We start from the raw sequence: 57,671 nt of genomic DNA on the forward strand, positions 1-57,671 counted from the left end.
TGTAAGAAGCGCCGTTAACATACCGGGTTGCTTTTACCAGCTCAAATAAACCATTTTGATACTCCACTGCGTAAGTACCGTCGGGCTTTTTCAGGTCGGCCGGGTTAATGGCCATCAGGTTGGTGTTCCAGTAAACCTGAACCGGGTTGCCAAGGTCGTTAACCAAATAAGCAAACAGCCCATAGTTTTTTTTGGTAAGCGCAGTTTTATAGGCATTGCCCGCGTCTGCAATAATACCTTTTACAAAAGCCTGGTCTTCCAGCAGGTTTTCAAAATCTTTTTCCTGGGTGGCTATATATTGTTCCAGGTTTCTTTTAACGCCGGCGGGCGAAGCATTGAAAGAAATATAATTGGTTAAAACAAACGATATGGTGTACAGCCATGCCGCGGCAATGAATAGATATCCATGCCTGAAAACCGCTGTCTTAAGTACACGAATCAATTTGCAGAGTTTGTTTTTTTAACCTGGTTCCAGATGGCATCCATTTCGGCAAGGGTCATATCATGCAGATTCTTTCCCTGCTGTTCAGCTATCTGCTCCATTTGGGTAAAACGGTCAATAAATTTTTTGTTGGTCCTTTCAAGAACGCCTTCGGCGTCCACACGCAAAAACCGTGCGTAGTTTACCAGGCTAAACAGCACATCGCCAAACTCCTCGTCTATCTTGTCCTGCTCATCCAGGGTTATCGCTTCTTTCAGTTCAGCCACTTCTTCTTCCACTTTTTTCCATACATCCTCTTTATTCTCCCACTCAAATCCTACCTGCTTAGCCTTCTCCTGTATACGGGCCGCTTTTACCATAGCGGGTAAAGATGTGGGCACACCGCTTAAAACAGATTTCTTCCCTTCCTGCTTCTTTATTTTTTCCCAGTTGCGTTTTACATCTTCCTCATCGTTTACCTGCACATCGCCATAAATATGCGGGTGGCGTTTAACCAGTTTTTCGCTTATGCCGTTAATTACTTCCTGCAAAGTAAACCGCTGCTGCTCGCTGCCAATTTTTGAATAAAACAAAACATGCAGCAGTATATCGCCAAGTTCTTCCTTAATGTTAGCCCAGTCTTCACCGGTAATAGCATCTGCCAGCTCGTAGGTTTCTTCAATGGTCATAGGGCGCAGGGTATGTATGGTTTGCTTCCTGTCCCAGGGGCATTTTTCCCGCAGGTCGTCCATAATCTCCACCAGCCTGTTAAATGAGTTTGCCGTATCCATACGCTTTATTTAAAATGCCAGCGCTTTGCCGCCGGTAAATTTTGATAAAAATACAGAACTCACTTAAAGGCCGCCTTTATATTGTAATGTAATTTTTACTCGCCAGCAATACAAATCATCTGTACAGCAGCAACAAGAAGAATTTGGATACCAGCGACAGATACAGTGTGGCATCGCCAGTTGCGTCGCAATCCTTTCATCGTTCGGTTCATTAGGCATCTTTTCAGACCCGGATAAGAAATATCGAACAAGGATCAAGGAATATTGAATGACTAACAAAGAGCCAACCTGCAAAGTGAATACCGAAGCAGTAACTCTAACATGCTGCCTCTACGAGGCTTTGGCTGTTCAATGTTCTTTTGTTCAACGTTTAATGTTAGCGGCTCTACCGCTATACGGACTTTGCGCTTTATCGCCTTAAAAAAATTTGACCCAATTACGTAATGAACAGACCGGCAACTTGTATCCGGTAACCGGCTTTCGGGTGAGGGATTGAAGCGGTTACCCCGGTGAGGCCATCGCAGCAGGGCCTTGTGCCGGAGTAATAGCGGAAAGCCCGACCCGAGGTACGAGGGGCACCCCCAAAAAATTACTACTGATAGCGGAGAAGTGTAATGGCTTTACCATTTTGCAGGAAATTTTTGCGGGGATAAACATTGTTATATTTCAAAATTAATCCCTTCTTTCAGCAACTGTTCGTACCGTTTTTTATTAAACTGGTACATTTTGCTGGGCCTGCCCTTGCCTTCTGACCGGGCCAGTTCATTCGTCTCGTCAAGAATGCCCAGCGCCAGCATTTTTTTAGAGAAATTGCGGCGGTCTATATCCCGGCCAAGCAATGCTATGTAAAGCTTTTCCAAATCGGCAAAAGGAAACTTTTTATCAAGCAACTCAAAACCAATGGGCTGGTAGCGCACTTTGGCTTTTACCCTTTCTACGGCTGTATCCAGTATAAGCTGGTGGTCAAAAGCAAGCTGCGGCAGTTGCTGTATATTAAACCACTGAGCGTTTTCAGCATCGGTGCTGGCCCTAAGCTGTTGAAATTGAGATGATTTTACCAAAGCAAGGTAGGCTACGGAAATAATGCGCTGGCGGGGGTCCCGGCCGGGTTTGCCAAAGGTGTAAAGCTGTTCCAGGTAATTAACGGTTATGCCTGTTTCTTCACCCAGTTCCCGCTGCACGGCTTCCTCCAACGATTCATGCTCAAGCACAAAACCGCCGGGTATGGCCCAGCTATTTTTAAAAGGCTCGTATTTGCGCTGTATTAACAGTACAGAAACGCCCTCGTTTTTAGAATATCCAAACACAATAGCGTCAACCGCAACTTTTATATCTGAAACCGGGGAGTGCATGGGGCAAATTAATGCATAACCGGGGCGCTTTATGATTTATTTAATATAACGGTTAATATTACAAGGGTATTTTAACATTGCGTGTTACACCTGTAAGGTAAATTTGCATCAGAATATAACACACAAAAAATAAATTACATTTTTCTCATAAGCAGTTAGTTTTGGTTGCGGCCCCTGTTTTTACAGGGGCTTACTTTTTGTACTAAAAAGCTGCATACCTGCACTCATCCACTTCGTTATTGGCTACAATGTTTGTTCCTTCCGGCGCTGTAAAACCTGGTTTAAAAATTATATCGCCCTGTGCCTGCATGGTAACCAAGTACCCGGTAGCGCTAACATTTGCATCGCAAACAGGGCCAGCCACATCCATATACGTTGTGCTGCTTAATACATAGGCAAAACTGCCAAGGCTGTAATAAAAGCCGTTGTTGTAGGTTACCGTGCACACCTGCTCGGCATTGGTACCGGGTGGCGGCAGCCCAACAGCATTCCAGGCTTTGCCCGTTTGTATGGCTTCATAGCTGCAGGTGCCGTATAATGCCACCGCAGCTTGTACCCAGGCGTTTCTTGCTTCTGCATAACCGGAAGTTTCTGTCAGGTAATTCTGAGAGGCATAGGCTATGGCTATGGCCTTGTCAAAGCCAATACCCGCCACCTCGTACCTAAAGCCTATATGCGCCCCGTCTACACCGTGAGATGTGGCATTGTTGGTATAGCCGTTTCCCCCGTTAGTTAAAAGATAAAACATGTAATTCTGTACGCCGCTGTTGCGGTGCACACCGCCGTGGTCATCATCCAGGTTGGTGGTGGGTTTCCAGCCGGTACCCTTATACCTGTCTGGCTGCTGTTCTATACGCCAGCCTGTATCCTGTGGATTGATAAGGCTTCTTACCGAGTTGCGGAAATAAAGCGGGCCGCCACTGTTTGAGCCTGCTGTAATTTCGTTACCTACCAGGTAATCGCAATCACCCCTTATATAACGTTCAACCGCTTCGCCAAAAATATCGCTGTAAGATTCATCCAGTGCGCCGGATTCTGCTTCATAGTCAAAATCAGCACGGTATTCTGTTACGCCATGCGTGTATTCATGACCGGTAATATCCGGAGGTATAAAACAATCAGTTACCTGGGCGCCTACGCCAAAGCCAAACTTTAGTTCATCGTTACCAAAAGCATCATAAGAGTAGCTGGCATTGGTACTGTAATAGCTGCCGTCCGGCCGCTGAAAGGTTACCGGAAAGTAAGCGTCTATATCTCCATTATCATTGTCGTGGCCATAAGACTGGCGGTTAAAACGTGCATAGTAGTAGTTGGCGCATTGCCGTAATGTCCAGCCTATTACGCCTGTGCCCCGGTTTTGCCAGGCCGGCCGGCCTGGCAGGGCAACATCCCAGTTATTCGTGTTGGGCGCAGTGGCGCCTGCGGTGCCCAGCGAATCCATTACAGTTATAACAGCCGGTGTGCAATTGTCAATGCTGCGGTAAGGGTAGGTTGGGTTGTCGCTGTTATAAACGGCGTACACCGTTTTCAATCCGTCCCAGGGAGATGTTACGGTTGAAAAGGCGCAGTTTAATTCTGCCATTGGCCCCGGTGCATATTCTTTAGCGTAATGCCCGCAGTTGTGTTGCAGGTTTTTTATTTTTTCAATATTGCCGTTGCGGGCATTAATAAAATACTGCAAAGCTTGTTGAGGCCGCACGGCATACACATACAACCTGTAACACAAAGCAAGGCTGCTGTCGCTGTTTTTGTAAAAACATAGTTCAGGGTTAGGGTAGTAAGATTTACCTTTTTGTTTTGCCTTTGCTTCTTTGGTTTCATCCTGCCAATAGTAAACACTGGCTTTGCTGTTTTGCAGGGCAATGGCAATTGCCTGTTGTGCTGCAACTGCGGGTGTGGTATCGGCTTCTGCCTCAAAGCTAAGAATGGTTCCATTGGCTGTTTCCGCTATATCGTTTGCGGCATGTATTAAAAAAGTGGCGCTTTCAACCGGTATATTTTTATAGTATTGTTTATACCGGTAATGCACACTGCCATCCGGACTTTTTTCCGTGCCCTGCAGCCTCATCTCATCCAGCGGCGAAAGTTGCAGGCTTTGCTTGTAACGGGTTACCATTTCCTGCGGCTTTATTTTCTTTTCCCGTTTAAATTGTATGGAACCACCGGCGGATACGGCCTGCACAACGGTAGTATCCAATACCAGTTTTTTCCTAAGCCGTTGCGCAGATAAGCTGCCTGCTGCCAGCAATAAAAAGCAGGTTATTAATAGTTGCTTCACAGCATAAAATTTTGTTGGTAAATAATTCATCAGGCCATGTACCCGGGCAAAGACAATTATGGGCCCGGCAGCAGGAACTACTATTGAGCGTCCCTTGCGTCGCACTCTTGTACTGCAACGCTTTACGCAGCAGCTAATACTGCATCCCTGGGTATTCCGTTGTCATGATAAATGAACAATTGGCTAATGCACCGCGTATTAAAAACCGTTGTTGATGGTATTTCCCAAAGCCCGTTGCAGCAGCCTTTTAATCTCAGTGTTCTCTTTTTGTAAAACGGCCAGTTTTTTTTCGGTGGCGATAAGGTATAAGGTAAGCTCTTCAATTTTGGCCATCATTTTGGTTTGCATCTCACTTACATCAACACCTTCTTTTTGCAGCAGGCCAGCTTCGGGTATGCCGGGTAAATGCTTATGCCGGTTAATGTAACGCTCAACTTCTGCAAGCGGCATTAGCGGGTAATCGTCTTCAAAAACATAATCGGCCCAACCGGTATTTACACGCAGTTCTTTTGCGCGGATGGTACCATTTACCGTAAGCTTATGGGTAGGGTTTGGTGTACCTATGCCAACGTTACCCCCGTCGTCGTTGATAATCACTGTGCTGTTTGCTTTGCCGCCGCGTATGTAAGTGTTTTCATCTGCGCCGTAATAAAAATGACTGTAATTGATGGAGCCTTTTATGTCCAGCTTACCACTGGGTTCGGTTGTATTAATGCCTACATTGCCGTTGGGTAACAGCGTTACCTGCGCCCACTGGGAATTGGTAAAAAAATGCAGTGGTACGGATTGGCCCCCTGTACCCAGGTAACAACCTTCGCTGTTGGGGCTTCTGCCGGCCCCACCCAAAAAGCTGTGCATGTTGTATTTGCCGTTGCCCACTGCCCAGCCCCTTTCTCCATTCGCAATGCTTATTTCCAGCCTTGCGTAGCCAGGCAGGTAATCTGTGCCAATGCCTACATTACCGCCCAGGGGGTTTAGCAGCAGGGGTATGGCTTCATCATCCACGCCATCTGCGTCAGCCCGGTTGTAGGCCTGCATTTTATTACCTGTAAGCAACATTTCGTTGTTAGATTCCAGCCGCCAGTCGGTTGCCACGTATCCGGTTGAAAAACCGCTGCCCCAATAGCGAAAATTGCCGTGATCGTCATAACCGGTATGTAAGCCGGCGCCTTTGGCAAACCAGGTGCCATCTATACGGCTGTTGCCCGCAATGTGCAGTTTAGCGAATGGTGTTAACGTTCCAATGCCTACATTACCGCCGTTGCTGTTGTAAATATTAGCGCCATCGGCTACCCACAGGCCGCTGCTGCCGCCGGATGGCTGCACCCATGCTGTACCATTGTAGTACCAGAAAGACCTGGTGGTAATATCGTACACCTGTAAGCCCGCCGCAGGCGATGCGATGGCCACACGTTGATCCGTTGTCATGCGGGGCATCAGCAGCCCCCGGGTGGTGCTGGTAATATCCAATTGGGCGCTTGGAGCCGGTGTGGTGGTACCTATGCCCATGCCCTGGGCGCAGAGGTATGTACAATGCAATAGAATTGCAGCGGCCGTAATGGCCGTACGAAAGCTGAATATCATTTTACCGATGTTTAAAGGAGTTTTTGAATATCCCGGAAGTATATGCCTGGTGCTGCAGCCTGGTGTTTAACCAAAGCTACAAGTGCCGGCATGCATTTGAAAGGGCAAATCGCTTAACTGCGTTTTAAATAGATGAATTGCAGGCAGGAAAAGAGTAGCCTGCTATAATTGTATGAAATAAGCTATTGAATTTTAGCGAAGTATTCCTGGTTTGATTAATTGCTGCAGAGTGGGTAAATGCGTAACCTATCTACCTTAACTTACCGATTAAATTTACTTTTTTACCTTCGCGGGCAATAAAAAAGCGATTAAGGCATTATTACTGCTGAAAATTTGCTATTTTTCAGACTCCCAAATAGAATTACATGCAGACAAGAAGACACCTGTTGGTTTTTGTATTGTGCATTGCTGCCTCTATTTCTGCCTCTGCCAGGTATAAATTTTTTACAGACGATAAGAAAAAGTTCGTTTCCCTGCTGCCTGATGCGGCGGCTTCTGAAAGGGCTAACCAGCTTGTAGATTCTTTGTATGTTCAACTGGGCCTGGATACCTCTGGCTTGTCAAGGGATGTATTCTTTTTTGCTTACAAAGGCTACCAATACCTGTTGAGCGAAAATAAACTGGCTAATCCCAACTATCTTACTATTTGCGACTACAGCCAAAGCAGCGCCCATAAAAGATTGTACGTGGTTGACCTGCTAGCTAAAAAGCTGATGTTTAATACTTATGTTTCTCATGGTAAAAAGTCAGGGGAAGAGTTTGCCACCAGCTTTAGCAATTCCACCAATTCTCATAAAAGTTCTTTAGGCTTTTTTGTAACCGGCGAAACTTACCGCGGACGTGCAGGTTTTAGCCTTAGGTTTGATGGTATGGAGCCAGGCATTAACGACCGCGTACGTGCCAGAGGCGTAGTGCTGCATGGCAGCCGTTATGTAAATGAAGAACGTATTGATGAAAAAGGATTTGTTGGCAGAAGCTTTGGCTGCCCGGCAGTGCCTATGGAATGCTATCGCGATATTATTGAAACAATTAAAGACGGAAGCTGCTTTTTTACCTATAACCCCGACATGCGCTACGGCATGGTTTCCAAAATAATGAATGCCAACTTTGAATGGCCTGCTTTTAAGCCGGTAATTGACCCAGTTGTTATTACCGCACCGGAAAACAACGAGCTAATGCCACCCGCGCTAATGGGTGTGAAAAGCACAGCTAATACCGGCAAAAAGTAGCCGCCTCCCCTTTTAATTCCCGTAAACCTTCCACAATTCATTTCGTGCAATTGTAAACATCTGTTATACCGGAGCAACTGCGGTTAAACGCCAACTGTTACACTACAGCCGGGACGATGCCCAAAGAACAGAACGATGAACGGATTGATTATTCATTATTCTTTCACTGAAAGACTAATGAATAACAAAATCATATTTGCAACAGGCGAAGCCATGAAAATATATAGCTGGTATCATGGTTGGCCGCAGTGGGAAAAATCAACAGGGCGGGAAGCTTGTTTAAAACGTGATAATGTATGCCAGTAACTGGCTGATGACCCCTACAAAAAAACCAACATAAATTTCTTTTGTTGAATGCTCACTAAGGGCCAGTCTTGCGGAACATATCAGACCGGCAAGAATGGTGGCTACACTAAGGTCTGTGCCGAGGTGTAAACCATAATGAAAGCAAACCAGTATCATAAAAACCCAGCCACCGGCGGCCCCCATGGCATGCATGCTGAGCTTTAGAAAATTATTGATGGTGAGGCCAAGAATGGTTGAAAAGAAAATACCAAGAAAAAAACTTTTGAGGGCTAAAGGTTGGTCTGTAAAATTTTTACTGAGGTACCACAGCCACCAGTAAAAAAACATGGTGGCCACATAAGGTACAATCCTGTCTTTTTGATTGCGCAGAAAAATGCCGCTGATAAATTTAAGGCGCCATAACAGGAACACGGTAAAGGCGGGAAAGAAGGCAGACGTCCAGAAAACGGTTACCATGCGCAGTTTCAGCATCCTCTCCTGTATGTTGAACTCGTAGGGAAACCGCATTGTCATCCATATAAAAATGAAGGTGGGTACAAAAAGCGGGTGCAGCAGGTAAGAAACAAGCTTTGCCGGTATTTTTACCAACGCGTTACTGCTGCCGGCTGTTAATTGTGTATCCATAAATAGTTTTCAAGAACCTTTTTATAACTCTTTGCGCAGCCTTGCCACGGGTATGTTTAACTGCTCCCTGTATTTGGCCACTGTGCGGCGTGCAATGTTGTAACCTTTTTCCTGCAGTAATTCAGTCAGGCGTTCGTCGCTAAGAGGTTTCAATTTGTCTTCACCTTCAATTAAATCGCTCAGTATCTTTTTTACTTCCCGGGTGCTTACTTCTTCGCCGCTTTCTGTACTCAGCGATTCGCTGAAGAAAAACTTAAGCCGGTAAGTGCCAAATTCCGTTTGCACAAACTTGCTGTTGGCAACGCGGCTTACCGTGGATATATCAAGGCCGGTTATTTCGGCAATGTCTTTTAAAATCATCGGGCGAAGGCTGGTTTCATCGCCGGTTAAGAAAAACTCACGCTGGTAGTTCATGATAGCGTCCATAGTGCTGAGCAATGTGTGCTGGCGCTGCTTTATCATGTCTATAAACCATTTGGCGGAATCAATTTTCTGTTTAATGAACAGTACTGCTTCTTTCTGCCGTTTGTCTTTTTTAGAGCCGCGGTCATAGTCCTTCAGCATATCGCGGTAACCTTCGCTGATGCGCAGGTCTGGTGCGTTGCGGGAGTTAAGGGTAAGCTCCAGCTTGCCATTGTTATTCAAAATAAAAAAGTCAGGAACTATGTAGCTTTCGGCCTTGTTTATTTCGCCCATGTTACCGCCTGGCTTGGGATTAAGGCGTATGATAGCAGTAATAACATCTTTCAGGTCGTCATCAGTAAGGTTAAGGCCGCGTTGTATTTTTTCGTAATGCTTTTTGGTAAACTCTTCAAAGTATTTTTCCAGCACCAGTATGGCCAGGGCAACATCCTTGCCTTCAACCACCTGCCGTTTAAGCTGCAGTAAAAGGCATTCCTGCAGGTCGCGGGCACAAATACCGGGCGGGTCAAACTGCTGTATTTGTTTTATGATGCTTTCAATTTCTTCATCGGCTGCCATTATATTCTGGCGAAAAGCAAGGTCGTCTGAAATGGATGAAATTTCCCTGCGCAGGTATCCGTCATCATCTATGCTGCCAACAATCTGTTCTGCTATCTTAAAACTCTTCTCGTCCAGGGAAAGCATGCCCAACTGGTTAAGCAGGTGTTCGTGAAAGCTGTCTTCAATCCTGAAGGGGATAGTTTTGTTATCATCCGCCTCCGGGTAATTATCGTCGCGTAATTTGTAATCTCCTACCTCATCATCGCTGTCAGACACATACTCGCTGATGTCGAGATTTCCGTAATCGTCTTCGCTGCCGTCTTTTTCGTATTCATCCTCTTCTTTGCTGGTAAATTCATCCTGCATCTCTTCCGAAAAACTGTCCTCGTGGTTCTCATCGCTCATTTCAAGCGCCGGGTTTTCTTCCAGCTCCTCTTTAATGCGTTCCTCAAGGTTAGCTGTAGGTATCTGCAACAGCTTCATTAACTGAATCTGCTGTGGTGATAGTTTCTGTAAAAGTTTCTGCTGTAAACTTTGACTTAATGACATTTTTAGGTTTCCAATTTTTTAAAATCCAGCCGGCCCGGTAGCAAAGGCTTACGCTTTCCTTTCTTAATTGTTGCGGCAAAAAAACTAATCAGCCTGTCAACATCGTAAATTTAAGGCACAAATATCGCTTTCATGTACAAAAGAATAACGATACTGGTTGTTAATTTAGTTTTTGTCGTTGTTGTAAAGGCATTCGACAAAACAGATACTACCCAGGCGCATCTACCTGTTATCCTGCGCCTTACTGACAGCGTTGCTTTAACCGGCGTAAAGCCATATACGCTGCCGCCCGGGCATTACACTAAAAATCTGCCATTTTTTTGCAGGAAAGAATTACAACTGCAAAAGGCTACCGGTAGGGCGATAAAGATAAGGCTAGGAGCATTAGAGTATGTAAATAAATTAGAGGGTAAACATTAAGGCTATTGCGCTTTGCCAGCGTGTTGCACCCGTGGGTGAGGGATTGAAGCGGCTACCCCGGTGAGGCCATTGTAGCAGGGCTTTTGTGCCGGAGTAATAGCGGAAAGCCCGACCCCTTTCGATAGCTTGGGGGCACCCCCTGCCTGTCATGGTTTAACATACTGCCAATGCCATGCGTACGAAACGGATTATTAATTGGTCAATCTACTTTTTGCGTGTACTCCCGCAAATATTCCCGAGGTGATTTGCGTAACACTTTTCTAAAAACCCTGTTGAACGTAACGGCATTGCTGAAGCCTGTATCGTAAGCTACCGAAGCTATGTTTTCAAAGTTACCATTCAGCATAATTTTGCAGGCCTCGCTTACCCGTATTTCGTTAAGGAAGGTAACATAGGTTTTACGTGTGTGCTTTTTAAAGTAGCGGCAAAAGGCATGTGGGGTAAGGTGCGCTATGGAGGCTATTTTTTTCAGGGAAATATTTTCGGTGTAGTGCTCCATGGTATATTGGTAAATATCGTTCATGCGCAGGCCTTCGGTATCGGTAATCTCTTTTTCGGTAGAGGCATTGGCCAGCGGCGCCAGCGCTTTAATGCCCGCAAAAAGTTGCATTAGCTCAATAAATGCCGCTACCCGCAGGCCATTTTTGCTGTCCCTTACTTTTAGCATGGCCTTGGCAACATCGTCGGCATATTCTTTGGGTATCTTGTAACCAGACGACATGGATAGCACAAACCGTTTAAGCGCCTTCATTTCAGGCAGTTCCAGTAACGGCATAAACCATCCATCCGGGTTAAAGAATACAGTAAGCGCTTCTACGGATTTTTTTCTGCGCTTGTCAAAATAAGATGGATCACTTTTTAGTATGTGGGATTGATTGGGCCCGAGAATGTAAATATCTCCCGTTTTAAATGGCTGCATATAATTACCTGCGATCAGCGTACCATCCCCTTTAATAATCCAGGTAATCTGTGCCTCGTTATGGCGGTGCAGGTGATTGTAAAAATGCGGCAGCTTTTCTTCCTGCACAACAATGGAATGCTCTTTGGCAACGGGAATAGTAAACTGAAGCACCTTCATATTAACTGATATTGCAGGTTTATTTTATTTTTCTTTTAAAGATAGCTAATATCGGTAAATAATTCAGCAAATGAGGTATTGCTTCTTTTAAGCAGGAAAAATACCTTTGAAAAAAAACTTTATGGGCCTACAATGGAAAGGAGTGTTTCCCGCTCTTACAACAAATCTTACCAAAACAGAACAACTGGATATAGAAGGGTTTAAAAACAATGTTACCGCGCAGGTAGAAGCTGGTGTGGACGGCATTGTACTGGGCGGCAGCCTTGGTGAAGCCAGCGTGCTTACACTGGAAGAAAAAGAAACACTTGTTAGAACGGCGGTTGAACTGGTTGATGGTAAAGTGCCCGTAATTATAAATATAGCTGAAAGCGCCACCAGTGAAGCCGTTAAACTGGCAAAACTGGCATTAGACTGGGGTGCAGAAGGATTAATGCTTTTACCCCCGATGCGCTACAAAGCGGATGACAGGGAAACGGTTCATTTTTTTAAAACCGTTGCCAATGCTACCAGCCTGCCTATAATGTTGTACAACAACCCGGTTGATTACAAGATAGAAATAACACTGGAGATGTTTGAGGAACTGGCTGAATGCAACAACATACAGGCCGTAAAAGAATCTACCAGGGACGTAACAAATGTTACCCGCATGATTAACCGTTTTGGCGACAGGTACAAAATTCTTTGCGGCGTAGATACCATTGCCGTTGAAGAGTTGTTACTAGGTGCAGACGGATGGGTAGCAGGCCTGGTTTGCGCCTTCCCCAAAGAAACGGTAGCCATATACCGGCTGGTAAAAGCTGGCCGTATCCAGGAAGCTGTTGCCATTTACCGTTGGTTTATGCCTTTGCTGGAGCTGGATATACATCCTAAGCTTGTTCAATACATTAAGCTGGCCGGTGCCCGTGCGGGTGTTGGTTCAGAATATGTAAGGGCGCCACGCTTAACCATTGCAGGCGCTGAAAGAGATCGTGTGCTGAAGATTATTGATACCGCCCTGGCCAACAGGCCGGAACTGCCGGACTACCTGTCAATTGAGCTGGATAAGCCAAAGAGCAAAGTTGCCGTACCTTCGTTTTAAAAGCTTACCAATGACAAACACAATTACAGCTCCGGAAATTTCTACAGATATCAAGACGGTAATGCAGCAATCTGCTAAAGCGTTTGATGAATACAAACGGTTACCTGGTTCTGCAAAGGCATCTTTTTTGGAAGAGATTGCCGCGCAGATAGAATTAAAACGTGAACAGCTTGTTGCCATAGCCAACCAGGAATCTAACCTGCCCCTGGCCAGGCTTAACGGAGAGCTTACGCGTACCACCAACCAGTTAAAGTTATTTGCAGAAGTTATAAGAGAAGGCAGTTGGGTTGAAGCAGCCATAGACGAAGCCGATGGTACAAGAACACCAGCCAGGCCGGATATACGTAAAATGCTGGTAGCGCTGGGCCCTGTTGTGGTATTTGGCGCAAGCAATTTTCCATTTGCGTTTTCCACCGCCGGTGGCGATACAGCCAGCGCCCTGGCCGCCGGTTGCAGCGTGGTTATTAAAGCACATCCTGCGCATGCGCAAACTTCGTTGCTGGTTTATGAGGCTATTCAAAAAGCCATTGCCGCAAGCGGTGTTCCCGAACATACGGTACAGCATGTGGAAGGAAAAAGCAACGAAACAGGCAAAGCATTGGTGCAACACCCTGCTACGGCCGGTGTTGGTTTTACTGGTTCTTTCGCGGGGGGCAAAGCATTGCAGGCTTATAGCAACGAAAGAGAAAAACCGGTACCGGTTTTTGCAGAAATGAGCAGCATTAACCCGGTAGTATTTTATCCCGCGGCTTTACAAAGCAATGCGGCCGCACTGGCCCAGCAATACGCGGGTTCCATCACTTTAGGCATGGGGCAGTTTTGTACCAACCCGGGCTTATTATTGGCTGTAAAAGGCCAGGCGCTGGATAACTTCTTGGCGTTGCTGTCAACGGAAATTAAAAAAGTAACGCCGCAAAAAATGCTGCACAGCGGCATTTGCCAGGCTTACAACAAAGGCTTGCACGAAATGCTGGAAGAAAAAGGCATAGATGTGTTGGCGCAAAGCGAACAAAAGCCTGAAGGATTGGAAGCCTACCCCACACTGGCCAAAGTAAGCGCTGCCACTTTTCTGGATATCCCGCATTTTAAGGAAGAGTTGTTTGGCCCTTTTTCGCTCGTTATTGAATGCAGCGATATGGATGAGCTGAAACAAGTACTCCTTTCCCTGCACGGGCAGTTAACTACTACAGCCATGGCAACGCAGGATGATTTGTCATCTTATGCAGATGTGCTTGAGTTGCAAAAAACTTTAGCCGGAAGGATTATCATCAACGCGGCGCCAACCGGTGTGGAAGTTTGCGCAGCCATGGTGCATGGCGGGCCATACCCGGCCACTACCGATGCCAGGTTTACTTCCGTTGGTACTTCCGCCATCAAACGCTGGGCTAGGCCCTTGTGCTTCCAGGGTTTTCCTGATGCATTGCTTCCACCCGAACTGCAGCAGGCCAATCCATTAGGTATCGTAAGAATTTTCAACAATAAATATGTTGCCCCTGCTAAATAACGGGCAACCATGTGTGTGTTTATTAAACATCACACGTTGTTAGTGCAGCATTTTTTTTATGGGCCCGGCAGGACGAACTTCTATGAGGCTTCGTTGCGTCGCACTCTTGTACGTTCAGAACATTACTCATCCTTTTCCCTTCTCCTTTAGGAGAAGGTACCCGAAGGGCGGATGAGGCTTATTCAGCAATTGCCTTAGTAGCCTGCCCTGAGCAAAACGAAGGGCCTGGTACTTTATTGAGCAGGCAGTGTAAACAGGTATTCATTTGCCTTATATCATGGTTCAGTTAATATCGTATGACAATAAATACCAGTGTATCATCTCTTAAGAATAAAGTAACAGGTATCGTTACCGGGGAGTTTAGCCCTCCTTCAGCAGGTAAGGGTTTGTTCTTTTGTGTAGATGCCCATACCTGTGGTAACCCTGTAAGATTAGTTGCCGCAGGCGGGCCTGAACTGCATGGCAGTAACATGAGCGAGAAGCGCCAGCATTTTTTAAAGGAGTACGACTGGATACGAAAGGGCCTTATGTTCGAGCCCCGGGGCCATGATATGATGAGTGGCAGCATACTGTATAAACCGCACAACGAAGCCAACGATGTGGCTGTACTTTTTATTGAAACCAGCGGCTGCCTGCCTATGTGCGGTCATGGTACTATCGGCACCATTACCATCGCTATAGAAGAAGGCCTGGTTGTGCCAAAAACACCGGGCATCGTCCGTATGGAGGCGCCCGCCGGTCTTGTAATGATTGAGTACAAACAGGAAGGTGATAAGGTTAAAAGTGTTAAGCTTACCAATGTGCCGGCTTACCTGGCCGCTGCAGAGTTAACTGTAGATTGCCCGGAGCTTGGCGAACTGGTGGTTGACGTTTCTTATGGTGGTAATTTTTATGCCATTGTTGATGTACAGAAAAATTTCAAAGGGCTGGAGCATTACTCAGCGGATAAACTAATTACCTGGGCAAGGGAAATGCGCAAACGCATCAACGAAAAGTACCAGTTTGTACACCCTGAAAACCCAACCATCAACGGCTGTTCACATATACTCTGGACAGGCGCTGTTCTTGACCCCGCATCCACTGCCCGGAATGCTGTGTTTTACGGTGACAAAGCTATAGACCGCAGCCCCTGCGGTACAGGTACCTCAGCACGTATGGCACAGTGGTATGCCAAGGGCAAATTGAAGAAGGGAGACGAGTTTATACACGAGAGTATTATAGGTTCAAAATTTATAGGGCGGATAGAAGAAGAAACAACGGTGGACGGAAAGCCATCCATAAGGCCAAGTGTTGAAGGATGGGCCAGGATTTATGGGTACAATACCATCTCCATTAATCCCGCTGATGACCCCTATGCGTATGGGTTCCAGGTGATATAGTGAGTGGTGAGTGGTGAGTGGTGAGTGGTGAGTGGTGAGTGGTGAGTGGTGAGTGGTGAGTAAAAATAACAGATAAAGTTAGCAGTAAAGCAGGAAGGGCAAACGCCGGTACCTGAAAATTGATTATTGAATGCTATATCTCATAGCTCGTAACTCAAAACTAACAGCTTAAACACCCCCATGTCAAATAACAGCAACACATTTAAACAATCACTCGGCCTGCTGGATGGCACTATGCTGGTGGCCGGCGCTATGATTGGTTCCGGAATTTTTATTGTAAGCGCCGATATTACACGTAACGTTGGCTCTGCCGGCTGGCTGCTGTTGATATGGGTATTAACAGGCGCTATAACGCTAACCGCGGCATTGAGTTATGGCGAACTAAGCGGCATGTACCCTAAGGCTGGCGGTCAATATGTTTATCTGCGGGAGGCTTACAACCCGCTTACAGGTTTTTTATATGGCTGGAGCTTTTTCTCCGTTATACAAACAGGTTCCATAGCTGCGGTGGGTGTAGCTTTTTCCAAGTTTGCGGCATACATTTTCCCCTCACTGAGCGAAACGAATATTCTTGCGGATGTTGGCTTTATTAAAATATCTGCTGCACAAATTGTGTCTATTGTAATGATAGTTGTGCTTACCTACATTAATACACTTGGTGTTAAGGAAGGCAAAATGATACAAACAACGTTTACCATTACCAAAATTGCAACGCTGGTTGGTTTGGTGGTGCTGGGCCTTTTGTTTGGCGCTGATAAAAATGTATGGCAGGCCAACTGGGCCAATGCTTTTTCCATGAAAAATTTGTCAGCGGGTGGTGGCGTAACCGGTTACATGGGCTTAGCGGCTATAGGCGCTATTGCCGGCAGCATGGTGGGCAGTTTATTTAGCAGCGATTCCTGGAACAACGTAACCTTTATTGCCGGCGAAATAAAAAACCCCAAACGCAATATTGGTTTAAGCCTGTTGCTGGGCACCCTGATTGTTACAATCATTTATGTAACCGTTAACCTGGTGTACATAGCCGTACTGCCGCTTAACGAGATAGCTTTTGCCGCCAACGACAGGGTAGCTGTAGCAGCAAGCCATAACATTTTTGGCAACAGCGGCACCTATGTAATAGCTGTTATGATTATGATATCCACCTTTGGCTGCAACAACGGGTTAATACTTGCCGGCGCAAGGGTTTATTACACCATGGCCAAGGATGGTTTATTCTTTAAGCAGGCTGGCGAGCTTAACAAAAACGCTGTTCCTGCAAAAGCCTTGTGGATGCAATGCCTGTGGGCATCAGTATTGTGCCTCAGCGGCCGTTATGGAGATCTGCTGGATTATGTAATATTCGTAGTGCTTATTTTTTACATACTTACCATCATCGGCATATTCAGGCTGCGCAAAACACAGCCTGCAATTGCAAGGCCATACAAAGCTTTCGGTTATCCTGTATTGCCGGCATTGTATGTGCTCCTGGCTTCCATTATATGCGTTGCATTGTTTGTGTATAAGCCTAAGTATACATGGCCGGGCCTGGGTATTGTATTGCTGGGCATACCACTATATTTTATGGCAAGAAAATCGGCTGATCCGGGGTTTAAAACTGATTTGGCTGATGTTGCTGATTAATGTTTTGTATATTTTTTTATGGACCCGGCATTTGTATTTCATGGTCCCGAAACTTCGGGATTGCGTCGCACAGCGTGTACGTCCGGATTAATATGGCAGCAATTGCGATTCGTAGAACATTGTTCCTTAGTACTGATGTTAAATCGCGGCGACGATAGAATAAACATCTGAAGGGTCTACACTTCATATAGCGGGATAAGCAAAACTGTTAAGAGCGCCGTAGGTGCGATATGTTTAATACCCGCTTAAATGCCGCCCAATGATGCAGGCGATGAAGTGATTGCGACGCAACAGGCGATGCTATAAAAATATGTCGTTGGTATCTATAACATAAACGGTAACGTACGGAATATCATTCATTAATTAAACATAGTGAAGGCATGAAAATTTTTTTTTGCAGTAGTGTGTTAATCGCGGCAATATGTTTACAGGCATCGGCGCAATCATATCTTCCTGAAAGGAATGACAGCCGCTTTAAGGTAAAACCTGTAGTACAGTTAAAAACGTATGGCTTTAGCCTGAAGGATGTAAAGCTGCTGCCCGGCAGCGCATTGCACCATGCTATGCAAAAAGATTCAGCCTACCTGGTTAGTCTTGATGTAAACAGGCTGCTGCACCGCTTTTACAGGAATGCAGGATTGCCCACCAAAGGAGATGTATATGGAGGCTGGGAGAGCGAGGGGCTTTCGGGCCACACGCTGGGGCATTACTTATCGGCCATTAGCATGATGTATGTGTCAACAGGTAATGTGGAATTTAAAGAACGGGTCAATTATATTGTTGAGGAGCTGGCCCGCTGCCAGGCTGCACGAAAAACAGGTTATGTAGGCGCCATACCCAACGAAGACAGTATTTTTTACAAAGTATCCATAGGGCAGATAAAAACAGGCGGCTTTGATTTGAATGGTGGCTGGAGCCCCTGGTACACCGTGCATAAAGTAATGGCCGGGTTGGTAGATGCTTACCTGTATTGTGGTAATACCAAAGCAATGGATGTGGTAACGGGCATGGCCGACTGGACCGGCGATGTTCTGAAGAACCTTAATGAAGAACAACTGCAAAAAATGCTGCGTTGCGAGTATGGCGGCATGAACGATGTGCTGGCCAGCATTTATTCTATAACAGGCAATAAAAAATACCTGGATTTATCCTATAAATTCTACGATGATTTTGTGATGAAACCCTTGTCGCAAAAGATTGACCCTATGCCAGGCAAACACAGCAATACCAATGTGCCCAAGGCCATCGGAAGCGCTTACCAGTACGATTTAACCGGCAGGGAAAGCGATAAAACAATCGCTACTTTTTTCTGGCAAACCATGGTGTACCACCACAGCTATGTAATTGGGGGCAACAGCAACTATGAATACTGTGGCGAAGCAGATAAGCTGAATGACAGGCTTAGCGACAATACCTGCGAGACTTGCAATACATATAACATGCTTAAGCTAACCCGTCACCTGTTTAGCTGGCAACCCACCAGCGAGTTGGGCGATTATTATGAACGTGCGTTATATAATCACATACTTGCATCGCAAAACCCTGAAGATGGCATGATGTGTTATTTTGTTCCGCTGCGCATGGGTACTAAAAAAGAGTTCAGCAAACCCTTTAATACTTTTACCTGTTGTGTGGGCAGCGGCATGGAAAACCACAGTAAATACAGCGAAGGCATTTATTACCAGGGTGCTGATGGCAGCTTGTATGTAAACCTGTTTGTCCCATCTCAGTTAAACTGGAAAGAAAATAATGTTGTTATTACACAGCAAACAGCTTTTCCGGAGGCGGATGACATCAATTTCACTGTTGAGGGTAAACCGGGCAGCTTTGTACTGCGTGTACGCAAGCCTTACTGGGCCAACAATACAGCGGTATTGGTAAATGGTAAACCGGTGAATGCAGAAACAGATGCTGATGGCTTTATTGTTATTAATCGTAAGTGGAAAAACAACGATAAGGTAAAACTTACCCTCGCTAAAACATTACATACCCAAAGCATGCCAGACAATGCAAACCGCATTGCGGTAATGTACGGCCCGCTGGTATTGGCTGGGGTACTTGGCGATACTATGCCTGACCCTGTGTTTGGTACACCTGTACTGTTAACTGATAACAAAAATGTAAGCGACTGGATTAAACCATCAGGAGATGCGCCGCTTAGCTTTGAAATGAAGAACGTGGGTAAACCTTACGATGTTAAGCTGGTACCCTTTTATAAAATGTACAACAAGTACTACAGTGTATATTGGGATTACTTTACTAATGCAGACTGGAGTGCAAGGCAGGCAGAATACGAAGCGGATAAAAAGCGGCAGAAAGAAATAGCTGAACGTACCATTGATGTATTCCGTATCGGCGAAATGCAGCCGGAGCGTGACCATAACCTAACCGCAAGCGAAAAAAGTTATGTCAGCGATGCCATTGGTGTTAACGGCAGGGAAGTGCGTGCCGGCGGTTTCTTTTCTTTTGAGATGAAAGTTGACCCATCTTTACAAAACAATTTGCTGCTAACCTATATAGGCGATGATAAAGACCGCAAATTTGATATTCTTGTTAACGGTGTAAAAATTGCCACCGAAGAATTAACCGGCGGCAAAACCGGTAAATTTTACGATAAAGAATACAGTATTCCCAAAGAGGTTATTGGCGATAAAACAGGTATTACAGTGCGTATAGAATCCAATTACCAAAAAACAGCGGGGCGTGTGTTTGGCGTTAGGGTAATAAGGTAACGGCCATGTCCCTTACCCACAATCGCCCACATTAAACATTGAACAAAAAACATTGAACAGTTAAAAATGAAAGTGAGTTTTATGTATAACCAGGCCGGGGCATCAGGTTCTTCAGCAGGGCGTGCCGTGGTTATTGGCGGCGGCATTATAGGTTTAAGTTCAGCTTATTACCTGCGGCAGAGCGGCTGGCAGGTTACCGTGTTAGACAAAAGTGATTTTAACGACAACTGTTCCTACGGTAATGCAGGCTATGTTTGTCCAAGCCACTTTATACCATTGGCCACACCGGGTATAGTAAAGCAGGGGTTAAAGTGGATGCTGAATTCAAAGAGCCCTTTTTACGTACAGCCAAGGCTTAACAAAGCGCTTATTGACTGGGGGCTTAAGTTTATGAAAAGCGCTACGCCGCAACATGTGCAGCAATCAGCAAAACCTTTAACGGATATAGCCCTGTTAAGCCAGCATGAATATGAACGGTGGGCAAAAGATTTCGATTTTTCTTATGAGCATAAAGGCCTGCTGGATATTTTTCAAACAGAACCAAACAGGGAACATGCTAAACATACTGTAGAAAAGGCGCATGAACTTGGCCTGGATGCGGAACTGCTCTCTTATGATGAAATGCAGGCACTGGAACCTCACACCAAAATAAATGGATTGGGCGCCATCTTTTTTAAATGTGATGCACACCTGTACCCCTATAAGCTGATGCATGGGCTGATGGATAAGCTAAAAGCTTCAGGCGTTCAGTTGCAGCCCAATGAAGAAGTGACCAGGTTTGAAAAAGCCAATGGTAAAGTAAACCGTGTCATCACAAAAAGCGGGGCTTACGATGCTGATCATGTAGTAATAGCCACAGGCTCCTGGAGCCGCGAAATTGCCGCCCTGGCCGATACAAAAATTCCTTTGATGCCGGGAAGGGGTTATTCGCTAACGCTGGAAAATTCGCCATACAAGCTTAATTATCCGGCTATATTGGTAGAGGGCCGCGCAGCCATTACGCCCATGGACGGCAACAAGATTCGTTTTGGGGGTACCATGGAAGTTACCAGCACCAATACCCCGCCACGTATGAACCGCATAGAAGGTTTGCTGAATGCGGTTAAAAGGTTTTTTCCCGAGTTTGACATACCTATGCCAACCGTGGATAAGATTTGGTACGGCTACAGGCCATGCTCCGCAGACGGTATCCCTTACATTGGAAAGATAAAAAAGTATAAGAATGTAGTGGTTGCTACGGGGCATTCCATGCTGGGTTTAAGCCTTGGGCCCGGCACCGGCAAGCTGGTAAGCGAAGCGGTAAACGGTCAACCGGCAAGCATTGACATGAAAGCATTTGAGGTGGAAAGGTTTGGATGAGCTATGCCGGTTTTTTCTTACCAGGTTTCTATACTGATTTTGTCAATCTCATTAAAATGCACATCTCTTGTTACAAGCGTAAGGCTGTGCTCGTAAGCTATTGCGGCAATCCATACATCATTCGTGGGTATGGGCTTGCCTTTTTTGTATAAACGTGCAATCATCTCACCATAAATATTGGCCGTTTGCCCATTTACGTTTAATACAGTGCCAAGCGCCAGAAAATTAGTGAGCATTTTTAAATGCTTGGTTTTATTAGTAACTCTATTAACGCCAATGTAGAGTTCCCCAAGAACAATTACGGGAATGTAAAAAGTTGGCAGTTTGTCCAGCCTGTCGGCAATTGCTTTATCCCCGTCAAATATTTCAATGATTATATTGCTGTCCAACAGGTAATTATTTCCAGTCATTTTCATTAATGGTTTCGCAGGTATCTTCAATCGCTTTTCGCATTTGGGCAGCTTCCTTTTTTGTAACTACACCTACAAAGTCGTATATGCCATTCTTTTTTCCCCTGGTTTTCTTTGCCTTCTTCAAAACGCTTTCCAGTGCGTTCAGGGTAGATTCATCCTCCACTTTTAGCACCTCCTCTATAAGGTGAATTTTTCTGGACTCTATGTACATGGGCAAATGTTTTTGTATTGCAATTTAACTTTTATAAAGCAGAGTTTACTTAAAGCATTTGGTGTTCTGTTCTTAAAAAGCAATGGAAATCCTTTCACAGCCAAAAAACACACGCTAAAAGATGTTAACTGCGCATTAATCTATACTAACAATTCACTAACAGCGGGCAGGGATAATATTGCCCGGCATTCATCTTTTCTTACATAATATTTTACATGACTAAACCGGTGCACACCGTTGTTTTTGCAATGCTGGTATTGTTTATTACCCTTACGGCATGTGAGAAAACAAACATTTCTTTTGGTGAACAGTTTATTGATAACGATTATACAAAAATTGTTAAGACAGATACATTTGCCGTAAATGTATCTACGGTTTATATAGATTCGTTTGCTACCAGCGCCAGCGGTACAGGATTGGCAGGTGTTTACAGGGATAATTTGTTCGGCCTGGTAAAAGCTTCCTCCTTCATGCTGCTCGCACCGCCGGCGGATGAAGACATTTACAGCAATACCATTTACGATTCAACCAGGCTGGTAATAAAGCTGAAACGTACCTGGTACGGCGATACGCTTAAGCCTGTTCACCTGGCTGTTTACCGCGTTACGGATGAAATAGCTTTTCCCTCCGGCGCCACCCAGTTTTACAATACCACTTCCTTTGCTACGGGTTCAACGCCTATTGGTGAAAAAGTACTTTACCTGCGCCCAACAGGTATAGATTCTACTATATCCATTAACATATCTGATGTGCTGGGGCAGGAGTGGTTAACCATGTTGCAAAACAGGAGCGATGATATACGGGTGGCAGAAAATTTCCAACGCTATTTCAAAGGTATTTCCATTGCAGCTACAGGCGATGACGGTGTTGTGTTCGGTTTTCAGGACAGCGCTCACATAGATCTTCATTACAGCAAAAAAGACCTGGTGAAGCAGGATAAAGTGGCCAGCTTCACACTCAGCAACAACAGCAAACAGTTCAACCACATCAGTGTTGACAGAACCGGTACAGTGTTACAGTCCATTGGTTCGTCCAATAAAGAAATAAGTTCATCCTTAACTGGCAATGCAGCCTATATGCAGTATATAACCGGTACCCGCATAAAATTTACCATACCCAATTTGCAGCAGTTGTTAAATGCACCCGGGTACGTAAAAATCTATGCGGCTTCGTTGCTTATTACGCCTGTAAGCGGCACGTTCAATAATGTTTACAGCCTGCCAGATACACTGCGCCTCACCCAAACCGACAGAACAAATGTGGCCGGCGCAGATTTAACATCCGCTGCAACAGCACAAACCCAAACAGGTAATTTGTATATAGACGACCTGTATGGAAAAGATACCCGCTACACGTACGATGTTACCAGCTATCTGCAGTCAAAAATAACCGCCAGCGATTACAGTTACATGAATTATGGCTTTTTTCTGCAGCCTTTTTCCGGTAAGGATTACACTACATTCAACAGGTTGGTGGTGGGCAGCCAGCAACAAAAAACAGACAGGGTTCAACTGGTTATCTATTACATATCTATTCAATAACAATCATGCATTTGTATAAAAATACCATAGCGCTGTTTGCTGTTTTTGTAACAGGTGCATCCTATGCGCAAAACAATGTGTCACCCTATTCCATAGCCGGTATTGGGGATATAGAATCCGGCTGGTTCGACCGCTCTGCCGGTATGGCCAATACCGGTGTTAGTCTTTCTTCCCCCAGGTATATATACCAGGCAAACCCTGCCTCTCTTTCAAAACTGGACGATTATTTTTTTTCGTTCGAGTTAAGCGGCAGGTACCAATACACCCGTTATACGGGTAAACCTGTAGGTACAGGTACATCCACTTACGCAGATGACATGCAGATTAAGCGGCTGGCGCTTGGGCTTAAAGTAAAAAAATGGTGGGGTATCGGCATCGGTCTAACGCCGTTCAGTACCAGCAATTATTCTTTTTACTCCAAAAAAGACATACAGGGCTCTGGCGATAAAGTAGATGCTTATTACGAAGGCAGCGGTGGCATTAACCAGGTGTATATCACGAACGCTTTCAGGCTAAACAAAAATTTTTCAGTGGGCGTTCAGTCAAGTGTATTGTTTGGCTCTTTGCAGCAAACAGAAACGCTGGATTATAACAGCAGTTCCGCCATTGCTTCAACAAGAGATATTTATGTTAGCAAAATGTATTTTAAAGGCGGCATACAGTACCAGGCAGACATTACCAAAAAAGTTGCGCTTGCGCTGGGCTTAACGGCCTCTAACAAAACCACATTGCCAGCCGAGTATACGCTTACCGTAAAAGAAGGAAGCACCACTATTGTTGACAATAAATCAATTAAAGACAGCTACTTTAGTTTGCCCGTTATTTACACGGCAGGGGCGGCGCTTATTTTTAATAAACAGTTTACCGTTAGTGCAGACTACCAACAACAAAACTGGAACAGTGTTAACTACAGCGGTTTAAACTATACGCTTGTAAACAGTAACCGCGTAAGCGGGGGTGTTGAATATGCTAAAAAAATATCTTATGCCAACCGTCTTATTGAAAGGTGGTACCTTCAGGCAGGTGGTTTTTACAGCAATTCTTACCTGCAGATAAAAGGCGAGCAGTTAAACGACAGGGGCTTCACCGTAGGCGCCGGTTTTAGTACATTGCGCAGCCAGTTGGCGTTGCAGGCCAACCTGCAGATAGGCCAGCGTGGCACAACCAATTCCGGCCTTATCAAAGAAAATTATACACAGGTAGGGTTCTCCGTATTCTACCGCGACTTCTGGTTGCCAAGAAAATTAAAACGGTACGATTAGCAGCATAGGGCCAGGAATTTTTGGTGACGGGCTTTGGTATTTCATGGCATCGGCTGTTGTGTCACTCTCTTGTACGTCCCGTGTTTCATGGCGGCTTTTCAGACCCGGATAGATAAAACGCTGCCCGGCGCTTTCTTATTTTGCAGATGATTTTTCCTGCTTCATCTACACATTCTCCGCAAGCTTCCTTAGGCGTTTTTTACTTGCTACCTTGCGTGCATGAAATTGTTTCAGCACAAGTGGTTTGTGGTATTTGTTCATGTAGCAATATGGGTAGTTTACCTGTATTCACCTTACTTTTTCCGTCCCTCCGTTTCAGATATGCAAAAGCCCGGTAATGTAAGGCTATGGCCGCATGGGCAAGGCAATGGCCAGCCAGGTGGGCGCTCTTTCAGGTATAATCCCGGCGGGCCGGATGCCAGGCTGGATAACGAGCGCCGGGTGCAGTTTAACAGGTTTAACTTAGCGCTTGATGCTGTTTGGGTGGCGCTCTTCTATCTTAATGCTTTCTTTCTGATGCCCAGGCTGGTTTTCCGCAAAAAATACTTCTCTTATGTGGCTGCGCTGGCTGCTGTAATTGGCCTGCTGGTAGCTTTGCATTACCTTATTTTTCACGATGTAGGGTTTCGTTTTCCCAATGGCAGGGGTGGCCCTCCGTTTCCCTTTGTATTTTTCAAATTTGTCACCATACTTGTTTGCAGTGCCTCTTATAAAATTATCACCGATAAAATAAAGGAAGACCAGCGGCAGCAGGAAAAAGAGAACGAAAACCTTAAAACGGAGTTATCCCTGCTGCGCTCACAGGTAAGCCCGCATTTCATGTTTAATGTGTTAAACAGCATGGTATCTATGGCGCGGCTTAAGAATGATAACCTGGAGCCATCGCTCATCAAGCTGTCATCGTTGATGCGTTATATGTTGTACGATGCAGAGGAGGATAAGGTAACACTGCAAACCGAGATAGAATACCTGGAAAGCTATATTGACCTGCAAAAGCAACGCTTTGATGACAGTGTGGAAGTAAATGTTACTGTTGATGTAGATAACATGAACCACCAGATTGAGCCCATGCTGCTGATACCGTTTGTAGAAAATGCTTTTAAGCACGGCACAGGCATGATTGAAGCCGCCGCCATAAACATTAAGCTTACAGTAAAAGGCGGACAGCTCGAATTTTTGGTAAGCAACAAATTTAACCCACGCATTAAAGAAGTTAAAGACAGGGTTTCCGGTATAGGGCTAAACAATGTAAAGCGCAGGCTTAACCTGTTATATGCCAAAAACCACCAACTTAACATTACTGAAGAGAACGATAACTTTATAGTGCACTTACAAGTAAAACTTTCCTGATGCTGAACTGTATAGCGATAGATGACGAAAAGCTTTCGCTCGACCTGCTGGCCGATAACATTAGTAAAGTGCCCTACCTGAAGCTGGTGGCCAGGTGCCGCAATGCTGTGGAGGCCATGGCCATGATGGAGCAGGAAAAAATTGACCTGCTGTTCCTGGATATACAGATGCCAGGGCTTACAGGCCTGCAGTTTGCCGAAAGCATGACCAACAGGCCCATGATTATTTTTATTACGGCTTACGAAAAATACGCCCTGGATGGTTTTAACCTGGATGTGGTGGATTACCTGCTTAAACCCGTATCGCTGGAGCGGTTTATAAAAGCATGTAACAAAGCCCGTGAGCTGCACCAGTTGCGCAGTATGGCGCCACAGCCGGCAGCTATACAGGCAACCGCATTTACAGACCATGTGTTTGTACCGGTTGAGTATAGCCAGGTAAAAGTTAACCTTACTGACATACGCTATATTGAAGGTTTAAAGGATTACATTAAAATTCACCTGGGTACCGGGGCAAGACCCGTTATTACCAGGATGAGCCTTAAAAACATAGAGGAGAAGCTGCCGCCGCAAAAATTTGTACGCATCCACAAGTCGTATATAGTAGCCATCGCTCATATTACGTCGGTAAGAAAATCCAGTGTTACACTGCAATCTCTGGAGCTGCCTGTAAGCGAATTGTATAAACCCAACATAATAGCGCTTACCGGCAGTGTATAACCCGGGTGTTAGGTGTGGGATGGGATTGTACGATGTTGATGAAGCGGATGTAAAATTCTACAAGGTGGGCAAGCTGCGTAGCGGATACAAAGTACAAGAGTGCGACGCAAGTAAAGCCTCATAGCGGCACTTCTGCCGGGTTCATAAATTCTTCCTGTATTCCGCCCTGTCTTGTTTAAAATACCTGTAAACAAACTCGCTGCAACATTGGCTGCTTGGTCGCATCATTTGGCCGGTTCACAGCATTTGTACTTCTTTCTGTGGCGGGTTCCGGTAGTTTTACTTCACAATCAGCAAGCCGCCGCCGCATTAACTTTTACCACGGCAACAGCGCTAACTTAAAACTGTATAATAATGATAGCCCCTAATTATTTTATTGATGTTGCAGAAGTGCCTTTGCCTGCAATGGACAGCCGCAAAAATTTTATACTTATTAAAAGTGAATACAAGCTGGTAAAAGCATGGCTGGACGATATCATTTTTATTTCAGCTATGAAGGATTATACGCAGGTATACATTAATGGCCGTAATGCCCCAATTACCACCTTGCAAAACCTGAAAGATTTTGAAGTAAAGCTGCCACAGCATGAATTTATACGGGTGCACCGCTCGTTTATGATTTCGCTGCAGCATATAGACTGTATAGCAAGAAACGAAGTGCTGATTGGCAAACACAACATTCCCATAGGCGATGCTTACAGGGAGGAGCTAAAGAAAAAAATTGCACCGTATTTATAGCAGGGGCCAGTGGGAGGGCAGAAAATGGTTAGCGGGTTTTACCACTGCTGTTACTGTTAACCACTTGCCAGCCATATTACATCTTTGAGCATTGCAGCTCAATTACGTTAAATAAGGGTGAGGGGGGATAGTCTTATTCCCCCAATTTTATTTTCCAAACTCGCTAAGGTTGCTGGCAAATATTTTAACCGCGATGGCCAGCAGTATTACGCCAAAAAATTTTCTAATAGCGGTAAGGCCTGCTTTACCCAGTACACGCTCAATCCATTTAAGAGATTTTAGTACGGCAAAAACAATAATAAGGTTAAGGAGAATGCCGGCCAGTATGTATGTTTCTTCGTAATTGGCTTTTAAAGATATAATGGTGGTAAGTGTACCGCTGCCCGCTATGATGGGGAAGGCTATAGGCACAACAGTGCCGCTTTTGGCATCGGCATCGCCCTTGAATATTTCGTGGCCCAGCACCATTTCAAGGCCAAGTAAAAAGATAACTATAGAACCGCCGATGGCGAATGATTTTACATCAAGGTCAAGTATGCTTAAAAAGTTTTCGCCAACCAGCAAAAACAAAATCATTAAACCGCCGGAAATAAGGGTGGCTGGTAGTGCTCTTATGCCACCCATTTTTTCCTTAAGCGAAATAAGCAGGGGAATGGAGCCGACAATGTCAATTACCGCGAATAATGTAAACGTGATGGTAATAAGATTGTCAACATTAAAGCCCATAACAACGCAGATTGTTATGCAACTTAAATGTTTTTTATGAGAGTTGCAGAAAGGTTAAGAGAGGGTTGTCCAGGTTTCATAAATTTTCATCAGGAAGCGAAATTCCTGCAGGGCATTATAGCCTTTTTCAAAATCATCCCAGCAGCTAATATTGCCCTGGTAGCCGGCCATTTCAAAATACAGCATGCTCACGTTTTGAGAAGCGTCAATTTTGCTAAAGGTTAATATCTGGCAATGCTCAATGTCAAACATCTTTTCATTGTCGTTAACAAGCAAAATCATCTTCTGGTAAAAATCGTTGCAGTAGGCAAGCCTGTATTTTTGCGGATAGCGGCTTACAAGCAGAAGGGCGTATTTTCTTACATCGTTCCAGGGATAAATGTAAGATTCCGTTTGGCAGGGGTTGGTAATGATAACGTCACGCATAGGTAAATATTGGACTTTGAAATATTGGATTTACACGTTAAAGTTAACCAGCCTCCGGCAGGTTTTTCTTTAAAAGGCGGTTAACCGCGTTTAAAAAAGGCTTAGTAGAAATTAAAAGAAGGGATGATGCGGCCCGGGATTTGGGGCTTTCACCGGCATACTATTGCCCAACTTTGGTACCGGCTATCCATTGCAACTCCGCCACAAAGCCCGCTGCACAAGGCCTCAGCGGGGTTTCCATTCCTATCCGGCAGCCATTCAGCAGCAGGAACAAAGCCCGGCAGCCCACCCACGGGGCTTACTTTTCCGGCCTGTGTGTTTCCGCGTCGGCAGGCGCAACATTGTACAGATGTTCAAATTTCCAGCCTTGCTGCCAGGGTTTTAACCGTATAACGCAACCATAGTGAATGCTGAAGCGGTTGAAAGAATCTTTCAGTTCAACACCGCTTATGTGGGAAAGAATGCTTCTTAATACACCGCCATGCGCAACAATAGCGGCTTTTGTTTTATGGTAGCTGATGTCTTCAAAATGCCGCACTACCCTTTGCTGCAGTTGCACATAATTCTCCCCGCCGGGAAAAGGGTTGTTCACAAAATCATTCATCCACTTTGTTGAAATGTCCTCAGGAATATCCGCCCAGCTTTTCATTTCCCAATGGCCGCAGTTTATTTCCATAAGGCCGGGCAGTAGCTGTACTGTGTGAAATGGAAACAGCTTTGCAGCCAGTTTGGCGCAGCGTTGCAGGGGGCTGCTGAAAACCATTTCAATATCTGGGGGAATGTGTTTACTAATGGCGGCAGCTTCTTCTTCAAAAGAAGCGGTAACATCTATATCGGTTTGCCCGTAACAAACACCACGTTCAACCGCCGGTTGGGTATGCCTGATTAAATAAATTTCCATATCAATAAACAGCCAATATAAAAGAATATCTCTGTTACCTGTTGCGTGGCGCCCAGGCAATCGCCTGTATAGCCGCCAATCCATTTATGAAAATACCAGCCGAGGTATAACCTTGCCGGAATCACTAAAAGTATAGCCAGCAAAAAGGTATAAGGCAAAAATATAAAAGGCAGTGCCGCACCTGCGCAGGCAATGGTTAGTTCCGCGGCGGTAAGCTTCCTGGTGGTTACTGGTTTGGATTTGCTGGTATCCATATCTGCCACATAGCTGTACTGGTGCATCATGGTTAGCCCGGCAAGGCGGCTTATACCATGGGCTGCGATGATGATGACCAGAAAACGGTTAAGGCTGCCAGGCATAGCAACCAATTCAAGCAGCAGTAAAAACTTAACTGACAGTATGCAGATAAGCCCAACTACGCCATAAGTGCCCAGGCGGCTGTCTTTCATAATCAGCAGTATTTTTTCTTTGGTCCACCCACCACCAAAGGCGTCACATACATCGGCAAAGCCATCTTCATGAAAAGCACCGGTGGTAAGTATGCTTACTGCCATAGAAAAAGCAAGGGCCAAAGCAGGGGAAAATATATGCTGTAACAGCCAATAGGCTGTAGCGGCAATAACGCCTACCAGCAGGCCCACCCAGGTAAAATAACGGGCTGATTTCTGCAGCATGCTATCGCTGTGGTTGATGATGGGCGGCACGGGTATCCTTGTAAGAAACATAAGTGCTGTTAAAAAATAGTGCAGTTGCTTTTTCATGTTGCAGCGGTAGAAACGTTGGCGCTTTCAAAGCTCGCCATTTCATTTAAAAAATTTACAGCGCTTTGTATCAGTGGTATGGCCAGGGCTGCGCCTGTGCCTTCGCCCAGGCGCATGCCCAGGTTAAGCAAAGGCCTGGCGTTCAGGTAGCCAAGCATTTGTTCATGGCCTTTTTCTCCGCTGGTATGTGCGTAAATGCAGTTGTTTGCAACACCAGGCTTTACAATGCCCGCTACCAGCAGCGCCGCTGTGGAGATAAAGCCATCCACCACAGTTATCATCCTTTCTTCCGCTGCCTGTATATAAGCGCCCACCATCATGGCAATCTCAAAGCCGCCAACTTTAGAAAGTAGTTCAACCGGGTGCTGCGACAACTTATCAAGCTGGTGCAAACGGAATACCTGTTGCAGCGTTTGCAGTTTTACTTTTAGTTGTTCATCGTTGGCGCCGGTTCCCCTGCCTGTGCAATCATCCAGCGGAATTGCTGTAACAGCGCTCATTAGTAATGATGCTGAAGAGGTATTGCCTATGCCCATTTCGCCAAAGCCAATGCAGTTGCATTGTTCAGCAGCAAGCTGCCGCACGATGGATTTACCGGTTTCAATTGCTTTGTTTACCTGTGGTATCGTCATAGCAGCCTCCTGCAGGTAATTATTGGTGCCCTGTGCAATTTTTGCATCAACAAACCGGGGGGCTTTTGCTGTACGGCTGCCGAAGTTATAGTTAACACCGGCATCAACAACGGTTAAGCCAATTTGGTTTTGCCTGCAAAACACATTGATAGCCGCGCCGCCACTTAAAAAGTTAAGCACCATTTGCGCTGTTACTGCCTGCGGGTAAGGATTTACCAAACCCGTTAACGCAATGCCGTGGTCAGCAGCAAAAACAACAACCTGCGGGTTAGCAATAACGGGTGTTATGGTTTGCTGTATTAAGCCAGCCTGCAGAGCGATATCTTCCAGCCGGCCCAACGCACCCAGCGGTTTTGTTTTATTGTTGATGATGTGTTGCAGTTGCTGCTGAAGGTTGTTCATGTTTGTTTGTTCTGTGTTTAATGTGTCATGCTTAAGGGTTGCGATTGCGTTGTGAATATTCGGACATAGCAAGAAACGAATGTCGGGTTGAGCTTGCCGAAACCGTTTTTGTCCGTTGCTTTTGACGTATCCGCCTTGGATAGGCCCAGGCTGACATGCTTAATTAAACAACATTGATTCACTATTCACGCCAGCAGGTCGCAAAAATAAAAACCATATTCCTTTTCGGCGCCGCCTGCATCGTCATCATTTTTAGGGGCGGCATATTTCCGGTAAACAGTTTCTCCTTTTGTAAACGGTATAGCGTTGCTGTAAATAGGCCCGTCAAAACAATAGGTATGAAATTCGCCATTCTCCCCACACGGGTCAACGTTTACGGGCAAATCATCCAGGAATGATTCATCAATGATTCTGCCGCAAAAGCTTTTGTCGAGGTATTGTTCATTTACGCAAACAATGATGGTCTTAAAGCCTAGGGAAAGAAATTCTTTCAGCAGCGCTGTTGTATCTGTTTTCCATAAAGGGAATACGCATTCAATACCTGCTGCCTTCAATTTACTTTCGCGGTATAGTTTAAGGTCTTCCAGGAAAATATCTCCAAACAGGGCATGGGTACATCCGGCCAGGTTCAGTTCTGCAACCTTTTGCTGCATGGCTTCTTCGTATTGGGCCATGCCGGGCTGTTCCGGCAGTTCTATGGTTTGTAAAGGAATGTTTAACGCCGCTGATTGTGCCTCTAACAATTGCCGCCTTACGCCGTGCATGGATATGCGGTTATGCGCCGCATTAACGCTGGTAAGCAGGCAGCGGATATTGTATTGCTTTGATTGCAAAGCTTTGTACAGGCAAAGAGCCGAATCTTTACCGCCGCTCCAGTTTATGTAGGATGTATGTTGCTGCATATTGTATTAACCAGGATTTTTGTGATTTAAATGATTAACCTGATTGAATGTGACCTGTTGCAGATTTACAATCCTGCCGCACATTGCTGAGTAATGAGCCAACCGTACAAGTGAGTGACACAACAGAAGCCTCATAGCAGTAATCCTGCCGGGTACATACATAAAAAAACCAATAAGGCCCTGAGGCCTTATTGGTTAAAATAGTTTATGCACTGCAGGCTTCGCAACTGCCGTCAATGGAGCAGGACGGGCCGGCTGAGGCTTCGTCTTCCGCTATTGCCTGCTGGTTTGTAACAGGTTGTACCTGCGCCGTTGCCTGTTTTTCTACGGTAAACTGTACGGCTTGCGCCGCGGCCTGTGTGCGCAGGTAATACATGCCGGTTTTAAGGCCCTTTTTCCAGGCGTAAAAGTGCATGCTGGTAAGTTTACTTTTGGTGGGCTGCTGTACAAACAGGTTTAGCGACTGGCTTTGGCAAATGTATGCGCCGCGGTCTGCCGCCATATCAATTAACGTGCGTTGCTTTATTTCCCAAACGGTTTTGTAAATGTCTTTTATTTCCTGCGGTATTTCGTCAATGCCTTGCACAGAGCCGTTGGCTGCAATGATTTTGTTTTTCATGCCGTCGTTCCATAGGCCCGCATTTACCAGGTCTTTCAACAGGTATTTATTTACCACGACGAACTCGCCGGAAAGCACACGGCGCACATATATGTTGGAAGTATAAGGTTCAAAACATTCGTTGTTGCCGAGTATCTGCGAGGTGGAAGCTGTAGGCATGGGCGCTATCAGCAACGAGTTGCGAACGCCATGCTGTTTGATTTCGTTTTGCAGTGCCGTCCAGTTCCAACGATTGCCGGGCACAACCCCCCAAAAATCAAACTGGAAAATGCCTTTTGACAATGGCGAACCCTGGTAAGTGCTATAAGCCCCTTCTTCTTTGGCTATGTCTTTTGAAGCCGTTAATGCTGCATAGTACATGGTTTCTGCAATATCAGTATTCAACTGCCTTGCAGCATCACTGTCAAATGGCATGCGCAGCAAAATAAACGCGTCTGCCAGACCCTGCACGCCAAGGCCGATGGGCCGGTGCCGCAGGTTACTGTTCCTGGCTTCTTCAACAGGGTAATAGTTACGGTCTATGATCCTGTTAAGGTTAACGGTTGCCTGGTAGGTTACGTCGAAGAGCTTCTGATGATCAAAGCTGTTATCGATAACAAACCGCGGCAAGGCAATGGAAGCAAGGTTACATACGGCTACTTCATCGGGAGCGCAGTATTCAACAATTTCTGTACACAGGTTGCTGTTTTTAATAGTGCCCAGGTTTTGCTGGTTGCTTTTGCGGTTGCAGGCATCTTTATACAGCATGTAGGGCGTACCGGTTTCTATCTGCGCATCAAGAATGGCAAACCAAAGGTCCTGCGCTTTTACGGTTCTTCTTGCTTTGCCTTCTTTTTCGTACTTAGCATAAAGCTCTTCAAAAGCCTGTCCCCAGCTATCTGCCAGGCCGGGCGCCTCATGGGGGCAGAACAGGCTCCAGTCCTCGTTGGCTTCCACACGCTGCATAAACAGGTCGCTTATCCACAGGGCGTAGAATAAATCCCTTGCACGCAGCTCTTCTTTGCCATGGTTTTTCTTTAACTCAAGAAACTCAAAAATATCAGCATGCCAGGGCTCCAGGTAAATAGCAAAAGCTCCCTTGCGCTTGCCGCCACCCTGGTCAACATAGCGTGCCGTATCATTAAACACACGCAGCATAGGTATAATGCCGTTGCTTGTTCCGTTGGTGCCGCTTATATAAGAGCCTGTAGCCCTTATGTTATGTATGCTTAAGCCAATACCACCCGCCGATTGCGATATACGTGCCGTTTGTTTGAGCGTATCGTAAATACCTTCAATACTGTCATCCTTCATGGTAAGCAAAAAGCAGGATGACATTTGCGGCTTGGGCGTACCGGCATTAAACAGGGTAGGCGTGGCATGGGTAAACCAGCGTTCTGAAAGCAGGTTGTAGGTTTTGATGACCTGCTCCATATCATCCAGGTGAATGCCAACCGCCACACGCATGTACATGTGCTGGGGCCGCTCTGCAATTTTTCCGTTAAGCTTAAGAAGGTAAGAACGCTCCAGCGTTTTAAAGCCGAAATAATCAAAAGCAAAGTCACGGTCGTAAATGATGGTAGAATCCAGCAGGTCCGCATGCTGTTTAACAACGTTATATACTTTTTCATCAATCAGTGCGGCGTTAAGCCCGGTAGAAGGTTCTTTGTACTGATAAAGTTTTTCGATGGTGGCAGAGAATGATTTGGTAGTATTCTTGTGCAGGTTGCTAACGGCAATGCGGGATGCCAGCAGGCTGTAATCAGGATGTATGGTACTCATAGAAGCGGAGGTTTCCGCGGCCAGGTTATCCAGCTCTGTAGTGGTAACGCCATCGTACAGCCCTTCAATTACTTTCATGGCAACTTTAACAGGCTCTACCAGTTTGTTAAGCCCATAGCACAGCTTCTGTATGCGTGCTGTTATCTTATCAAATTTTACGGATTCTTTGCGTCCGTTTCTTTTTATTACATGCATGGTGGTGAGTTGTGAATGGTGAGTGGTGAATGGTGAGTGGTGAATGGTGAGTTGTGAATAAAACGATAGTAACAAACAGCCTTATTCACCATTCACTTTAAAAATCTTCCTCTGTAGAAAAAACCTCTTCTTCCTTCCTGCTGGTTACGCCGGCTTTCTGGTAATCGCCAACGCGTTTTTCAAAGAAGTTGGTTTTGCCCTGCAGGGATATCATCTCCATAAAATCGAATGGATTACTGCTGTTGAACAGTTTGGTATAACCAAGCGAGGTTAGCCACCTGTCTGCTACAAATTCAATGTATTGTTTCATCAGGTCAGCATTCATACCAATAAGCTTTACAGGCAGCGCTTCTGTAATAAATTCCTTTTCAATTTGCACCGCATCGCCAATAATGCCGTGTACCTGCTGCTCGGTTAATTTGGTTTGCAGCATGCTGTACAGCAGGCAGGCAAATTCGCAGTGCAGGCCTTCATCCCTGGATATAAGCTCGTTGCTGAAGCTAAGCCCGGGCATAAGCCCTCTTTTCTTTAACCAGAAAACAGAACAGAAACTGCCGCTGAAAAAAATGCCTTCCACTGCCGCGAAAGCCACCAGCCTTTCTGCAAAGCTGCCATTGCTTATCCAGCGCAGTGCCCATTCCGCTTTTTGCTTTACGCAATCAACCGTTTCGATAGCGTTGAACAACCTTGCTTTTTCCGCCGGGTCTTTAATATAAGTATCAATCAGCAGGGCATAGGTTTCAGAGTGTATGTTTTCCATCATAATCTGGAAGCCATAAAAGCACCTTGCTTCCGGCAATTGTACTTCGCTCATGAAGTTAACAGCAAGGTTTTCATTCACAATGCCATCGCTTGCGGCAAAGAATGCCAGCACATGTTTAATAAAATGCTGTTCCCCTTCATTCATGTTTTCCCAGTCTTTCTGGTCTTGCGAAAGGTCAATTTCTTCCGCCGTCCAAAAGCTGGCTTCATGCTTTTTGTACATCTCCCAAACCTGCGGGTATTTAATGGGTAGCAGTACAAAGCGTTCTTTGTTTTCTTTCAATAAAATTTCCTGTTGCATGCCGGTTAATTTTTTGAAGTAAAAAAATTATAACCTGGCAGAGAAGAGAAGGCGTAACTGCATTACACTGCAGCAAGAAGTGCATTACTCAAACCCTGACAGCTTATAGAGCGTAAGCTTATCAAATACTTGCAGCAAGGCAGATTTTCTGGCTTATCCTTATGCAGAATTTACAGTTGCGCCACAGCCCGGGATTTGCACCCGGTTCCCTTTTAATTCCGAAAACTCGGAAACCTTATTGCGTCTGCAATCTTAAGACAGAATTGAGCGGGCCAAAAAATAACTTGTTAACAGGTGTGAAAAGAATAGGCAAAAGGCAGGTGCAAGTAGTAAAATAAGCTAGCTTCCCCCACTCGCTATTTTGCCTTCCCCACTTGCTTTCTCATGATACCAGCGACAGTTTTTTATAGCATCGCCTGTTGCGTCGCAATCACTTTATCGTTCGGTTTTTCATGGCATCTTTTCAGACCCGGGTAGAAAGCGAGAGCATCCCTCAAAGCTCATAGCTCAGGGCCCGCAGCTCATAACTCATAGCCCGCGCCTCAAAGCCCTTAATCCGCGGCCTCGTCTTTGTATTCATGGCCTTCAAAATTGCCGGAGAAGTATTGTTTGGGGTGATAGCCGGAGAATTGTTTAAAGTCGTGTATAAAGTGCGATTGGTCGTAATAACCGCAGTCGTAAGCGATACCGGTTAAAGACGTGCCCGGCAGTTTGGGATATTTTGCCAGCGCTTTTTCAAACCGGGCAAGACGGTTGAAAAATTTGGGGCTAAAGCCTGCAAAGTCATTGAACCTGCGCTCCAGTTGCCGTGCCGATAAGTTGAACTGCCCGCTTAGTTCATTAACGGTTATAAACTCGTTAGTATGTACAATATACTTAATGGCCTCAATTACCGGGTGCTGCTCAGCGGGTGGGTTAACCAGCTTTTTTTCCAGGAAGCCGCAGAGTATTTGCAGCCGCTGGCTGTTGTTATTGGCCAGCATCATTTGCTCCTCCAACATACGGCCTTTGCTGCCCAGCAAATTAGCCAGGCCAATCATACAATTGCTGGTGGCCGCTGCGGATTGGCCAAACAGCCTGGGAACCGCGAAGGGATAAATAAATGCGCCAAAAATGCCAAAGCTTTCCATTGTAGTAAACCTTCTGTAACTGCTGCTTTGCGCATGAAACAAGGCTGGGCTTTTATCCGCGGCACTGCCGTCGGCAGGTTCAAAAGCGCCTTTGTAATGAAATACAAGTTCAGGGCAGCCGCAGGCCATAGTGCGGTGTGTATAGCTATCGCCATTGCCCACCTCCAATTCCAGCGCCCAGAAATACCTTACATAAGGTTGCAATATTTGCGGCGGTGCAAAGGTTTGGTAGATCATAACAACAGCTTTTGGTTAGCGGCGCCTGTTACTGCAGGAATATTTTCGCCGCTTCCTCCCAGTTGTTGATGCGTTCGTATTCCGTAACATCTAGGTTATGCGGTGTTGTATAAATATAAGGCTTGCCGTTAAAAGTAACCAGGTTCTTCACGTGGTCATCAATCATAAAGTCTCCCTGTATTACGCGTTTGTCGCCACACAATACCAGTTGCTTCCAGGTAAGAAAAGGAAAGTGTTCCAGCAGCCATTCCAGTTTATCTTTTAGCGAGTTGGGAAACTCTGTAGCGGCGGAAACGATAAAAACTTCATACTTTTTATTCAGCTCACGTATTACATCCACCGCGTCTTTCATTACTGGCAGGTCGCGAAAAAAACCGGGGGACAATAACCTTGTCCATATCATTTCCTGGTGGTGTTCAGGAAACCCCTTTACCCAACCCGTGCCCAGCATACGGTTATAGTCAATAGGCAGGCCATGTTCTTTTTCATACCATGTTACCATAGCGCCCATTGTGTCGCTCATAACTTCATCCATGTCAATAATGATACGTTGCATCTTGGTGTTTTATATTAAGTTTTAAAACGCTTTTTCAAGTACGATTTACGAAGTACGAAGTACCTATGCTATAACACGCTTTAGACATAATAAGTGCTTATGTCAGTCATGTCCAATCCCCACGTGCCACTTTCCACTCACGTTTTAATACCCGCTTAAATGTCGCCCAAAGAACCGGACGATGAACGGATTGCGACGCAACAGGCGATGCTATGAAAGGCTATTGCTGGTATCAAAAAAAGCGAGTGGGGAATGGTAAATAGCAAGTAGGCAGGGATTTCATACCTGCTATATACTGCCCCACATTACAAAAACATGCAACACCAGCGTACTTCGTACTTCTTAGTTCGTACCTGCTTTCAGTTCTTCCTTCAAATACTTAGCCGTATGGCTTTCTTTGTTGCCAATCATTTCTTCCGGTGTGCCTTCAAACAAAATTCTGCCGCCGCCATCGCCGCCTTCAGGTCCCAGGTCAATAATATGGTCGGCCACTTTAATCACATCCAGGTTATGTTCTATAACCAATACACTGTTACCCCGGTCAACCAGCTTGTTCAACACATCCAGCAGGTGCTGGATATCCTGAAAATGCAGGCCGGTGGTAGGCTCATCCAATATATAAAATGTTTTGCCTGTATCTTTCTTTGCCAGCTCTGTTGCCAGTTTTACCCGCTGCGCTTCGCCACCGCTTAATGTTACCGCAGACTGGCCAAGCGTTATATAACCAAGGCCTACATCCTGCAGCACTTTTATTTTGCGGTAGAGATAGCTGACAGGCTGAAAAAATTCGCAGGCATCATCCACCGTCATATCCAGCACATCGCTGATGCTTTTGCCTTTGTAACGTATCTCAAGCGTTTCGCGGTTATAGCGTTTGCCATTGCATTTTTCGCAGTGCACATATACATCCGGCAAAAAGTTCATTTCTATCACACGCATGCCGCCGCCCTCGCAAACATCGCAACGGCCGCTTTTTACGTTAAAGGAAAAACGGCCCGCATTATACCCCCTTATCTTGGCTTCGGGTATGGAGGCGTACAAGGTTCTTATCTCTGTAAAAAAGCCGCAGTAAGTAGCAGGGTTGCTGCGGGGGGTACGGCCAATGGGCGATTGGTCTATTTCAATCACTTTGTCAATATGCTCCAGCCCTTTAACGGTTTTATACTCCATAGGGTTTACCCTGGAGTTGTATGCATGCCTGCTTAGTATGGGGTACAGTGTTTCATTAATCAGTGTTGACTTTCCGCTGCCGCTTACACCTGTTACAACCACCAGTTTGCCCAATGGAAATTTTACGGACACGTCCTTCAGGTTATTGCCTTTGGCGCCTTTTATTTCCAGCAGCTTGCCATTGCCTTTACGGCGTTCTTTGGGTACATCAATATTCTTCTTGCCGCTTAGGTATTGCGCAGTTTCAGAGTTGCTTTTCAGCACTTCCTTTGGCGTGCCGGCAGCCACCACCTCCCCACCGTGTTTGCCTGCTTTGGGGCCAATATCCACCAGGTGGTCAGATGCCAGCATGATATCCTTATCATGCTCTACCACCAAAACACTGTTGCCAATATCCCGCAGGTTTTGCAATGCGGAAATAAGGCGGTGGTTATCCCGCTGGTGCAGGCCGATGGATGGCTCGTCGAGAATATAAGTAATGCCCTGCAACTGGCTGCCAATTTGGGTTGCCAGGCGTATGCGCTGGGATTCGCCGCCACTCAGCGTTCTTGATGCCCGGTTAAGCGTAAGGTAGGTAAGGCCAACATCCAGCAGAAACTGCAAACGCTCCCTTATCTCCTTCAGCACATCTTTGGCAATGGCGTTTTGTTTGCTGCTCAACCGCTTTTCTACATTGGCAAACCAATCTGCCAGTTTATCCAGGTTCTTTTCACTCAGTTGCGAAATATTGTGGTCATCCACCTTAAACCAAAGGCTTTCTTTTTTTAAACGGGCGCCATCGCAGGAAGGGCATTTCTTCAGTTCCATAAATTTTTCCACCCATTCACGCATGCTTTCTGTACTGCCGCTGCCTGCAAACCAGCGCTTAAGCATGGGTATAATGCCTTCAAACTCGCCTTCGTAGGGTTGTTGTGCTGCTTCATTGTCAAAGTCCATCGTGTCTTCCTGTGCGCCGGCGGTATTACCATACAAAAGAATATTCAGCTTGTCCTGCGGAATATCTTTTATTGGCTTATCCAGGTTTATTTTGTTTTTGCGTGCAAGCTGTTCAACATTTTTATACATGTAGGCTTCCCGCTCTTCGCCCAGCGGTGCAATGCCGCCTTCCTTAATGCTTTTGCTGTTATCGGGTATAACAGCCTCCATGCTAACGGTATAAACAGAACCCAACCCCTTGCAAACGGGGCAGGCGCCATAAGGAGAGTTAAAGGAGAAAGAGTTAGGCGAAGGCTCTTCGTAACTGATGCCGGTATCCGCACACATCAGTTGCCTGGAGTAAGAAATAACTTCACTGCTTTTTTCCGGCAATACAAACATCAGGTCTTTGCCCATTTTTAAAGACTGCTGCACACTTTGGCTGATGCGCACTTTGAACTCCTCATCCACTTTCAGGCGGTCAATTACCACTTCAATATCATGAATTTTATAGCGGTCAACCTGCATGCGGGCAGTAAGATCGAGCACCTCACCGTCCACTCTAACTTTTACAAAGCCTTTTTTGCGGATTTCCTCGAACAACTCCCGGTAATGCCCTTTACGGCCACGCACCAAGGGCGCCAGTAACGTTATTTTCTGGCCCTTTAGCCGGGTGAATATGTTGCTTACAATTTCTTCTTCGCTAAACTTCACCATTTTCTTGCCGGTGTTATAGCTATAGGCTTCGCCAATGCGGGCAAACAGCAGGCGCAGAAAATCGTATATTTCGGTAACAGTGCCCACTGTAGAGCGGGGATTTTTGTTGGTGGTTTTTTGCTCAATGGATATTACCGGGGAAAGGCCTGTTATCTTGTCCACGTCGGGCCGCTCCATATCGCCAATGAATTGCCTGGCATAAGCGCTAAAACTTTCCATGTAACGGCGCTGCCCTTCATTGTAAATGGTATCAAAAGCCAGCGACGATTTGCCGCTTCCGCTAACGCCGGTAAACACCACCAGCTTGTTTTTAGGTATGCTGATGTCCAGGTTTTTCAGGTTATGCTCTCTTGCGCCGTACACTTCAATCACCTCATCCGGCTGCGCAGGAACGCCGTTCGCAAGGTTTTTCGTTTTGTTTGCCATAATCAAAATCAAATGTAAGCAACAGGGGGATTACTAAAAAATTTGGCTTTTTAGAGGTTTGTCCGCATCATCTTTTCACATCTCACACAGGTACTTTAAATGCAGCCTGCCTGCAAATAGAACAACAGGTTACACTTTGGGTGAGGGATTGAAGCGGTTACCCCGGTGAGGCCGTAGCAGCAGGGCTTTGTGCCGGAGTAATAGCACAACCGAGAAAAAGTAACTAAATGTTGCTTTGACGAAGGTTGCGAACGCAGTTCTGCCCCGCCCAAGGTACGAGGGCCCCCCCAAAATATTACCAATAAGGGGCTGCGACAGATTTCAAAATGCTTTTTATTAGCGTACATACCTGTTAATCATCTTTGTGCGAACAGCAATGTTTATTACCTTGCGGCAAACCTTTTTTCCGCTCATCTAAATTTTGGGTGTTAACTGCCACATTCCTATATTTTTGTTTGTATGAAGAAAAATGCGTTACTACTACTCGCGGTTTTGTTTTCGTTAAGTATTGCTGCGCAGGATAAGTGGGACCTGAGACGTTGTGTAGCCTATGCTTTGCAAAACAATATTTCTATAAAACAGGCAGATGTGCAGGCCAGGCTTGCCGCACTGCAAACCAGGTTAAACAAGGGCCTGGCTTACCCCACCCTGGGTTTTAATACTTCCGGCGGCGTACAGTTTGGCCGTAATATTGACCCTACCACCAACCAATACACTACCAACGAAGTATGGTTTCAAAGCCTTAATGTACAAAGCGGGGTAACGCTGTTTAATTTTTTCAGCATCAAAAACAATATTGCATCTGCAAGGTTTGATGAAGAAGCCAGCCGCACCAATGTTGACCGCGCCAAAAACGATGTATCGCTGAATGTGGCAGCGGCTTACCTGCAGTACCTGTTGTCAATTGAGCAGGCTAACATAGCAGCGGTGCAGATACAGCAAACACAATCGCAGCTTGACAATACCCGCAAACTGGTGGATGCCGGCAGCATGCCGGAACTAAATGCTGCCCAGTTAGAAGCGCAGCTTGCCACAGACAGCAGCACTTATATTACCGCCAAAGCAACGGAAGATCAAAACAAGTTGCAGCTATTTGCCCTGCTTAATTTTGATGCGGCCCAGCCTTTTGAAGTTTCTTTGCCCGATGTAAATAAAATACCGCTGGAACCCATTTCTGAACTGCAGCCCGCTTATGTGTACCAATTGGCATTAGGCAACCAGCCTTTGCAAAAGGTAGACAGCCTTAGAATTAAAGCAGCGGAATACGCAGTTAAATCTGCCAGGGGCGCTATGTACCCAACGCTATCTGCTTTTGTGCAGTTGGGCAGTAACTACGCTAGTACGTTTAGAGAATTTTCTGGTGTTACACCTACCGGCAAGTTTGATACAGTTGCCGCAGTAATACCTGTTAACAGCAACACGGTTACGCATTATGCGGTAACACCCGGCTATAACCAAATTTTTACCAAGCCATCTTATTTCAGGCAGGTAAGCGATATTAACTTTAGCCAGGCTGTTGGTGTGCAGTTAAGCATCCCTATTGCTAATAACGGCAGGTTAAAGAACACTTATCAGCGTGCCAAAGTAACTGTAGAAAACCTGAAGCTGCAGCTACAGCAGGATAACCTCACGCTGCAACAGAATGTTTACCAGTCTTACAATAACGCCTTGGCTGCCTCGCAAAAACTCAGCGCCACAACCAAGGCAGCACAAACACAGGAGTATGCTTTTGAACTAAGCAAGAAACGGTACGATATAGGCATGCTTTCTACCATTGATTACATAACTACACAAAATACCTTGTTCAGGGCACGTATTGACAGGGCGGCCGCCCATTACGACTATGTGTTTAAAATGAAAGTGCTTGAATTTTACAAAGGCCAGGGTGTAAAACTGGATTAACCCATCAACTATAAAGCATACCGAAATTTATCTATATGAGTAAAAAACTAAAATGGATACTTGGCTCTCTGGTTCTACTGGTTGTTTTGCTGCTGGTACTTAGCAAAACAGGAGCTTTTGGCAAAGACGAAGGCACAAAAGTTACTGCCGAAAAAGCCGCTAAGAGAACTATTACCGAAACGGTTACAGCCAGCGGCAAAATATATCCTGAAGTGGAAGTGAAAGTAAGTTCTGATATTTCCGGTGAAATTGTTGAGCTGAATGTGGAGGAGGGCGATACGGTAAAAAAAGGGCAGGTACTTACTAAAGTGTATGCGGATATATATGCTTCCACCAGGGACCAGGCTGCTGCCGTTGTGGCCCAGTCACGGGCACAGGTAGCCAACTCAAAGTCGCAGCTTGGCTCTTTGAAAGCTACGCTTGACCAAACGGAATCTGCCTTCAAGCGGCAAAAAACATTGCTGGATCAAAAAGTCATCTCCCAGAACGAATTTGAAATTGCCCAGCAGGCCTACCTTTCCGCCAAGTCCAGCTACGATGCCTCCGTAAACAGCATAAAAGCCAATGAAGCCAATGTACTTAGCGCCCAGGCCAGCCTTGACAGGGCTCAGAAAGATGTTGGCCGTACTACTATTACTGCTAGTATGGATGGCGTAGTTACCTTACTGGGTGTTAAAAAAGGCGAACGTGTGGCCGGCAACAGTTTTAATGTGGGTACAGAAATTATGCGTATTGCCGACCTTAGCAGTATTGAAGCGCAGGTTGATGTAGGCGAAAATGATATACCCAAAGTAAAATTTGGCGATACAGCCCTGGTTGAAGTGGATGCTTTTAACAACCGCAAGTTTAAGGGCGTTGTGTATAAGATAGCCAACCCCAATACTTCGGCGTCCCTGTCTTCCGCCGCTTCTTCTACCACCGTTACCAATTACAAAGTACATATACGCCTGTTGCCAGACAGCTATAAAGACCTTGTGGCGCCTGGCAAACCCTTTCCGTTTAGGCCTAACATGACGGCCAGCGCCGATATACAAACAAAAACAAACAAAAATGTACTTTCTGTTCCCTTGAACGCCGTAACTACCAGGGATAAAAAAGACGACAGCGCCCCGGCTGACAAAGACAAAAAAGACGATAAAGCTAAAAACGACAACCCGCCTGCGCCAACGGCCGAAACAAATTCTTCTGATGACGATATACAGGAAGTGGTGTTTGTATTGCAAAAAGATGGCACTGTTAAAAAGTTTAAGGTAAGCACCGGCATACAGGATTTAAACTATATAGAAATCGCCAGCGGCATATCAGATACATCACAGGTAATTACCGGCCCTTACGATGTGGTTAGTAAACAACTAAAAGATGGAACAAGGGTAAAAGTGGTGCCCAAAGATGAACTGGTACAGGCGGTTAAAAAATAAACATTCACCTGCAATAACAAAGTATCAACCGGCATTCAGAATATGGGTGCCGTTTTTTTTATGAGGCAGTATTAAACTCACGTAAAAGGAAAATTCAGGGGGTGTCCCTCGTACCTCGGGCCGGGCTTTTCGCTGCAAGTCCTCACCACCTTCGCTAAGGCTACGGTGGTTGCGGGCTTTCCGCTTCAATCCCTCACCCGAAAGTGCAGCACCCTGCTACTTTTGCAGCCAGGTTTTAGCCCGGGTTATCCAGCTATTGCTATGCTTAAAAGGCTTTATTATTTGCCATGTAATGATGATTTTTTATACAACCCTACCTTTGCCGCATGTTTATAAATGATGATTTGCAGCAGCGCTGGTGGACATTAGAAGCAAAACTTGTAGAGCGCTTTGGTAAAAAGCCCGACCTTGATGCCATCCTTTTCTTAATAGGCCTCCAGGAAACCGGCCTGGTACAGGAAAAAATTACCAAAGAACAAAAGCAAGACCTGATGCATGTAGCCGTTTGCACTGTTTTAAGCCCCAGCGGTTATTACGAACTGGAAGGCCATGACGATGAAGGCTGGCCGCATTTTAAACAGGTAAAAGAATTACCTGTTATTAATCTTTTTGAACAGGAGAGCTTTTTAAAAGATCATATACTTATGTATTTTGACGAACAGGGTTTTTAACTGTGCAGTGATGTTTAATAATTGGCAGTTCCATGTTCAGGTTCAGGAGCGTGTTTTGCTATTTCTACGGGTTGATGAACCGGCACATTATTTTTCTTCTTCGGCATCAAACCTGTCTACAGTATGAATACCGTTTAGCTGCTTCAACCGGGTTACCAGTTCTTCCAGTTCTTCCTTATCGTGAACAAACACCTTAATGGACCCGTGAAATATACCTTCGCCACTTTCAATGGTAAGGGCCGCAATGTTTACCCGCATCTCGCCGCTGATAACATTGGTAATCTTGTTGATAACGCCCACATCATCCATGCCCACAATTTTAAGACCGGTAAGAAATGATATTTCTTTGTTTTTGGCCCATTTGGTTTTTACGATACGGTGGCCGTAGTTAGCCATCATTTGCGTGGCGTTGGGGCAATTGGTACGGTGTATAATCAACCCTTTTCCGGTGCTTACAAAACCAAATACATCATCCCCGGGTATTGGGTTACAACACTTGGCCAGCGAGTACATAATCTTGTCGCTGCTCTCGCCAAAGATGATAAGTTCTGAATCTTTTTTGTTGGGCTGTGGTTTGTAATCTGTTTCAATTTTAACCTCGGTAACTGTTTTTTGAGGTTTGGGCGCCTCCAGTTTATCCCCCAAAAGGTTAAACTCTTTTAGCTCCTTAAGGTCATTTTGTTTTATGGCAATGTTGTAGAATAAATCAAGCTGTGAAGGCAGTTTGTAAAAGTTTACCAACTCTTCAATATTGTGTTGGTTAAACGCTGCGCCCATGCCTTCCAGCTTGCGTTGGGCTATGTATTTCCCTTCGTCGGCTATGCGGCGGCGGTCTTCTTTCAGCGAGTCTTTTATTTTACTGCGTGCCTTAGCGGTAACCACAAAGTTCAGCCAGTCTTCCGTTGGCTTTTGCTTGTTGCTGGTTATAATTTCCACCTGGTCTCCGCTGCGCAGCTTATAACTTATGGGTACCAGCTTATGGTTAACTTTTGCGCCAATACATTTACTGCCAATAGCCGAGTGGATGGAAAACGCAAAATCCAGCGCGGTAGAGCCAATGGGCAACATCTTTACATCTCCGCGTGGTGTATAAATAAAGATTTCCTCAACCAAAAAGCTGGTTTTGAAATCCTGCAAAAAGTCAACGGTATCCGTATCCTGGCTGCTGATAACCTCTCTTATCTGGCCAAACCATTTATCAAAGCGGTCTTCGTCATTACTGCCTTCTTTGTATTTGTAGTGGGCGGCCAGGCCTTTTTCGGCAATCTCATTCATACGGCGGGTACGTATCTGCACTTCCACCCATTTGCCTTGCGGGCCCATAACCGTGGTGTGCAAGGCCTCGTAACCGTTGCTTTTAGGGTTACTGAGCCAATCCCGCATACGCTCCGGCGATGGGGTGTATTCGTCCGTAATCATAGAATACACTTTCCAGCAGTCTTCCTTTTCTTTTTCCGGTGGTGAATTAAGTATTACCCTTATGGCAAACAGGTCATACACTTCTTCAAATGCTACTGCTTTTTTCTTAATCTTATTCCAGATAGAGTGAATGCTTTTGGGCCGGCCATAAATTTCAAAGTTAAAATCGCCCTTTTGCAGCTTTTCCTTTAGCGGTTTTATAAACTCGTTTATATAGCGGGTGCGTTCCCGTTTGGTTTCGGCCAGTTTGCGGGCAATATCTTTGTAAGCTTCCGGCTCCAGGTATTTCATCGAAAGGTCCTCAAGCTCGGTTTTAATATTGTACAGCCCCATGCGGTGTGCCAGCGGCGCATATACCCAAACGGTTTCACTGGCTATTTTTAGTTGTTTTTCCCGCTTCATATAGTCAAGCGTACGCATGTTATGCAGCCTGTCTGCCAGCTTTATTAAAATAACCCGTGGGTCATCGGTAAGGGTAAGCAGTATTTTTTTAAAGTTCTCAGCCTGGGCGCTGGTATTTGTGTCAATTACGTTGGATATTTTGGTAAGCCCATCCACAATACGGGCAATTTCATTACCAAATTCCCGCTCCACATCTTCCAGGGTAATATCGGTATCTTCCACTGTATCGTGCAGCAGGGCGCAAATGGTGCTGCGCACACCCAAACCTATTTCTTCCACACAAATGCGGGCTACATCCAGCGGGTGTAAAATATAAGGCTCGCCACTTTTGCGGCGCATGGTTTTATGGGCTTCCACTGCCATTTCAAAAGCCCTGCGCACCAGCTCTTTATCGCCCCTTTTCAGTTTAGTCCGCAGGCTGCGCAGCAAAGCCCGGTACTGGCGCAAAATCTCCTTTCGCTCCTGCTCTTCATTAAGGGTATATTTTGGCAATGGTAATTCTGTAACGGTAACTTGCTCATCCATAAGGATTACGAATTTACGAAATATGAAGCAAAGCATAAGGGCATGGTTTAAGGTGTTTAATTGAAAGATGGGCAAACTTTGGGTTTATGGGCATTGGGTTGTGCATAAGGTTTGTTTGTGCAAAAAGCAACAGGCTACACCTGCGGGTGAGGGATTGAAGCGGATACCCCGGTGAGGCCTTTGCAGCCCGGGCTTTGTGCCGGAGTATGAGCGGAAAGCCCGACCCCTTGCGCAGCTTGGGGGCACCCCCTAAACTTTCGCCAAAAAATACTGCTTAAAAAAGCACTTTGGTGGTATGGATTAGTTTTGCCAGTGCATCCTAAACGGCAACTACATTGTTATGAGACCTTTATACCTGCTTTTTTGTTTGGGATTATTGGTAAACTGTAAAAGCAGCCCACACCATCAGCCTGTTGTTGCGAAAAAAGATACCCTGAAACTTCCTGTTGCCAAAAGGCTGCAAGGACAAAAAATGGTGCATGTTTTTGTGGCGCTTTGCGATAACAAGTACCAGGGTATTGTGCCTGTGCCCAAAGCGATAGGTAATGGCCAGGATGCCGGGCATAACCTGTATTGGGGCTGCAATTATGGCATTAAAACGTACTTTAAAAAAAGCAAGAGGTGGAAGCTTGTTGCAACCTACCCCAGGCCAGCCAGCCACATTATAGAGCGTTGTGTTTTCAGGCATGCGGAAAACAATACCTGGCTGGTGGCAGACGCGTATGATGGTGAGTACATCCGCCTGTGCACAGAAGATTTTTTGAAGAGTTGCGCAGGTATAAAAACAGATTCTTTAACGGTTGCGGGGCAACAGATTTTTATGGCCGGCAGTGCTAACCTGGTTAGTTACATAGGCCACGACGGGTTGATGGATTTTGCCTTAACTGGCTCATTCAAAACCTGTGATACACTTAAACGTGAAGCCATCGTGTTGGCATGTATCAGTAAAAACTATTTTGGCCCCCATATAAAGGCTACTCATGCAAGCCCGTTGTTATGGTCAACAGGCCTTATGGCGCCGGAGGCTTATACCCTGCACGATGCAGTGGAAGCATGGATAAAAAATGAACCTGCCGAAACGGTGAGGCAGCGGGCAGCGCAGGCATACAGCCAGTATCAAAACTGTTCTGTTAAAGCAGCCAGGCGTTTGCTGGTAACAGGTTGGTAGTTATTTTCCGATGATGGCCAATACAATTTCCCGCTCGTTTTCCAATGGTTGGTTTTTTTCGTGGGCTTCCACTACTTTGCCGAGGGCTGTATCAAGCCGCTGTTTTAGTTTCCTGCTTATTTTAAGCCTTATGCCATGTACGGTTTCTTTGTAAATAAGGGTACCTTCTTCTGTATAAAAGTAAATAATGGCATGGTCTGGCTCCCGCCGGTTGTTTTCAATTACCCAATATCCTTTGTAAACTGTATTGGCGGCTGTTGTTTCTTTTTTCACCGGCTGGCTATAGGCAGGCAGGCATGCCAGCGCAAAGCAAATTGTTATTACGGCCAGGGTGTTTTTTAAGGTTTGCTTCATAATCCTTTCTTTTTAAATCCATACGGCTGTAAAAATCAGTCATTTAAAAAAGTGGCATGGCTGTTAGGTAATGAACGGTAATTTATTCTGAATGAACTGGAATTTGGTACAGTTTTTAAAGCTGTTTGTATAAAACATTTATGCCCGCAAGATTGCCGGCGGATACTGCCATATACCTGCATTCAGAAGCGCTGGTAATGATAAATTATTCGGCTGGCCGGCGCATAATTGAGGCGGAATTCAGCAACCACAAAGTATATCAATACCAAAAAGTACCGCTAAAAAAGTGGCAGGCATTTTTAAGCGTAATAAATAGCGGAGGTTCTGCGGGTGAGTTCATCAACAGGCAGGTAAAACCCTTTTACAAATTTGTGCAAATACAGTAAGCATTCTGTGTAGTGTTGTTACCAGTTGCTGCATCTTTTTCATTTCTTTAACTCCCGTTGTGCACATTTTTACCACTCCTAAAAAAAGTTTATGAAAAGAATATTCATCGCCTTTACTGTTTTGATTTTTACCGGTTGCACATCCGCTAAAATTGCACTTGACAATAACTGGATTAACCCGGTGGAATACGCTGTTAAAGGCCGCCAGGGCCTGCTGATAAACCAACAGCTAAGCTTTGCGGAATACAAAACCACGCAGGTAAAGCGGTCATGGACAAAAGAATCCGCCTTCAGCAGCGGCTGGGCTAAGCGTAACCCCGCAGGAGATATTACAAACCGTATTTCCATGGAATATGTTAGTAAAAACCAAACCATTCATTTTTCTCTTGCGGATGGTAAGGGAGCAGAGTCTGATGTGTTCTGCGTTTCTAATATGGAGGCTACCAGCCTGGTAATTGGCAATAACCCCAACAGCATCATGAGCGTTATGACCGAGATAAATATGGGCGATCAACGTGGCCGTAACAACTACTATGTGCAGCTATACAGTAATGGCAGCGATAAACCCTGGGAAATGCTGGTGGATAACGAGGCTGCGGAGGTTAGCCCTTCTTCTTACCGCGGCCTGCTGGCACAATCTAAAAGCAATTATTTTACTATTGTTCCCATCAACAGGCTGGCTGGCAAAAATGGCAAGCCAACTGGTTTGCCCATGCGGGGTATCGGGTTCGAGTTTCGTGATAAGGATAACAATCCCGTAGCTGCGGTGTCACTAATTGATGCAGGCATTGTGTACCTGCAAAATGCAGATGGAGCAACCCGTTTTTTGTTGGCCAATGCCTGTACTGCTTTGCTGTTGCAGGAAAAAATATAGCTCAAATTAATCGTTTTTATCTATCAAATTATAGAAACAATAAATTGTGTCTTCAATCTTGCTGCCTCATATTTGCAACTCTATTCTTTACAACTACGTTTGCTCGCCATCCCTGAAGATTTTACAAGCACATTGTTTAATAAGTATAAAAACTGAAAATTATATGAGCAACAGGGTATTGTCAACAGGCAGCCAGTTACCGGTATTTAAGAAGAAAGCGGTAGTATCATTAGAAAAGGGAAAAGAGTTTGCAGAAATAACGCATGAATTTGCTTCTGCAAAAGGCAAATGGACAGTGTTATTTTGGTGGCCCAAAGATTTCACTTTTGTGTGCCCCACAGAAATAGCTGAATTCAATAAAAAGAACAGCGAATTTTCCGACCGTGACGCGGTTGTAATCGGTGCTTCTACCGATTCAGAATTTGTACACCTGGCCTGGAGAAAAGACCATAGCGACCTTCGCGATCTTAAGTTTCCTATGTTGGCCGACACTTCCAAATCACTTGCTGAAGAGCTGGGCATTTTAGATGCGGATGAAAAAGTAGCTTACCGTGCTACTTTTATCATAGATCCACATGGCATCATTCGCTGGGTAAGCGTTTACGATCTTAATGTTGGCCGCAACGTACAGGAAGTTGTGCGTGTGCTGGATGCCCTGCAAACAGACGAGCTTTGCCCCTGCAACTGGAAAAAAGGCGAGGAAACTTTAACTGCGCAGTTAAGCCTCAATTAAAAGCAAGGGTTATAAGTCACATATCAAAGGCAGGTGTAACACATCTGCCTTTCTTTTAAAATCTATAAGATAATCATGAGCAGCACAACAGCTATACAGAACGAAACATTCGCTAATCTCCTGAATGATTTACAGCTTGGCAGCTACATACCTTCTGCCAATGCCGAAACATTGCTGAATGTTGAGCACCGTTACATAAAAGACCTTAAAATAAACGTAAGCAACGTTATTAACAACACGCAATACCTGTCTAAAAAAGAGGCCCTTTTGCTGGCCCTTGGCGTGGCCATTAACGAACGTTATGATTTACTGAAGGAAAGCCTTACCCAACTGGCGCAGCAGGAAGGCGCAACAGATGCGGAGCTGGCCGAGGTTACAGCCTGCACATCATTAATGAATGCCAATAATATTTTTTACCGTTTCCGCCATTTTGTAAACAAAGAGTATTACAGCACGCAGCCGGCCGGTATTAAAATGAGCATTATGATGAACCCCGTGCTGGGCAAAGAATTCTTCGAGCTGTTAAGTCTTGTTATCAGCGCGGTAAACGGTTGCGAAATGTGTGTAACATCCCACGAGCAATCGGTATTGCAGCATGGCAGCAGCGAAGCACGGGTGTACGAAGCCGTAAAGCTGGGCGCCATCATCAAAAGCCTGGTTACGGTGTTGTCGTAAACGGCGTTATTAAAAATGTTTCATGTCAAAACCCCCAAACAGGCATCCTGCATTTGCAGGGTGCTTTTGTATTTGGGCGGCACAGAAACAAGAATCATCAGGGCGCCTGCCCAAGCTATCGCAAGGGCACCGGGCTTTCCGCTCATACTCCGGCACAAAAGCCCGGGCACAATGCCTTCACCGGGGTATCCGCTGCAATCCCTGGCGCGATGGTTACACAGCGTAACTCTTTACAAAGCTGTTGTACAGAAAGTTTTTTATCACATTATCTTGTAGTGCTTCAACTTATCCAGCAGCATTTTTTTCTGCCCGTAAAGAATGTATTCATGCAACCCCTGGCTACGTTTTAAGCTCTATTTTAATTAGGGGGGCGGGTTGCCGGGGTAATTAAAAAACTAGCCTTTAAGTTTGGCAAAGCCTGAAACCACACAGGCATGCCGCACCCCAATGTCATTAAGTTGAGCTGTCAGCCTGAACCTGTTGAAGGCGGATTGGTGAAAAAGTGGCTTGCATAACCCGGTTTCGACAAGCTCAACCTGACATTCGTTCCTTAACTTAATGGCATTGTGCCGCACCTCTATCTGGAATATCTTATCCATTTCTTTGCATATTTTGTCCTGCCTGTTAAATATTCAAATAGCCGCGCCGCTTAAGCACTTCAATTGTTGTAACTTACCCGTCTAATTATGCTTGCGATGCCTAAAAGGATTACATCAGTTGTGTTGTTGATGGTGATAAGTATTAGTGTTTTCACCTTTGCCTGTAATAATCAAAAAAGCGGGCAGGCTATCCCCGAAACGGTAAGCTACAATTTTAATATACGTCCCATTTTATCGGATAAATGCTTTGCCTGCCATGGCCCTGACGCCAACAAGCGGGAAGCAAAACTAAGGCTGGACATTGCTGACTCTGCTTATGCGCCTCTTAAAGAAACCAAAGGCGGTTTTGCCATTGTGCCAGGCAAGCCTGAAGAAAGCGAATTATTTAAACGCGTAAGCTCTGTTGATCCCACTTACCAAATGCCTACCCCGGAATCTCACCTTGGGGCACTTACAGATCATGAAATAGCCCTAATGAAAAAATGGATTGAACAGGGCGCTAAATATGAGCGCCACTGGGCTTTTTCTACCCCGCAAAAACCCACAGTACCAAAACTGGATGACGATAAGTGGGCAAAAAACGAAATAGACCATTTTACATTTAAAAAGATGGACGAGATGGGTTTAAAGCCCAACGGAGAAGCAGATAAGGAGCGCTTACTGAAAAGAATCTCTGAAGACTTAACTGGCCTGCCACCATCCCTGCAAATGATGGACGATTTTTTAAACGACAAAAGCGACAATGCTTACGAAAAAGCGGTTGACCGCTTATTGCAAAGCACTGCTTACGGTGAAAAGATGGCGGTTCACTGGCTGGATGTGGCCCGCTATGCGGATAGCTATGGCTACCAGGATGATAATATACGCACCCAGTGGCCCTGGCGGGATTGGGTGATACACGCTTTTAACGAAAACCTGCCTTACGATAAATTTATTACCTGGCAGTTGGCCGGCGATAAACTGCCTGATGCTAACAAGGAACAAATATTGGCGACCGGTTTTTTCCGTAACCACAAATACACGGAGGAGGGCGGCGTTATTCCCGAAGAATACCGCATTGAGTATATACTTGACAAAACAAAAACCTACAGCAAAGGCATCATGGGGCTTACGGTAGAATGCGCCCAATGCCACGATCATAAGTACGACCCCTTTAGCCAGAAAGATTATTACTCACTCTTTGCCTTTTTCAATAACACCAAAGAAGTTGGGTACGAGGGGGATGTTTCACAGTCTAAGCCGGCAAAGAACCCGTTGTTGACTATAGATAATGAGGACAGGAAAAAACTGATGAGCTTCATCAATTTTAAAGATACCGGCAGCCTTACGGTTTCTGTAATGGGCGACCAGGATACCCTGCGTAAAACCTATGTATTGAACAGGGGTGTGTATGATGCGCCTACCTATGAAGTAAGACCTGCCGCACTGCCGGCGGTTATGAGTTTTGATACAGCCCAATACCCCCGTGACCGCCTGGGCCTGGCCGCCTGGACGGTGAACAAAAACAACCCGCTTACGGCAAGGGTATATGTTAACCAGTTATGGCAGGACTTTTTTGGAAGGGGCATTGTTAAAACCACCGGCGACTTTGGTATGCAGGGAGAACTGCCATCCCACCCTGAATTGCTGGATTGGCTGGCCGTTGACTTTATGGAACATGGGTGGGATATAAAACGCCTGGTAAAGCAAATAGTAATGAGCGCCACTTATCGCCAATCCTCTAAGGTAACCGAAGACAAACTAAGCATAGATCCCGAAAATATCTATCTCTCCCGTGGGCCGCGTTTCCGCCTGTCTGCCGAGTTTGTAAGAGACCTGGTGTTGGCCAGCAGCGGCTTACTGGTAAGAACCATCGGCGGGCCAAGTGTAAAGCCTTACCAGCCCAAAGGCTTGTGGGAGATGGCCACATCTGGCCGCGGCGTACTGGCCACCTACAAGCAAGACCATGGAGATGCCCTGTACCGCCGTGGTATGTACACATTCATTAAGCTTACGGTACCACCACCATCCATGATTATGTTTGATGCCAGCAACCGTGACCAGTGTGAGGTTAAACGAAGCAAAACCAATACGCCCCTGCAGGCTTTGATTATGATGAACGACCCCACGGTGCTGGAAGCATCCAGGGTTTTATCGCAAGTGTTGAACAAGGAACAGACCGCCACTAAAGACAAAATAGCCAAAGCGTTTCGACTGATTGTTTCCAGGAAGGCCAACGAAAAAGAACTGCAGGTGCTGAACAGCTATTACGAAGAACAATTAAAGCTGTACAAGGATAAAAAACTGGATGCCGCCCTTACTTTGAAAGTAGGCGAATATGCCCGTGATGAAAAGCTGGATGCCAACCAGGTGGCAGCGTTGATGAAAACCATCAGCACCATATACAACCTGGAAGAAACGATAACCAAAGGCTGATTTGCTTTTGATGTTAAAACGGATGTAATGATGTTATGACCGCTTTAGCTTGCCGGGCCGGGTTATACAGCTTAATGGCTGCCGGATAGAAGTGAAAACCCCGCTGAAGGCTTTGTGCGTCGGGCTTTTGTGGCGGAGTTGTAACGGATAGCCGGAACCGAAGTATGGAAATGGACAAAAGCCGAAAGCCCCAAACTGTTTTAAATCCGTAAGCTATGGGCGCCATTTTAAAATGATCCTAACTATTGCACTATGCAAAAAGAAATTCTTGAACACGGCCTGAATATGAACCGCCGCCGCTTTTTATCCCGCATGAGCCTGGGGTTAGGCAGTGTGGCATTGGGCTCGTTGCTGATACCTGATTTGTTCAGCAAGAGCGAAGAAGAAACCGTGTTAACCGGCCTGCCGCAATTTGCGCCAAAGGCCAAACGCATTATTTACCTGTTTCAGAACGGCGCCCCCTCTCAACTGGATTTGTTTGATTATAAACCCCTGCTGCAAAAAATGCAGGGCGAAGATTTACCTGCCAGCATACGTATGGGCCAGCGTCTTACGGGAATGACGGCTGACCAGGCCAAGTTTCCGCTGGCTGGTACTGTTTTTCGTTTTGGGGAGTATGGGCAGGCAAGGGCACAGATTAGCGAAACACTGCCTTACACCGCCAGCGTGGTAGATGACCTTTGCATTATTAAAAGCCTGTGGACGGAAGCCATTAACCACGACCCTGCGCTTACTTTTTTTCAAACCGGTGCGCAGGTAGGCAACCGGCCCAGCATGGGCGCCTGGCTTAGCTATGGGCTGGGCAGCGAAAATAAAAACCTGCCTGCCTATTGTGTACTGTTGTCAAAAGGCAAGGGTAACGGCCAGGGTGTATACAGCAAGCTGTGGACGAACGGGTTTTTAGACAGCGTACACCAGGGTGTGCAGTTTAGCAGCGGCGAAAACCCGGTACTTTACCTGGCCAACCCCGAGGGTATGGATAAAGAAGACCGCAGAAGGATGCTGGATAAACTGAGTGAACTTAACCAGGCCTCTTATGCCGAATTTGGCGACCCCGAAATAAATGCCAAAGTGCAGCAGTACGAAATGGCTTACCGCATGCAAACAGCAGTGCCGGAAATTACCGACATGAGTAAGGAGCCGGAAAGCATTATTAAAATGTATGGGCCAGACTGCCTGGTGCCGGGTACTTTTGCCGCCAACTGCCTGCTTGCACGCAAGCTTAGTGAAAATGGCGTTCGCTTTGTGCAGTTGTATCACCAGGGTTGGGATAGCCACGGCAACCTGCCCGCTGAAGTAAGGAGCCAGTGTAAAGATGTTGACCAGGCCAGCGCCGCGCTGATAACTGATTTAAAACAAAGGGGCATGCTGGATGAAACGCTGGTAATATGGGGTGGGGAGTTTGGCCGTACCAACTATTGCCAGGGCGCCCTTTCCAAAGAAAACTATGGCCGGGACCATCACCCACGGTGCTTTACCGTTTGGATGGCTGGCGGTGGCGTTAAACCGGGCGTATATGGCGAAACCGACGAATTTGGTTACAACATTGCCAAAGACCCTGTGCATGTGCATGATTTTCATGCCACCATTTTATCGCTGATGGGGCTTAACCACGAACAGTTAACTTTCAAGCATTTAGGCCGCCGCTACCGGTTAACAGATGTAGCTGGCAATGTGGTGAAAGGATTGATTGCATAATGTTTTAAACCGGCGGCTTTACTGTTGGTTAAATATCGTAGCGGGGCTAAAAAAAAGATTGAAACCTTTGCAGGCTTCAATCTTTACGTGATAGATACCAGGAACTATTAAGAGGGGTTATGCTTGAATTGCCATGTAATGCCTGCTCAGGCCGCTTTGGAAAACAGGTGCTTAAGCTTTTCTATAGAAAGCGGCTTAACGATGTAATCCCTGATAAACGAAAAAGATTTTGCCTTGTTCATATCCGCTATATCTACAGACGAGCTGGCTACATACACTGTCATGTTATTTTCCGGTATATAGGGTAACTGCATAAAATGCTGCAGAAACCCCCAACCATCCATTACCGGCATGTTAATGTCAACAAAAACCAACTCGGGCAACAGGTTTTTATCGTTTACATTTTTAAAGTAGTTAATGGCTTCCAAACCGTTTTTAAACTCGAGAATACGGTTGCACAGCTCGTATTTCTCAATGATCTTTTTCATAGTGTATTGATAGATGGGGTCGTCATCTATAATACACGCGGTTGCAATTTTACGCATCTTCAGTTTCGTTAAATTGAATGATAAAAGTTGTTCCTATGCCAGGCTCGCTTTCAACCTGTATGGAGCCACCCATGGCTTCTACCTGGTTTTTGGTCATAAAAAGACCAATGCCGTGGGCTTCAGGGTTTTGATGAAATGTTTTATACAGCCCAAAAATTTTGCTTCCATGCTTATCAAGGTCAATACCCTGGCCATTGTCTTTGATGGAAAGTATTTTGTAGCCGTTTTTTATATACGATCTTACCACCACCAGCGGGTTTTTACCGGGCTGCCTGTATTTAATGGCATTGGAAATAAGGTTTTGAAGAATGCTTTCCAGGTAGGCCGGTACATACGTAACATAGGCGCAACGGGAAAAATCTCCCTGTACATGGGCGGCGGTTTCATTGATGTTGCGGCTAAGGGCATTAACAACATTGTCAAAAACGGTTTGAAAGTAAACCGTTTCCCTGTATTCTTCCAGCTCTCCGTCAACTTTTACCAGTTCATTTAAATGGTCAAGGGTTTGGTTAAGCGATGCGGAAACTTTTTTAACCGCTTCCATAAAAAACAGTTTTTCTGCCTCATTATCGGATGAATCAACATGCTGAAGTGTTAGCTTCAGGTTGTTGGCATGTGTTTGCAGGTTATGTGCAGCTATATGCGCAAAATTGGTGAGGCGTTTGTTTTTGTTGATAATAAGCCTGTTGGATTCTGTAAGCGACAACTCTGTTCTTTTTCTTTTGTCAATATCCTCCAGTACACCGAATATGCCGGTAAGGTTACCGTCTTTATCCAGTATAGGTTTGCCTACTTCCCGCACCCACTTTTTATGTCCTTTGGCGGTAATACATAAAAGGTC

The 57,671-nt window shown here is 45.6% G+C and carries 48 protein-coding genes and 1 riboswitch (2 of these 49 cut by a window edge); of the genes, 23 read left to right on the forward strand and 25 right to left on the reverse strand.

Translation table 11 applies throughout. The features are described from left to right. The 5 genes from F0364_RS27175 to F0364_RS27195 all read right to left on the reverse strand — a co-directional run. On the reverse strand, nucleotides 1–442 hold the beginning of the coding sequence (locus F0364_RS27175) for a sensor histidine kinase (protein ID WP_153800971.1). The gene continues 3,311 nt to the left of window position 1, outside the view; 442 of the gene's 3,753 nt are visible here — the first part of the coding sequence; its start codon is at nucleotides 440–442; its stop codon lies beyond the left edge, outside the window. Next, nucleotides 439–1,212, reverse strand: a complete 774-nt coding sequence (gene mazG / locus F0364_RS27180; protein WP_153800972.1) for a nucleoside triphosphate pyrophosphohydrolase — start codon at nucleotides 1,210–1,212, stop codon at nucleotides 439–441. The genes F0364_RS27175 and mazG overlap by 4 nt, the downstream gene beginning before the upstream one ends. Before the next feature lie 659 nt (nucleotides 1,213–1,871). Then, the gene (locus F0364_RS27185; protein ID WP_153800973.1) at nucleotides 1,872–2,564 is read right to left on the reverse strand and encodes an NUDIX hydrolase; all 693 of its coding nucleotides are present in this window, start codon (nucleotides 2,562–2,564) and stop codon (nucleotides 1,872–1,874) included. Nucleotides 2,565–2,766: 202 nt separating this feature from the next. Beyond that, complete coding sequence (locus tag F0364_RS27190; RefSeq protein WP_207632906.1) at nucleotides 2,767–4,842, reverse strand: M4 family metallopeptidase; 2,076 nt, start codon at nucleotides 4,840–4,842, stop codon at nucleotides 2,767–2,769. 198 nt (nucleotides 4,843–5,040) lie between these two features. Further along, nucleotides 5,041–6,426, reverse strand: a complete 1,386-nt coding sequence (locus F0364_RS27195; protein ID WP_153800975.1) for a phage tail-like protein — start codon at nucleotides 6,424–6,426, stop codon at nucleotides 5,041–5,043. 365 nt (nucleotides 6,427–6,791) lie between these two features. On the opposite strand from F0364_RS27195, the gene F0364_RS27200 reads away from it, so the two are divergent. Then, the gene (locus tag F0364_RS27200) at nucleotides 6,792–7,655 is read left to right on the forward strand and encodes a murein L,D-transpeptidase catalytic domain family protein (RefSeq protein WP_153800976.1); all 864 of its coding nucleotides are present in this window, start codon (nucleotides 6,792–6,794) and stop codon (nucleotides 7,653–7,655) included. 279 nt (nucleotides 7,656–7,934) lie between these two features. Here the strand turns inward: F0364_RS27200 and F0364_RS27205 are convergent, their stop codons facing one another. Then, on the reverse strand, nucleotides 7,935–8,585 hold the full coding sequence (locus F0364_RS27205; protein WP_153800977.1) for a hypothetical protein: 651 nt from the start codon (nucleotides 8,583–8,585) through the stop codon (nucleotides 7,935–7,937). A 21-nt stretch (nucleotides 8,586–8,606) separates the two neighbouring features. Next, a complete protein-coding gene (gene rpoN / locus F0364_RS27210) occupies nucleotides 8,607–10,097 on the reverse strand; it encodes an RNA polymerase factor sigma-54 (protein WP_153800978.1) in 1,491 nt (496 codons plus the stop codon). 132 nt (nucleotides 10,098–10,229) lie between these two features. Here rpoN and F0364_RS27215 point away from each other — a divergent pair, with 132 nt between their 5' ends. Then, on the forward strand, nucleotides 10,230–10,517 hold the full coding sequence (locus F0364_RS27215) for a hypothetical protein (RefSeq protein ID WP_153800979.1): 288 nt from the start codon (nucleotides 10,230–10,232) through the stop codon (nucleotides 10,515–10,517). Between the two features lie 199 nt (nucleotides 10,518–10,716). Here the strand turns inward: F0364_RS27215 and F0364_RS27220 are convergent, their stop codons facing one another. Next, nucleotides 10,717–11,595 carry an AraC family transcriptional regulator gene (locus F0364_RS27220; RefSeq protein ID WP_153800980.1) on the reverse strand — a complete coding sequence of 293 codons (879 nt, stop codon included), beginning with the start codon at nucleotides 11,593–11,595 and terminating at the stop codon, nucleotides 10,717–10,719. Nucleotides 11,596–11,716: 121 nt separating this feature from the next. On the opposite strand from F0364_RS27220, the gene F0364_RS27225 reads away from it, so the two are divergent. The 6 genes from F0364_RS27225 (at nucleotide 11,717) to F0364_RS27250 (ending at nucleotide 21,270) form a co-directional block, all read left to right on the forward strand. Further along, a complete protein-coding gene (locus F0364_RS27225) occupies nucleotides 11,717–12,673 on the forward strand; it encodes a dihydrodipicolinate synthase family protein (protein ID WP_153800981.1) in 957 nt (318 codons plus the stop codon). Between the two features lie 10 nt (nucleotides 12,674–12,683). After that, entirely contained in the window at nucleotides 12,684–14,177 is a 1,494-nt protein-coding gene (locus tag F0364_RS27230) for an aldehyde dehydrogenase (NADP(+)) (protein ID WP_153800982.1), read from the forward strand. Between the two features lie 296 nt (nucleotides 14,178–14,473). Continuing rightward, nucleotides 14,474–15,556, forward strand: coding sequence for a 4-hydroxyproline epimerase (locus F0364_RS27235; protein WP_153800983.1), 1,083 nt, complete (start codon nucleotides 14,474–14,476; stop codon nucleotides 15,554–15,556). A 180-nt stretch (nucleotides 15,557–15,736) separates the two neighbouring features. Continuing rightward, complete coding sequence (locus F0364_RS27240) at nucleotides 15,737–17,179, forward strand: APC family permease (RefSeq protein ID WP_153800984.1); 1,443 nt, start codon at nucleotides 15,737–15,739, stop codon at nucleotides 17,177–17,179. A 380-nt stretch (nucleotides 17,180–17,559) separates the two neighbouring features. After that, nucleotides 17,560–19,911 (forward strand): glycoside hydrolase family 127 protein, encoded by a 2,352-nt coding sequence (locus F0364_RS27245; RefSeq protein WP_153800985.1) that lies wholly within the window; start codon nucleotides 17,560–17,562, stop codon nucleotides 19,909–19,911. 66 nt (nucleotides 19,912–19,977) lie between these two features. After that, complete coding sequence (locus F0364_RS27250) at nucleotides 19,978–21,270, forward strand: NAD(P)/FAD-dependent oxidoreductase (protein ID WP_235921328.1); 1,293 nt, start codon at nucleotides 19,978–19,980, stop codon at nucleotides 21,268–21,270. A gap of 17 nt (nucleotides 21,271–21,287) precedes the next feature. Here F0364_RS27250 and F0364_RS27255 read toward each other — a convergent pair whose 3' ends face one another. Further along, nucleotides 21,288–21,680 (reverse strand): type II toxin-antitoxin system VapC family toxin, encoded by a 393-nt coding sequence (locus F0364_RS27255; RefSeq protein WP_153800986.1) that lies wholly within the window; start codon nucleotides 21,678–21,680, stop codon nucleotides 21,288–21,290. After that, nucleotides 21,667–21,894, reverse strand: a complete 228-nt coding sequence (locus tag F0364_RS27260) for a hypothetical protein (RefSeq protein ID WP_153800987.1) — start codon at nucleotides 21,892–21,894, stop codon at nucleotides 21,667–21,669. Before F0364_RS27260 ends, F0364_RS27255 begins: the two co-directional genes overlap by 14 nt. A 215-nt stretch (nucleotides 21,895–22,109) precedes the next feature. On the opposite strand from F0364_RS27260, the gene F0364_RS27265 reads away from it, so the two are divergent. The 5 genes from F0364_RS27265 to F0364_RS27285 all read left to right on the forward strand — a co-directional run bounded on the left by F0364_RS27265 (nucleotide 22,110) and on the right by F0364_RS27285 (nucleotide 27,504). Further along, nucleotides 22,110–23,435: a DUF4270 family protein gene (locus F0364_RS27265; RefSeq protein WP_153800988.1), complete on the forward strand. Its 1,326-nt coding sequence runs from the start codon at nucleotides 22,110–22,112 to the stop codon at nucleotides 23,433–23,435. Between the two features lie 5 nt (nucleotides 23,436–23,440). Continuing rightward, nucleotides 23,441–24,697 carry a BamG family beta-barrel-assembly machinery protein gene (gene bamG / locus F0364_RS27270; RefSeq protein WP_153800989.1) on the forward strand — a complete coding sequence of 419 codons (1,257 nt, stop codon included), beginning with the start codon at nucleotides 23,441–23,443 and terminating at the stop codon, nucleotides 24,695–24,697. A 219-nt stretch (nucleotides 24,698–24,916) separates the two neighbouring features. After that, entirely contained in the window at nucleotides 24,917–26,047 is a 1,131-nt protein-coding gene (locus tag F0364_RS27275) for a histidine kinase (protein WP_153800990.1), read from the forward strand. Beyond that, nucleotides 26,047–26,766, forward strand: a complete 720-nt coding sequence (locus F0364_RS27280; protein WP_153800991.1) for a LytR/AlgR family response regulator transcription factor — start codon at nucleotides 26,047–26,049, stop codon at nucleotides 26,764–26,766. Before F0364_RS27275 ends, F0364_RS27280 begins: the two co-directional genes overlap by 1 nt. Nucleotides 26,767–27,120: 354 nt before the next feature. Then, nucleotides 27,121–27,504 carry a LytR/AlgR family response regulator transcription factor gene (locus F0364_RS27285; protein ID WP_153800992.1) on the forward strand — a complete coding sequence of 128 codons (384 nt, stop codon included), beginning with the start codon at nucleotides 27,121–27,123 and terminating at the stop codon, nucleotides 27,502–27,504. A 147-nt stretch (nucleotides 27,505–27,651) separates the two neighbouring features. Here the strand turns inward: F0364_RS27285 and F0364_RS27290 are convergent, their stop codons facing one another. The 11 genes from F0364_RS27290 to uvrA all read right to left on the reverse strand — a co-directional run bounded on the left by F0364_RS27290 (nucleotide 27,652) and on the right by uvrA (nucleotide 41,043). Beyond that, nucleotides 27,652–28,230: a MarC family protein gene (locus F0364_RS27290; RefSeq protein ID WP_153800993.1), complete on the reverse strand. Its 579-nt coding sequence runs from the start codon at nucleotides 28,228–28,230 to the stop codon at nucleotides 27,652–27,654. A gap of 54 nt (nucleotides 28,231–28,284) precedes the next feature. Further along, nucleotides 28,285–28,656, reverse strand: coding sequence for a hypothetical protein (locus F0364_RS27295; RefSeq protein ID WP_153800994.1), 372 nt, complete (start codon nucleotides 28,654–28,656; stop codon nucleotides 28,285–28,287). Between the two features lie 298 nt (nucleotides 28,657–28,954). Continuing rightward, nucleotides 28,955–29,557: an alpha-ribazole phosphatase gene (cobC, locus tag F0364_RS27300; protein ID WP_207632907.1), complete on the reverse strand. Its 603-nt coding sequence runs from the start codon at nucleotides 29,555–29,557 to the stop codon at nucleotides 28,955–28,957. Continuing rightward, nucleotides 29,542–30,318, reverse strand: a complete 777-nt coding sequence (locus tag F0364_RS27305) for an adenosylcobinamide-GDP ribazoletransferase (protein ID WP_153800996.1) — start codon at nucleotides 30,316–30,318, stop codon at nucleotides 29,542–29,544. Before F0364_RS27305 ends, cobC begins: the two co-directional genes overlap by 16 nt. After that, nucleotides 30,315–31,352, reverse strand: a complete 1,038-nt coding sequence (gene cobT, locus F0364_RS27310; protein ID WP_153800997.1) for a nicotinate-nucleotide--dimethylbenzimidazole phosphoribosyltransferase — start codon at nucleotides 31,350–31,352, stop codon at nucleotides 30,315–30,317. The genes F0364_RS27305 and cobT overlap by 4 nt, the downstream gene beginning before the upstream one ends. A 185-nt stretch (nucleotides 31,353–31,537) precedes the next feature. Beyond that, a complete protein-coding gene (locus F0364_RS27315; protein WP_153800998.1) occupies nucleotides 31,538–32,254 on the reverse strand; it encodes a Dph6-related ATP pyrophosphatase in 717 nt (238 codons plus the stop codon). Between the two features lie 205 nt (nucleotides 32,255–32,459). Next, complete coding sequence (locus F0364_RS27320) at nucleotides 32,460–34,829, reverse strand: ribonucleoside-diphosphate reductase subunit alpha (protein WP_153800999.1); 2,370 nt, start codon at nucleotides 34,827–34,829, stop codon at nucleotides 32,460–32,462. Between the two features lie 97 nt (nucleotides 34,830–34,926). Beyond that, nucleotides 34,927–35,892 carry a ribonucleoside-diphosphate reductase small subunit gene (locus tag F0364_RS27325; protein WP_153801000.1) on the reverse strand — a complete coding sequence of 322 codons (966 nt, stop codon included), beginning with the start codon at nucleotides 35,890–35,892 and terminating at the stop codon, nucleotides 34,927–34,929. 121 nt (nucleotides 35,893–36,013) lie between these two features. After that, a riboswitch (cobalamin riboswitch) is annotated at nucleotides 36,014–36,145 on the reverse strand. Nucleotides 36,146–36,443: 298 nt separating this feature from the next. Further along, entirely contained in the window at nucleotides 36,444–37,259 is an 816-nt protein-coding gene (locus F0364_RS27330) for an AraC family transcriptional regulator (protein WP_153801001.1), read from the reverse strand. Nucleotides 37,260–37,287: 28 nt separating this feature from the next. After that, nucleotides 37,288–37,815 carry a 5' nucleotidase, NT5C type gene (locus F0364_RS27335; protein WP_153801002.1) on the reverse strand — a complete coding sequence of 176 codons (528 nt, stop codon included), beginning with the start codon at nucleotides 37,813–37,815 and terminating at the stop codon, nucleotides 37,288–37,290. Between the two features lie 342 nt (nucleotides 37,816–38,157). After that, nucleotides 38,158–41,043 (reverse strand): excinuclease ABC subunit UvrA, encoded by a 2,886-nt coding sequence (gene uvrA, locus F0364_RS27340; protein ID WP_153801003.1) that lies wholly within the window; start codon nucleotides 41,041–41,043, stop codon nucleotides 38,158–38,160. A gap of 459 nt (nucleotides 41,044–41,502) precedes the next feature. On the opposite strand from uvrA, the gene F0364_RS27345 reads away from it, so the two are divergent. The 3 genes from F0364_RS27345 to F0364_RS27355 all read left to right on the forward strand — a co-directional run bounded on the left by F0364_RS27345 (nucleotide 41,503) and on the right by F0364_RS27355 (nucleotide 45,034). Beyond that, nucleotides 41,503–42,945: a TolC family protein gene (locus F0364_RS27345; protein WP_153801004.1), complete on the forward strand. Its 1,443-nt coding sequence runs from the start codon at nucleotides 41,503–41,505 to the stop codon at nucleotides 42,943–42,945. A 35-nt stretch (nucleotides 42,946–42,980) separates the two neighbouring features. After that, nucleotides 42,981–44,363 (forward strand): efflux RND transporter periplasmic adaptor subunit, encoded by a 1,383-nt coding sequence (locus tag F0364_RS27350; RefSeq protein ID WP_153801005.1) that lies wholly within the window; start codon nucleotides 42,981–42,983, stop codon nucleotides 44,361–44,363. Between the two features lie 326 nt (nucleotides 44,364–44,689). After that, a complete protein-coding gene (locus F0364_RS27355) occupies nucleotides 44,690–45,034 on the forward strand; it encodes a hypothetical protein (protein ID WP_153801006.1) in 345 nt (114 codons plus the stop codon). Between the two features lie 87 nt (nucleotides 45,035–45,121). Here the strand turns inward: F0364_RS27355 and F0364_RS27360 are convergent, their stop codons facing one another. Continuing rightward, complete coding sequence (locus F0364_RS27360; RefSeq protein ID WP_153801007.1) at nucleotides 45,122–47,380, reverse strand: RelA/SpoT family protein; 2,259 nt, start codon at nucleotides 47,378–47,380, stop codon at nucleotides 45,122–45,124. 340 nt (nucleotides 47,381–47,720) lie between these two features. Here F0364_RS27360 and F0364_RS27365 point away from each other — a divergent pair, with 340 nt between their 5' ends. Continuing rightward, a complete protein-coding gene (locus tag F0364_RS27365) occupies nucleotides 47,721–48,548 on the forward strand; it encodes a hypothetical protein (protein ID WP_207632908.1) in 828 nt (275 codons plus the stop codon). Here the strand turns inward: F0364_RS27365 and F0364_RS27370 are convergent, their stop codons facing one another. Then, nucleotides 48,549–48,902 (reverse strand): hypothetical protein, encoded by a 354-nt coding sequence (locus tag F0364_RS27370; protein WP_153801008.1) that lies wholly within the window; start codon nucleotides 48,900–48,902, stop codon nucleotides 48,549–48,551. A gap of 140 nt (nucleotides 48,903–49,042) precedes the next feature. Here F0364_RS27370 and F0364_RS27375 point away from each other — a divergent pair, with 140 nt between their 5' ends. The 6 genes from F0364_RS27375 to F0364_RS27400 all read left to right on the forward strand — a co-directional run bounded on the left by F0364_RS27375 (nucleotide 49,043) and on the right by F0364_RS27400 (nucleotide 56,282). Next, nucleotides 49,043–49,288: a KTSC domain-containing protein gene (locus tag F0364_RS27375; protein WP_153801009.1), complete on the forward strand. Its 246-nt coding sequence runs from the start codon at nucleotides 49,043–49,045 to the stop codon at nucleotides 49,286–49,288. Between the two features lie 91 nt (nucleotides 49,289–49,379). Next, the gene (locus tag F0364_RS27380; protein ID WP_153801010.1) at nucleotides 49,380–50,162 is read left to right on the forward strand and encodes a hypothetical protein; all 783 of its coding nucleotides are present in this window, start codon (nucleotides 49,380–49,382) and stop codon (nucleotides 50,160–50,162) included. Between the two features lie 163 nt (nucleotides 50,163–50,325). Continuing rightward, nucleotides 50,326–50,895 (forward strand): peroxiredoxin, encoded by a 570-nt coding sequence (locus F0364_RS27385; RefSeq protein ID WP_153801011.1) that lies wholly within the window; start codon nucleotides 50,326–50,328, stop codon nucleotides 50,893–50,895. A 75-nt stretch (nucleotides 50,896–50,970) separates the two neighbouring features. Then, complete coding sequence (locus F0364_RS27390) at nucleotides 50,971–51,570, forward strand: carboxymuconolactone decarboxylase family protein (RefSeq protein WP_153801012.1); 600 nt, start codon at nucleotides 50,971–50,973, stop codon at nucleotides 51,568–51,570. A gap of 695 nt (nucleotides 51,571–52,265) precedes the next feature. Next, a complete protein-coding gene (locus F0364_RS27395; RefSeq protein ID WP_153801013.1) occupies nucleotides 52,266–54,584 on the forward strand; it encodes a PSD1 and planctomycete cytochrome C domain-containing protein in 2,319 nt (772 codons plus the stop codon). 252 nt (nucleotides 54,585–54,836) lie between these two features. Then, nucleotides 54,837–56,282 (forward strand): DUF1501 domain-containing protein, encoded by a 1,446-nt coding sequence (locus F0364_RS27400; RefSeq protein ID WP_153801014.1) that lies wholly within the window; start codon nucleotides 54,837–54,839, stop codon nucleotides 56,280–56,282. Nucleotides 56,283–56,428: 146 nt separating this feature from the next. On the opposite strand, the gene F0364_RS27405 is transcribed toward F0364_RS27400, so the two are convergent. Together F0364_RS27405 and F0364_RS27410 are read right to left on the reverse strand one after the other, a co-directional pair. Next, a complete protein-coding gene (locus tag F0364_RS27405; RefSeq protein ID WP_153801015.1) occupies nucleotides 56,429–56,827 on the reverse strand; it encodes a response regulator in 399 nt (132 codons plus the stop codon). Next, a protein-coding gene (locus tag F0364_RS27410) for a sensor histidine kinase (protein WP_153801016.1) crosses the window boundary here: on the reverse strand, nucleotides 56,820–57,671 show its final stretch. Its footprint extends 1,029 nt past the window's final position; the window shows 852 of its 1,881 coding nt (coding positions 1,030–1,881); the start codon falls outside the window, past its right edge; its stop codon occupies nucleotides 56,820–56,822. Before F0364_RS27410 ends, F0364_RS27405 begins: the two co-directional genes overlap by 8 nt.

It is taken from the genome of Foetidibacter luteolus, assembly GCF_009650435.1.
Lineage (GTDB): Bacteria > Bacteroidota > Bacteroidia > Chitinophagales > Chitinophagaceae > Foetidibacter > Foetidibacter luteolus.

Coding starts and splice junctions, on each gene's coding strand:
- mazG (WP_153800972.1), bottom strand. CDS start 1,212: ATGGATACGGCAAACTCATTTAACAGGCTGGTGGAGATTATGGACGAC.
- F0364_RS27185 (WP_153800973.1), bottom strand. CDS start 2,564: ATGCACTCCCCGGTTTCAGATATAAAAGTTGCGGTTGACGCTATTGTG.
- F0364_RS27195 (WP_153800975.1), bottom strand. CDS start 6,426: ATGATATTCAGCTTTCGTACGGCCATTACGGCCGCTGCAATTCTATTG.
- F0364_RS27200 (WP_153800976.1), top strand. CDS start 6,792: ATGCAGACAAGAAGACACCTGTTGGTTTTTGTATTGTGCATTGCTGCC.
- F0364_RS27205 (WP_153800977.1), bottom strand. CDS start 8,585: ATGGATACACAATTAACAGCCGGCAGCAGTAACGCGTTGGTAAAAATA.
- rpoN (WP_153800978.1), bottom strand. CDS start 10,097: ATGTCATTAAGTCAAAGTTTACAGCAGAAACTTTTACAGAAACTATCA.
- F0364_RS27215 (WP_153800979.1), top strand. CDS start 10,230: ATGTACAAAAGAATAACGATACTGGTTGTTAATTTAGTTTTTGTCGTT.
- F0364_RS27220 (WP_153800980.1), bottom strand. CDS start 11,595: ATGAAGGTGCTTCAGTTTACTATTCCCGTTGCCAAAGAGCATTCCATT.
- F0364_RS27225 (WP_153800981.1), top strand. CDS start 11,717: ATGGGCCTACAATGGAAAGGAGTGTTTCCCGCTCTTACAACAAATCTT.
- F0364_RS27230 (WP_153800982.1), top strand. CDS start 12,684: ATGACAAACACAATTACAGCTCCGGAAATTTCTACAGATATCAAGACG.
- F0364_RS27235 (WP_153800983.1), top strand. CDS start 14,474: ATGACAATAAATACCAGTGTATCATCTCTTAAGAATAAAGTAACAGGT.
- F0364_RS27240 (WP_153800984.1), top strand. CDS start 15,737: ATGTCAAATAACAGCAACACATTTAAACAATCACTCGGCCTGCTGGAT.
- F0364_RS27245 (WP_153800985.1), top strand. CDS start 17,560: ATGAAAATTTTTTTTTGCAGTAGTGTGTTAATCGCGGCAATATGTTTA.
- F0364_RS27250 (WP_235921328.1), top strand. CDS start 19,978: ATGAAAGTGAGTTTTATGTATAACCAGGCCGGGGCATCAGGTTCTTCA.
- F0364_RS27255 (WP_153800986.1), bottom strand. CDS start 21,680: ATGACTGGAAATAATTACCTGTTGGACAGCAATATAATCATTGAAATA.
- F0364_RS27260 (WP_153800987.1), bottom strand. CDS start 21,894: ATGTACATAGAGTCCAGAAAAATTCACCTTATAGAGGAGGTGCTAAAA.
- F0364_RS27265 (WP_153800988.1), top strand. CDS start 22,110: ATGACTAAACCGGTGCACACCGTTGTTTTTGCAATGCTGGTATTGTTT.
- bamG (WP_153800989.1), top strand. CDS start 23,441: ATGCATTTGTATAAAAATACCATAGCGCTGTTTGCTGTTTTTGTAACA.
- F0364_RS27275 (WP_153800990.1), top strand. CDS start 24,917: ATGAAATTGTTTCAGCACAAGTGGTTTGTGGTATTTGTTCATGTAGCA.
- F0364_RS27280 (WP_153800991.1), top strand. CDS start 26,047: ATGCTGAACTGTATAGCGATAGATGACGAAAAGCTTTCGCTCGACCTG.
- F0364_RS27285 (WP_153800992.1), top strand. CDS start 27,121: ATGATAGCCCCTAATTATTTTATTGATGTTGCAGAAGTGCCTTTGCCT.
- F0364_RS27290 (WP_153800993.1), bottom strand. CDS start 28,230: ATGGGCTTTAATGTTGACAATCTTATTACCATCACGTTTACATTATTC.
- F0364_RS27295 (WP_153800994.1), bottom strand. CDS start 28,656: ATGCGTGACGTTATCATTACCAACCCCTGCCAAACGGAATCTTACATT.
- cobC (WP_207632907.1), bottom strand. CDS start 29,557: ATGGAAATTTATTTAATCAGGCATACCCAACCGGCGGTTGAACGTGGT.
- F0364_RS27305 (WP_153800996.1), bottom strand. CDS start 30,318: ATGAAAAAGCAACTGCACTATTTTTTAACAGCACTTATGTTTCTTACA.
- cobT (WP_153800997.1), bottom strand. CDS start 31,352: ATGAACAACCTTCAGCAGCAACTGCAACACATCATCAACAATAAAACA.
- F0364_RS27315 (WP_153800998.1), bottom strand. CDS start 32,254: ATGCAGCAACATACATCCTACATAAACTGGAGCGGCGGTAAAGATTCG.
- F0364_RS27320 (WP_153800999.1), bottom strand. CDS start 34,829: ATGCATGTAATAAAAAGAAACGGACGCAAAGAATCCGTAAAATTTGAT.
- F0364_RS27325 (WP_153801000.1), bottom strand. CDS start 35,892: ATGCAACAGGAAATTTTATTGAAAGAAAACAAAGAACGCTTTGTACTG.
- F0364_RS27330 (WP_153801001.1), bottom strand. CDS start 37,259: ATGATCTACCAAACCTTTGCACCGCCGCAAATATTGCAACCTTATGTA.
- F0364_RS27335 (WP_153801002.1), bottom strand. CDS start 37,815: ATGCAACGTATCATTATTGACATGGATGAAGTTATGAGCGACACAATG.
- uvrA (WP_153801003.1), bottom strand. CDS start 41,043: ATGGCAAACAAAACGAAAAACCTTGCGAACGGCGTTCCTGCGCAGCCG.
- F0364_RS27345 (WP_153801004.1), top strand. CDS start 41,503: ATGAAGAAAAATGCGTTACTACTACTCGCGGTTTTGTTTTCGTTAAGT.
- F0364_RS27350 (WP_153801005.1), top strand. CDS start 42,981: ATGAGTAAAAAACTAAAATGGATACTTGGCTCTCTGGTTCTACTGGTT.
- F0364_RS27355 (WP_153801006.1), top strand. CDS start 44,690: ATGTTTATAAATGATGATTTGCAGCAGCGCTGGTGGACATTAGAAGCA.
- F0364_RS27360 (WP_153801007.1), bottom strand. CDS start 47,380: ATGGATGAGCAAGTTACCGTTACAGAATTACCATTGCCAAAATATACC.
- F0364_RS27365 (WP_207632908.1), top strand. CDS start 47,721: ATGAGACCTTTATACCTGCTTTTTTGTTTGGGATTATTGGTAAACTGT.
- F0364_RS27370 (WP_153801008.1), bottom strand. CDS start 48,902: ATGAAGCAAACCTTAAAAAACACCCTGGCCGTAATAACAATTTGCTTT.
- F0364_RS27375 (WP_153801009.1), top strand. CDS start 49,043: ATGCCCGCAAGATTGCCGGCGGATACTGCCATATACCTGCATTCAGAA.
- F0364_RS27380 (WP_153801010.1), top strand. CDS start 49,380: ATGAAAAGAATATTCATCGCCTTTACTGTTTTGATTTTTACCGGTTGC.
- F0364_RS27385 (WP_153801011.1), top strand. CDS start 50,326: ATGAGCAACAGGGTATTGTCAACAGGCAGCCAGTTACCGGTATTTAAG.
- F0364_RS27390 (WP_153801012.1), top strand. CDS start 50,971: ATGAGCAGCACAACAGCTATACAGAACGAAACATTCGCTAATCTCCTG.
- F0364_RS27395 (WP_153801013.1), top strand. CDS start 52,266: ATGCCTAAAAGGATTACATCAGTTGTGTTGTTGATGGTGATAAGTATT.
- F0364_RS27400 (WP_153801014.1), top strand. CDS start 54,837: ATGCAAAAAGAAATTCTTGAACACGGCCTGAATATGAACCGCCGCCGC.
- F0364_RS27405 (WP_153801015.1), bottom strand. CDS start 56,827: ATGCGTAAAATTGCAACCGCGTGTATTATAGATGACGACCCCATCTAT.